Source organism: Photobacterium phosphoreum, from assembly GCF_002954725.1.
GTDB lineage: Bacteria > Pseudomonadota > Gammaproteobacteria > Enterobacterales > Vibrionaceae > Photobacterium > Photobacterium phosphoreum.
Genome location: NZ_MSCQ01000002.1, coordinates 378,506 through 436,176 on the forward strand (window position 1 = coordinate 378,506; position 57,671 = coordinate 436,176).

55 protein-coding genes (1 of these 55 cut by a window edge) are annotated in these 57,671 nt (G+C 37.9%); 17 read left to right on the forward strand and 38 right to left on the reverse strand.

The window, feature by feature from the left end; all coding sequences use genetic code 11:
* Positions 1-244 precede the first annotated feature (244 nt).
* From BTO21_RS13815 to BTO21_RS13825, 3 genes are read left to right on the forward strand one after another with little or no spacing between them, the layout of a single operon-like run.
* A complete protein-coding gene (locus BTO21_RS13815; RefSeq protein WP_045027194.1) occupies positions 245-1,234 on the forward strand; it encodes a sugar ABC transporter substrate-binding protein in 990 nt (329 codons plus the stop codon).
* Entirely contained in the window at positions 1,234-1,992 is a 759-nt protein-coding gene (locus BTO21_RS13820) for an ATP-binding cassette domain-containing protein (RefSeq protein WP_045027196.1), read from the forward strand. The genes BTO21_RS13815 and BTO21_RS13820 overlap by 1 nt, the downstream gene beginning before the upstream one ends.
* Positions 1,989-2,969, forward strand: a complete 981-nt coding sequence (locus BTO21_RS13825; RefSeq protein WP_045027198.1) for an ABC transporter permease — start codon at positions 1,989-1,991, stop codon at positions 2,967-2,969. Before BTO21_RS13820 ends, BTO21_RS13825 begins: the two co-directional genes overlap by 4 nt.
* 57 nt (positions 2,970-3,026) lie before the next feature.
* Here the strand turns inward: BTO21_RS13825 and BTO21_RS13830 are convergent, their stop codons facing one another.
* Positions 3,027-3,374, reverse strand: a complete 348-nt coding sequence (locus BTO21_RS13830; protein ID WP_045027199.1) for a hypothetical protein — start codon at positions 3,372-3,374, stop codon at positions 3,027-3,029.
* Between the two features lie 310 nt (positions 3,375-3,684).
* Here BTO21_RS13830 and BTO21_RS13835 point away from each other — a divergent pair, with 310 nt between their 5' ends.
* Positions 3,685-5,133, forward strand: coding sequence for a tyrosine-type recombinase/integrase (locus BTO21_RS13835; protein ID WP_105026868.1), 1,449 nt, complete (start codon positions 3,685-3,687; stop codon positions 5,131-5,133).
* A gap of 444 nt (positions 5,134-5,577) precedes the next feature.
* Here BTO21_RS13835 and BTO21_RS13845 read toward each other — a convergent pair whose 3' ends face one another.
* Positions 5,578-6,822: an Nramp family divalent metal transporter gene (locus BTO21_RS13845; RefSeq protein WP_373455478.1), complete on the reverse strand. Its 1,245-nt coding sequence runs from the start codon at positions 6,820-6,822 to the stop codon at positions 5,578-5,580.
* A 465-nt stretch (positions 6,823-7,287) separates the two neighbouring features.
* On the opposite strand from BTO21_RS13845, the gene rpoS reads away from it, so the two are divergent.
* Both rpoS and BTO21_RS13855 read left to right on the forward strand, forming a co-directional pair.
* Entirely contained in the window at positions 7,288-8,166 is an 879-nt protein-coding gene (gene rpoS / locus BTO21_RS13850; protein WP_065192074.1) for an RNA polymerase sigma factor RpoS, read from the forward strand.
* A gap of 67 nt (positions 8,167-8,233) precedes the next feature.
* On the forward strand, positions 8,234-8,779 hold the full coding sequence (locus tag BTO21_RS13855; RefSeq protein WP_045027202.1) for a YceB family lipoprotein: 546 nt from the start codon (positions 8,234-8,236) through the stop codon (positions 8,777-8,779).
* 40 nt (positions 8,780-8,819) lie between these two features.
* Here BTO21_RS13855 and BTO21_RS13860 read toward each other — a convergent pair whose 3' ends face one another.
* Positions 8,820-9,113: a hypothetical protein gene (locus BTO21_RS13860; protein WP_045027204.1), complete on the reverse strand. Its 294-nt coding sequence runs from the start codon at positions 9,111-9,113 to the stop codon at positions 8,820-8,822.
* Positions 9,114-9,282: 169 nt separating this feature from the next.
* Positions 9,283-10,428, reverse strand: coding sequence for a chromate efflux transporter (gene chrA, locus BTO21_RS13865; protein ID WP_045027205.1), 1,146 nt, complete (start codon positions 10,426-10,428; stop codon positions 9,283-9,285).
* 224 nt (positions 10,429-10,652) lie between these two features.
* Here chrA and BTO21_RS13870 point away from each other — a divergent pair, with 224 nt between their 5' ends.
* The gene (locus tag BTO21_RS13870; protein ID WP_045027207.1) at positions 10,653-11,573 is read left to right on the forward strand and encodes a LysR family transcriptional regulator; all 921 of its coding nucleotides are present in this window, start codon (positions 10,653-10,655) and stop codon (positions 11,571-11,573) included.
* 108 nt (positions 11,574-11,681) lie between these two features.
* On the opposite strand, the gene BTO21_RS13875 is transcribed toward BTO21_RS13870, so the two are convergent.
* Positions 11,682-12,797 (reverse strand): 1-acyl-sn-glycerol-3-phosphate acyltransferase, encoded by a 1,116-nt coding sequence (locus tag BTO21_RS13875; RefSeq protein WP_045027208.1) that lies wholly within the window; start codon positions 12,795-12,797, stop codon positions 11,682-11,684.
* A gap of 261 nt (positions 12,798-13,058) precedes the next feature.
* Between BTO21_RS13875 and BTO21_RS13880 the strand changes: the two genes are divergently transcribed.
* Positions 13,059-13,736, forward strand: coding sequence for a hypothetical protein (locus BTO21_RS13880; RefSeq protein WP_045027210.1), 678 nt, complete (start codon positions 13,059-13,061; stop codon positions 13,734-13,736).
* A gap of 62 nt (positions 13,737-13,798) precedes the next feature.
* Here the strand turns inward: BTO21_RS13880 and BTO21_RS13885 are convergent, their stop codons facing one another.
* Positions 13,799-14,350: a hypothetical protein gene (locus BTO21_RS13885; RefSeq protein WP_065192071.1), complete on the reverse strand. Its 552-nt coding sequence runs from the start codon at positions 14,348-14,350 to the stop codon at positions 13,799-13,801.
* 17 nt (positions 14,351-14,367) lie between these two features.
* Positions 14,368-14,895, reverse strand: a complete 528-nt coding sequence (locus BTO21_RS13890) for a nicotinate-nicotinamide nucleotide adenylyltransferase (protein WP_045027212.1) — start codon at positions 14,893-14,895, stop codon at positions 14,368-14,370.
* 247 nt (positions 14,896-15,142) lie between these two features.
* Here BTO21_RS13890 and nadE point away from each other — a divergent pair, with 247 nt between their 5' ends.
* Positions 15,143-15,979 (forward strand): ammonia-dependent NAD(+) synthetase, encoded by an 837-nt coding sequence (nadE, locus tag BTO21_RS13895; RefSeq protein ID WP_045027213.1) that lies wholly within the window; start codon positions 15,143-15,145, stop codon positions 15,977-15,979.
* Between the two features lie 88 nt (positions 15,980-16,067).
* Here nadE and BTO21_RS13900 read toward each other — a convergent pair whose 3' ends face one another.
* The 7 genes from BTO21_RS13900 to BTO21_RS13930 form a co-directional block, all read right to left on the reverse strand.
* Positions 16,068-16,595, reverse strand: coding sequence for an HD domain-containing protein (locus BTO21_RS13900; protein WP_045027215.1), 528 nt, complete (start codon positions 16,593-16,595; stop codon positions 16,068-16,070).
* A 167-nt stretch (positions 16,596-16,762) separates the two neighbouring features.
* Positions 16,763-16,957 (reverse strand): YoaH family protein, encoded by a 195-nt coding sequence (locus tag BTO21_RS13905; RefSeq protein WP_045027216.1) that lies wholly within the window; start codon positions 16,955-16,957, stop codon positions 16,763-16,765.
* 84 nt (positions 16,958-17,041) lie between these two features.
* Complete coding sequence (locus BTO21_RS13910) at positions 17,042-18,241, reverse strand: NnrS family protein (RefSeq protein WP_338091009.1); 1,200 nt, start codon at positions 18,239-18,241, stop codon at positions 17,042-17,044.
* Positions 18,242-18,388: 147 nt separating this feature from the next.
* Positions 18,389-19,297 (reverse strand): DUF2861 family protein, encoded by a 909-nt coding sequence (locus BTO21_RS13915; protein WP_082056778.1) that lies wholly within the window; start codon positions 19,295-19,297, stop codon positions 18,389-18,391.
* A 19-nt stretch (positions 19,298-19,316) separates the two neighbouring features.
* Positions 19,317-19,976 (reverse strand): response regulator transcription factor, encoded by a 660-nt coding sequence (locus BTO21_RS13920; protein WP_045027220.1) that lies wholly within the window; start codon positions 19,974-19,976, stop codon positions 19,317-19,319.
* Entirely contained in the window at positions 19,951-21,390 is a 1,440-nt protein-coding gene (gene vxrA / locus BTO21_RS13925) for a sensor histidine kinase VxrA (protein WP_105026871.1), read from the reverse strand. The genes BTO21_RS13920 and vxrA overlap by 26 nt, the downstream gene beginning before the upstream one ends.
* Before the next feature lie 261 nt (positions 21,391-21,651).
* Positions 21,652-22,590 carry a LysR family transcriptional regulator gene (locus BTO21_RS13930; protein ID WP_045027221.1) on the reverse strand — a complete coding sequence of 313 codons (939 nt, stop codon included), beginning with the start codon at positions 22,588-22,590 and terminating at the stop codon, positions 21,652-21,654.
* Between the two features lie 190 nt (positions 22,591-22,780).
* Between BTO21_RS13930 and BTO21_RS20425 the strand changes: the two genes are divergently transcribed.
* Genes BTO21_RS20425 through BTO21_RS13945 form a run of 3 tightly spaced genes read left to right on the forward strand, consistent with a single transcriptional unit; the run spans position 22,781 to position 26,080 of the window.
* Positions 22,781-22,999, forward strand: a complete 219-nt coding sequence (locus BTO21_RS20425) for a DUF1656 domain-containing protein (protein WP_082056779.1) — start codon at positions 22,781-22,783, stop codon at positions 22,997-22,999.
* Positions 23,000-23,018: 19 nt separating this feature from the next.
* Positions 23,019-23,900, forward strand: a complete 882-nt coding sequence (locus BTO21_RS13940; protein WP_045027223.1) for an efflux RND transporter periplasmic adaptor subunit — start codon at positions 23,019-23,021, stop codon at positions 23,898-23,900.
* Positions 23,897-26,080: an FUSC family protein gene (locus BTO21_RS13945; protein ID WP_052672601.1), complete on the forward strand. Its 2,184-nt coding sequence runs from the start codon at positions 23,897-23,899 to the stop codon at positions 26,078-26,080. The genes BTO21_RS13940 and BTO21_RS13945 overlap by 4 nt, the downstream gene beginning before the upstream one ends.
* A gap of 48 nt (positions 26,081-26,128) precedes the next feature.
* On the opposite strand, the gene pntB is transcribed toward BTO21_RS13945, so the two are convergent.
* The 6 genes from pntB to BTO21_RS13975 all read right to left on the reverse strand — a co-directional run bounded on the left by pntB (position 26,129) and on the right by BTO21_RS13975 (position 32,931).
* Positions 26,129-27,505 (reverse strand): Re/Si-specific NAD(P)(+) transhydrogenase subunit beta, encoded by a 1,377-nt coding sequence (pntB, locus tag BTO21_RS13950; RefSeq protein WP_045027224.1) that lies wholly within the window; start codon positions 27,503-27,505, stop codon positions 26,129-26,131.
* Positions 27,506-27,515: 10 nt separating this feature from the next.
* Positions 27,516-29,069: a Re/Si-specific NAD(P)(+) transhydrogenase subunit alpha gene (locus tag BTO21_RS13955; RefSeq protein ID WP_045027226.1), complete on the reverse strand. Its 1,554-nt coding sequence runs from the start codon at positions 29,067-29,069 to the stop codon at positions 27,516-27,518.
* Between the two features lie 374 nt (positions 29,070-29,443).
* Entirely contained in the window at positions 29,444-29,722 is a 279-nt protein-coding gene (locus BTO21_RS13960) for an HlyU family transcriptional regulator (RefSeq protein ID WP_045027228.1), read from the reverse strand.
* Positions 29,723-30,124: 402 nt separating this feature from the next.
* Positions 30,125-30,319 carry a hypothetical protein gene (locus BTO21_RS13965; protein ID WP_045027229.1) on the reverse strand — a complete coding sequence of 65 codons (195 nt, stop codon included), beginning with the start codon at positions 30,317-30,319 and terminating at the stop codon, positions 30,125-30,127.
* 239 nt (positions 30,320-30,558) lie between these two features.
* Positions 30,559-32,301, reverse strand: coding sequence for a bifunctional metallophosphatase/5'-nucleotidase (locus tag BTO21_RS13970; RefSeq protein ID WP_045027231.1), 1,743 nt, complete (start codon positions 32,299-32,301; stop codon positions 30,559-30,561).
* A 234-nt stretch (positions 32,302-32,535) separates the two neighbouring features.
* On the reverse strand, positions 32,536-32,931 hold the full coding sequence (locus BTO21_RS13975; RefSeq protein ID WP_045027232.1) for a VOC family protein: 396 nt from the start codon (positions 32,929-32,931) through the stop codon (positions 32,536-32,538).
* Positions 32,932-33,079: 148 nt separating this feature from the next.
* Here BTO21_RS13975 and BTO21_RS13980 point away from each other — a divergent pair, with 148 nt between their 5' ends.
* Together BTO21_RS13980 and BTO21_RS13985 are read left to right on the forward strand one after the other, a co-directional pair.
* The gene (locus BTO21_RS13980; RefSeq protein WP_105026872.1) at positions 33,080-34,753 is read left to right on the forward strand and encodes a DUF2813 domain-containing protein; all 1,674 of its coding nucleotides are present in this window, start codon (positions 33,080-33,082) and stop codon (positions 34,751-34,753) included.
* A gap of 171 nt (positions 34,754-34,924) precedes the next feature.
* Positions 34,925-35,929, forward strand: a complete 1,005-nt coding sequence (locus tag BTO21_RS13985; RefSeq protein ID WP_045027234.1) for a sensor domain-containing diguanylate cyclase — start codon at positions 34,925-34,927, stop codon at positions 35,927-35,929.
* A 33-nt stretch (positions 35,930-35,962) separates the two neighbouring features.
* Here BTO21_RS13985 and BTO21_RS13990 read toward each other — a convergent pair whose 3' ends face one another.
* From BTO21_RS13990 to rlmF, 13 genes are all read right to left on the reverse strand, one after another.
* Positions 35,963-36,529, reverse strand: coding sequence for a DUF3833 domain-containing protein (locus BTO21_RS13990; protein WP_105026873.1), 567 nt, complete (start codon positions 36,527-36,529; stop codon positions 35,963-35,965).
* Positions 36,530-36,614: 85 nt separating this feature from the next.
* Positions 36,615-37,112, reverse strand: coding sequence for a hypothetical protein (locus BTO21_RS13995; RefSeq protein WP_045027236.1), 498 nt, complete (start codon positions 37,110-37,112; stop codon positions 36,615-36,617).
* Positions 37,109-37,624: a DUF2878 family protein gene (locus tag BTO21_RS14000; protein WP_045027237.1), complete on the reverse strand. Its 516-nt coding sequence runs from the start codon at positions 37,622-37,624 to the stop codon at positions 37,109-37,111. Before BTO21_RS14000 ends, BTO21_RS13995 begins: the two co-directional genes overlap by 4 nt.
* A 2-nt stretch (positions 37,625-37,626) precedes the next feature.
* On the reverse strand, positions 37,627-38,862 hold the full coding sequence (locus tag BTO21_RS14005; protein ID WP_045027238.1) for an SAM-dependent methyltransferase: 1,236 nt from the start codon (positions 38,860-38,862) through the stop codon (positions 37,627-37,629).
* A gap of 19 nt (positions 38,863-38,881) precedes the next feature.
* Positions 38,882-39,742 carry a DUF1365 domain-containing protein gene (locus tag BTO21_RS14010; RefSeq protein WP_045027240.1) on the reverse strand — a complete coding sequence of 287 codons (861 nt, stop codon included), beginning with the start codon at positions 39,740-39,742 and terminating at the stop codon, positions 38,882-38,884.
* Positions 39,729-41,072, reverse strand: a complete 1,344-nt coding sequence (locus BTO21_RS14015) for an NAD(P)/FAD-dependent oxidoreductase (protein WP_045027241.1) — start codon at positions 41,070-41,072, stop codon at positions 39,729-39,731. The genes BTO21_RS14010 and BTO21_RS14015 overlap by 14 nt, the downstream gene beginning before the upstream one ends.
* Positions 41,069-41,815: an SDR family NAD(P)-dependent oxidoreductase gene (locus BTO21_RS14020; protein ID WP_045027243.1), complete on the reverse strand. Its 747-nt coding sequence runs from the start codon at positions 41,813-41,815 to the stop codon at positions 41,069-41,071. The genes BTO21_RS14015 and BTO21_RS14020 overlap by 4 nt, the downstream gene beginning before the upstream one ends.
* The gene (locus tag BTO21_RS14025; RefSeq protein WP_045027244.1) at positions 41,812-42,255 is read right to left on the reverse strand and encodes a nuclear transport factor 2 family protein; all 444 of its coding nucleotides are present in this window, start codon (positions 42,253-42,255) and stop codon (positions 41,812-41,814) included. The genes BTO21_RS14020 and BTO21_RS14025 overlap by 4 nt, the downstream gene beginning before the upstream one ends.
* 30 nt (positions 42,256-42,285) lie before the next feature.
* Positions 42,286-43,785 carry a deoxyribodipyrimidine photo-lyase gene (phrB, locus tag BTO21_RS14030; protein ID WP_045027246.1) on the reverse strand — a complete coding sequence of 500 codons (1,500 nt, stop codon included), beginning with the start codon at positions 43,783-43,785 and terminating at the stop codon, positions 42,286-42,288.
* A gap of 103 nt (positions 43,786-43,888) precedes the next feature.
* Positions 43,889-44,686, reverse strand: a complete 798-nt coding sequence (locus BTO21_RS14035) for a MerR family transcriptional regulator (RefSeq protein ID WP_045027248.1) — start codon at positions 44,684-44,686, stop codon at positions 43,889-43,891.
* Positions 44,687-44,731: 45 nt separating this feature from the next.
* Positions 44,732-45,679, reverse strand: a complete 948-nt coding sequence (locus BTO21_RS14040) for a YbgA family protein (protein ID WP_045027249.1) — start codon at positions 45,677-45,679, stop codon at positions 44,732-44,734.
* 200 nt (positions 45,680-45,879) lie between these two features.
* Positions 45,880-46,974, reverse strand: coding sequence for a YdcF family protein (locus BTO21_RS14045; RefSeq protein WP_045027251.1), 1,095 nt, complete (start codon positions 46,972-46,974; stop codon positions 45,880-45,882).
* Positions 46,975-47,233: 259 nt separating this feature from the next.
* Positions 47,234-48,256: a 23S rRNA (adenine(1618)-N(6))-methyltransferase RlmF gene (rlmF, locus tag BTO21_RS14050; RefSeq protein WP_045027252.1), complete on the reverse strand. Its 1,023-nt coding sequence runs from the start codon at positions 48,254-48,256 to the stop codon at positions 47,234-47,236.
* 290 nt (positions 48,257-48,546) lie between these two features.
* Between rlmF and BTO21_RS14055 the strand changes: the two genes are divergently transcribed.
* Positions 48,547-49,680, forward strand: coding sequence for a transporter substrate-binding domain-containing protein (locus BTO21_RS14055; protein WP_082056780.1), 1,134 nt, complete (start codon positions 48,547-48,549; stop codon positions 49,678-49,680).
* A 96-nt stretch (positions 49,681-49,776) separates the two neighbouring features.
* Here BTO21_RS14055 and viaA read toward each other — a convergent pair whose 3' ends face one another.
* Both viaA and BTO21_RS14065 read right to left on the reverse strand, forming a co-directional pair.
* Entirely contained in the window at positions 49,777-51,234 is a 1,458-nt protein-coding gene (gene viaA / locus BTO21_RS14060) for an ATPase RavA stimulator ViaA (protein ID WP_105026874.1), read from the reverse strand.
* A 60-nt stretch (positions 51,235-51,294) separates the two neighbouring features.
* Positions 51,295-52,950, reverse strand: coding sequence for an ATPase RavA domain-containing protein (locus BTO21_RS14065; protein ID WP_045027254.1), 1,656 nt, complete (start codon positions 52,948-52,950; stop codon positions 51,295-51,297).
* A gap of 399 nt (positions 52,951-53,349) precedes the next feature.
* Here BTO21_RS14065 and BTO21_RS14070 point away from each other — a divergent pair, with 399 nt between their 5' ends.
* On the forward strand, positions 53,350-54,171 hold the full coding sequence (locus BTO21_RS14070) for a phosphate ABC transporter substrate-binding protein (RefSeq protein WP_052672602.1): 822 nt from the start codon (positions 53,350-53,352) through the stop codon (positions 54,169-54,171).
* 133 nt (positions 54,172-54,304) lie between these two features.
* Here BTO21_RS14070 and BTO21_RS14075 read toward each other — a convergent pair whose 3' ends face one another.
* From BTO21_RS14075 to BTO21_RS14085, 3 genes are all read right to left on the reverse strand, one after another.
* Positions 54,305-55,162, reverse strand: coding sequence for a sulfurtransferase (locus BTO21_RS14075; RefSeq protein ID WP_045027255.1), 858 nt, complete (start codon positions 55,160-55,162; stop codon positions 54,305-54,307).
* A 10-nt stretch (positions 55,163-55,172) separates the two neighbouring features.
* Positions 55,173-55,733: a nucleotidyltransferase family protein gene (locus BTO21_RS14080; protein WP_052672603.1), complete on the reverse strand. Its 561-nt coding sequence runs from the start codon at positions 55,731-55,733 to the stop codon at positions 55,173-55,175.
* 86 nt (positions 55,734-55,819) lie between these two features.
* Positions 55,820-56,665, reverse strand: coding sequence for a DUF5718 family protein (locus BTO21_RS14085; protein ID WP_045027259.1), 846 nt, complete (start codon positions 56,663-56,665; stop codon positions 55,820-55,822).
* Between the two features lie 186 nt (positions 56,666-56,851).
* Here BTO21_RS14085 and BTO21_RS14090 point away from each other — a divergent pair, with 186 nt between their 5' ends.
* Positions 56,852-57,671, forward strand: the 5' portion of a protein-coding gene (locus BTO21_RS14090) for a S1 family serine peptidase (protein WP_045027260.1). 305 nt of this gene lie beyond the right edge of the window; the window shows 820 of its 1,125 coding nt (coding positions 1-820); the start codon lies at positions 56,852-56,854; its stop codon lies off the right edge, out of view.

Here is a 57,671-nt window from a genome sequence, read left to right on the forward strand (position 1 = left end):
GATCTCCCTTCTCTCGATATTATTCTTAGTTCAGCTATTTATAGCATATACCATTACAATTGAACACTGTTTTTATGTAAAGGTATTACTGGCCTCTTTCTGTATTACAATGCGTTTTTGATAACTAGCCTGATAAATACAACCATCTGTGAATAGATTATAGGTATTAATAGTTAGCGTTTTTAACAAATAACGATAAAATGCTTCACTAAATATCTATAAAATTCAAATTGCTGGTGAATACATGAAACATTTCTCTAAAAAATTCTCGACAGTAGTTCTGGCGAGTCTTGCATTCGTCTCTACCAGTGTCTGCGCAACACCTTCTGGTGAAAACATGTCAATATGGATTGATGTTGGCGGCCCTGTAGGTGGTCCTTATGCAACGGTTGTTCAAAATGGCGCTAAACAGGCCGCAGAAGATCTTGGGGCTAACTTACGGGTTGTTTATTCAGATTGGCAGCCACAAAAAATGATTGAGAATTTCAAGCAAGCGGTTGCAGCCAACCCATCAGGGATTATTATTATGGGCCATCCCGGTGATAGTGCTTATCAACCTTTAGTGATGGAAGCTGAAAATAAAGGTATCAATGTTACTGCTATTGATACTGCTTTACCTGCCAGTATGAATGCGATGCAAACTAAAGGCTTTGGCTATGTTGGTGTTAGCAATGCAAAACGCGGTATAAAATTAGCGGCAGAAGCCTTACGCCGCGGACAATTTAAAGCAGGAGATCGTGCTTTAGTTTGGGGAATAAAAGATATCGCAGAGCGAAGCAAATCAACGAGAGGTATGATCAAAACGTTAGAGCAAGCGGGACTGACGGTTGATTTTCTTCAAATTTCACCAGAAACAGATAAAGATCCATCATTAGGTACTGCAGCCATTACCTCATATCTTGCAAGTCATGTGACGACGAAGTTGATCTTAGTTGATCATGGATCGCTTACTTCACAAATGGCGAATTTCTTACGTAATGCAGGTGTTAAACCTAAAGAGATTTTTGTGGCTGGATTTAGTTTATCTCCTGCAACCGCTGATGCCATTCGCAGTGACTATGTTCAATTAGTTGCGGATAGCCAACCTTATCTGATGGGATATTTATCTGTTGTACAAACAGTATTAAGTAAGCGTTATGGTTTTTCTGGTCTAAATATTGATACCGGTGCAGGGTTTGTTGATCTCAATAATATTGATTTTATTGCACCGTTAGCAGCAAAAGGTATTCGTTAATGTGCTCTAAAGCATTAGTGCTTACGGATATTAATAAGTGGTTTGGACCGATTCATGCGTTGCGTAACATTAATTTAAGTATTAATGAAGGCGAAGTTATTGCCCTACTTGGTGACAATGGCGCAGGTAAGTCAACGCTGATCAAACTTATTGCAGGGATTGAATCTTTTGATTCTGGGCATATTACTATTCAGAACAAAAGTATTGATAAACAAGGGTATAACGTAAAAAATGCCCGTAACCTGGGCATTGAAACGGTCTATCAATCAGGCTCATTAGGTGAACAACAATCCGTATGGCGTAACTTATTTTTAGGCCGTCATATTCGAACGCGTCTTGGATTTATCGATCAAAAACAGGAACGTCAACAAGCACAACAGTTACTGCAAAAACTCGATTTTCGTGGCGTGGGCGCAAATATTGATAGCTGTGTTTCACAACTTTCAGGTGGAGAACGACAAGGATTAGCCATTGGTCGTGCAATGTTGTTTAATGCAAAATTGGTCATCCTTGATGAGCCGACAACAGCATTATCGTTAGGTGAAGTTGAAAAAGTATTATGCTTTATTGAAACGTTAAAAGCTCAACAGCGAGCTTGTTTACTCATTACTCACAATATGAATGATGCCTACCGTGTTGCTGATCGTTTTGTAGTAATGGACCGTGGCACAATTGTTGCTGAATATCATAAGGCCGATATGGATCAACAATCATTACAACAAGCACTGCTCTCTGCTGTTGGTCGAGGTGCTGCATGAATACATTTTTTATCCGTCATCGCGCGCCAATTATTACCAGTTTAATGTTAGTCGGATTATGGTTATTGTTTACGGTATATAGCCCACAAACATTTACCCATATGCGTATTTATACGTCGTTCATGTCAACGATCCCATTTACCGCCATGCTGGCTTTTTGCTTAACATTACTGGTTATCGCGCGCGAAATTGATATGAGTTTTCCATCAGTTATTGCACTTGGTGGCTATGTTTTTGCAGCAATCTTTCAAGCTACACAATCTCCCCTGCTTGCTTTTGCAGCGGCAGCTATTGTTGGTATGTTATGTGGCGTATTAAATGGCTTATTGGTGGTTTGGTTTAATATTCCCTCAATTATTGCAACGATTGGTAGTCAATTTTTTATCGGTGGTTTAACAACGGTTATCGCTGATGGATTAGCATTAAGTTTACCGGAAGTGCGCGATACTTGGTTCCATGCAATGATGGTCGGTCGGATCGCAGATGTGATCCCTGCTCAAGCGGTATGGTGTATTGTTATTTTAGCGTTTTTGTGGCTGATTTTATCAAGACATGTTTTAGGCGATAATATCAATTTTATTGGTGATAATCCGAAAGCAGCAGAAATGATGGGTGTACCTGTTGCGCGTACTCGATTGTTATTGTTTGTTTTAATGGGCTTAATGTCAGCTATTGTTGGTGTTTTTGTTAGTCTTGAAATGAGTAGTTGGTGGCCGAACCAAGGCCAAGGCTATATGTTGTTAGTCTTTGCTTCAGTATTTATTGGTGGCACATCTGTACTAGGTGGACGCGGTACTTTACTGGGAACATTTTTTGGTGCTTGTATTATTGGTATTTTAGAAGCTGGGATCATCAGTGCAGGACTGGCTGGATTTTGGACTCGCTTAGTTTATGGCATCATTATTATTGCATCTTTAATTATTCACAGTATTTTACTCAAGCAACATAAAGGTGCATGGCGACGCTTAATGCACTAATTATCCACTTATACATCAAAGAAAAAGAGAGCTTGTTGCTCTCTTTTTTTGTTTCCGTTATAGAATTATCCAAGGTTGATGTATTTTTAATGTAAAAGTTACTTGGTTATTATTAATAATAAAGGGCAGTTTTTCTTGGAAAGTATCAATTTCATCTTGGTTATTACACGGCCAAAAGAAATGAATACCATAACTTACATGGGCTAAACCTGATTGATGGTCATCATCAAACTCCACCATATCAACGCGTAATGATGCTGCTACAAATTGAAATCTTGCATCTTTAACGTCATGTTTTGAAAATAACATCGCTGAAAACTGTTGTTCATGCCCTTGCATATAATCAATAATAGACTCAGCAATAGAAACTGATGGCTGAGTAACAAACGTTACTTTTTCAATCATAAGCAATAATCTCCCACTAATGATCCTCTATTAATCATAGTCTTTATTATTAATAAGATGGTTAAATATGCCACATAAGTGACACTGTAACAGTTTAATATTGTTAGTTTTAACCAGACATTACATACAAGAGTAAAAATACGAGCATCTATTTTTAAGCACTGTTTAGCCTTATTTCCCTGTTAGTCACAGTTTAATGCGATCTCTTTCTCGATCTTTTATTTTTTATAAATACATGAATTATATAGCTTTAATTTATCAGTCTTATATAATATCTCTTATAGCAGATCAAGAATAAAGACCCAAAATAATGACGATCGACCCTTCAAACGCTTTAGTACATAACGACTTCACACTTAAACCTGGAACATTACGCCAACAAACAGCACTAAGCCAACAGATCCGTCAACGTGATCATTTTGTTTCAAATCCAGCATTGGCTTATATTTATTCACTTGCCGCTACAGATACAACAGGCGGCCAAGCAAATGCACGTTATACTTTAGAGCGCTTTAGTCGATTTTTATTAGGATCTACATTTGATCGAATTGATTGGTTAATGTTATTAACAACCCCTGCTCTGATTGAAAAAGCAATGGCTGCTTTTTTAATTCATCGTGCTCAAACTAAAGCCAAGATGAAAGGTTTATTTTATGACCCACAACGATCATTAAAAAATTTACACATTAATCCATTAAAAAAAGCCCTTTTAGTTGTCGGTGATTATTATTATCAGCAACAGAAGATCTCTTTATCTCAGTTAACGGATTGGCAATCTTCTATTCAACAATTCTCAGTTCATGCTCAAATTGGTACAGAATTGGATGCCGGTTGGCTCTTACCTACAATAAATGAACAGACATTAGCGATTGAATTAACGGCTCAAGCTCAAGTTATGTTGGAAGCATTTAGTTGTTTTTGCTTAAGACCCTGTATTGAAAGAATGGATTGGTATAGTGTTCTTTATGCACCTGTATTACAAACAGCAATGCAGTCATTTTTATCTTCTCGATTAACCATGAAAAGTAGCGATAGAAAACAGGATTATGCTCCTGCAACCGCCGATAATTTGCTAAGAATGTTACGTGGTGTGGCCTATCATGCGTGGTTATCTGAGTCGATTTCAGTTGAGACCTTACAACGAATTAAGGCGATAAAACTGCCACGAGGCTCTCGACAATCAAGTGGTCGCTACCTCAGTTATACCGATGTTGACCAAATATCGGCACTAACTTTAGCACAATCGAATAATATCAAAGCATTAAGGGATAATGCCATCTTTTGGTTGATGTATGAATCAGGCTTGCGTCGAGCAGAGGTGATTGGGTTAGATATCGGTGATATTGACTTATATTTATGTAAAATTCGTGTTATGGGTAAAGGTAACAAGGAACGCCATGTCCCCTTTTCAAAAAGTAGCGATCTTTATTCAGCGATTGAAAAATGGTTAACTATACGCTTACAGCACCCACAAAAAATATCGAGTTTTTTTTGTGGCGTTAATCGTTATCAACAACTTACTTCACAACGATTAACGACCCAAACATTAAATGATCTTTGCAAACAAATTCATCAGCTTGGTTTTTCACGTCGAATATCACCCCATGATTTTCGCCATTCTGTAGCGACAAATTTATTACGTTCAGGATATGATTTACTACTGGTCAGTAAGTTTATGGGCCACAGTAGTATTACCACAACTCAACGCTATGATCGCCGTACTGATGATGAATTACAAGGTGTTACTCCAGGTCGATAATAGATCACACTATATTAATCGAAATTCATTATTTACAGCCTAATGTGCGTCATATATTCCATTACTATATTGTTATTTTTTATATTTTTATAAAAGTGTTATCGTCTAAAAAATAACAAATTGGATGACTTATGTTGATATTTATACGTAGATTATTATTGTTGATATTCATTACATTCCATATTTCAAGTAATGCTTTAACGATTGAACAATATAAAAAACAATACGCATTAGTGCCCTGTACTGGCTTAGAAACTAGAATCTACAGTTTCGAAAAAAGATCAGAAATGATGTTTTCAAATGCTTCAAAAAAAGAAAAAGATAATCTAACTCGTGAATATAAAGCATTAAATACACTTTATAAAAAAAAGAAATGCCATAAAAGAACACCTCGATAATATAGTTATTATCGAGGTGTAATAAATAAGGAGTCATACGGAGATATTAAGCTAATAGTGTATAACTTAGGTAGAGGTTAAGAGCAAGAACAATAGCAACGATAATCAACCCAAGTACAGAGACGACTTTATTATTCTTATATTTTCCCATAATGTTTTTACTGTTAGTGAAGTAAAGTAATGGGACAATTGCAAGTGCAATACCAAAGCTTAAAACAACTTGGCTCATGACTAATATTTCAGTGGTATTAATAGCAAGTGCAATTACAATGAATGATGGGATCATCGTTATTAAACGACGTAACCACATAGGAATGGTAAACTTTACAAAGCCTTGCATCACTACATCACCAGCCATTGTACCTACGACTGTCGATGATAAACCTGATGCTACTAATGAAATACCAAATAAAATAGATGCTGCTTTACCTACTAATGGCGTTAATGTTTTATAGGCTGTTTCTATTGCTGCTATATCTTGATGACCTGAGTAATGGAATACTGCTGCTGCCATTGCCACAATTGCAATATTAACAAATCCAGCAATAACCATAGCAATTAAAACATCATATTTTGTTGAACGTAAACGGGTTGATACTTTTTCACCATAAGTATTTTTAAATAATGCTGAATGTAAATAAATAACATGAGGCATTACTGTCGCACCAAGAATACCTGCAGCTAAATATATTTGGTGTGGACTATTTAATGTTGGAACAATTAACCCTTTTAGCAACTCATGTGATGCAGGTGGCGCTATGAATAATTCAAAAATATAAACAGCTGCAACTAACAATAGTAAGGTACCAATAATAACTTCTAATGGTTTTTGACTTTTATTATTAAGCATTAAGATCATAACGGTAACGATAGCTGTTATTACAGCACCTTCCATCAAACTTATGCCAAATAATAATTGAAAACCAACAGCTGCACCGATAAATTCAGCAAGATCTGTTGCCATTGCTATAATTTCAGCTTGTATCCAATACGGTATTATTGCCCATTTAGGTAAATGATCACGTAAGTGTTCAGCTAAGTTTTTACCCGTCACAATGCCTAACTTAGCAGATAGATATTGAATAAGCATCGCCATTAAATTCGCCCATAAAACTACCCATAATAATTGGTAGCCAAAAGACGAACCAGCCTCAATATTCGTTGCGAAATTACCTGGATCAATGTAACCAATAGCAGCAATGAATGCAGGGCCTAATAAAAGTAATTTCTTTTTTAGCTTAAAACTAAATGGGGTTGGCTGCATATCAAGGCTAATAGATGCTTTATTCATAAGTGACTCCTTTGTCATGAATCTACTTTACCTAACACGCAAATGATAATCAATATCATTTAGAGCTCAAACATGATTGTTTAAATTCCACTTATGGGTTTTGATATATCGATAGGATGTAGCTATTAAACTTATTGGTGTTTATTATTAAAAATAAGAAAATTGTTATTATTAGTATCTAAGATGTTATTTTTAGCAAAAAAAATGTGATCTCTTTTCAAAAATATGCACTAGAGTGTTTAATCTTCTTTAATATATCTATATTGTCGTCCCTGATAATTTATATATCCTTAAGGAATTACAAACCAATAGCATAATACCCGTTAAAAATATATGTTATGATTTTTATCAAAATATCATAAAGTTGAAATATTAATGATTAATAATCCAGCATAATTAATTGTTAATAAAGCATTATTGCAGTAGTTATGATAGCAAAATGGATATTTAAAAAAGGGATGTAATATGGATATTGAAGCAAGTTGTAAAACACCAGCTTTTGAGACCGACGTGATTCAATTATATCTTCGCGATATTTCGATGAAACCCCTATTAACAAAAACGGAGGAAATTCTTTATAGCCGTAAAGTATTAACAGGAGATGTAAGCTCAAAAAATACCATGATTGAAAGTAATTTGCGGCTGGTTGTTAATATTGCTAAACGTTACCGTAATAGCTCTATTCAATTAAGTGATCTTATTGATGAAGGCAATATAGGACTCATTACTGCCGTTGATAAATTTGACCCAGAGAAAGGTTTTCGATTTTCAACTTACGCGACATGGTGGATTAAACAAACCATCGAGCGTGCTATTCATAATCAGAGTCGCACTATTCGCTTACCCGTTCATGTTTCAAAAGAAATTAATACTATCGTACGAACACATAAGCACCTGTTTAATACCCAGAATAAAGAACCTAAAAGTGAAGATGTTGCAAAGAAATTAGATCGTAGTGTTGATGATATTTCTACTCTCCTATCTTACGATGTCCCTATTATATCTTATGATCAAACGATCAATGATGATGCTAACTCACAATCACTTGCTGTTTTTTTAACTGATGATAAAGCCGTTAAACCAGAAACCCATTTAGATGTGCTCGATATAAAACAGATTACGTTTTCCATTTTAGATTCTTTACCTTCTCGTGATAAAGAAATTATTTGTCGTCGATTTGGCTTACTCGGCCATGAGGCACAAACACTTCAAGAAGTTGCTGATGAAGTTGGATTAACACGAGAGCGAATCCGCCAGCTACAAGTTATTTCATTGAAAAAACTCCGAAATTATCTTCAGCGTGATAATTACGACATCTCAATACTATTTGCTGACACTGCATGATAAATTGTTTGCTATCCTTTAAAGGAGCACTTAATGTGCTCTTTTTTCGTTATAGTTAAGGTTTATTATGCATTTAAAATCATTGTTAATTGCGGGTTCTGTATTATTCTTCACTGGCTGTTCTAGTTACGGTGTAACAGAAGGTGAAATGCAATCTTACTTAAATAAAGAAACTCAATTTAACCATTCTGTTGGGGTGCAAGGTTTGGCTTACGCAACGGGAAAATTTGATAATATTAAAGTGGGTATCGGGCGAGTCGCTAAAAATAAAGTTAATGTCGCGGCGACTGCCACCGCTGATTTAGAGTTACTGGGTCAAGCTACTCAAAATATTTCAATTAAAGCTAACTTTAGTGCTATCCCCTATTATAACCAAGAGCAAGGCGCTATCTACTTAAAAGATCTTAGTATTGAATCATTAGCTATTACACCAGAACGATTAAATAATGTATTAACTAAACCTGTTATTACACCTATTGTTTCTTTTTTAAGTCAGGTGTTATCAACAAAACCAGTTTATAAACTCAATGATAATGAACTAGAACAAGCTCTTTTGAAAAAAACTAAACCAGAATTAATTATTGAAAATCACAAATTAGTTTTAGATTGGTAAGAAATCATTATTAATAAAAAGCTCTTTTTATAAGAGCTTTTTATTGGTTAGATTTTGCTTGTTCTAAAAAATGCGTACCAGAAGCTTCATCTATCATCTTCACTGCCCTTTCTGTTTCAAAAGAGCGTTTCATCGCATCAGCAGCATAATCTCTTGTTGTCGGAGTTTGACTGGTAATAATCATCATCAATACAAAAATAATGATTGCGACAGATAATATTGCGACTGTATATATCTGTCGACTAATACGCGCTTCACTGTCTTTAATCTCTGCTTTTACCGCTCGCAATACATCATAGTTAGTGATGTTTGAACGTACTCTTTGGTTTTCCATTTAAAATATTCATATAATTAAGAAATGGCTTTTTATTTTAACAAGCAAGGCTGAATTTAAGCTGACATAAGTATATATTTGCGCGTAATGAAGAATTAGTTTATAACTATAAAGTTATAGTGCATTAGATGTAAATAAACCAGAGCCGAAAGGCTCTGATTCATTTATTCTATATAACTAACACAAATATAAATAGTAATATTGCTAATAACCATACAGGGCATCTATAATATTTAATCAAAATATAACCGAAAGCTACGGCAATTATGTCAAAAATTGACGAGATTGAACTCGTAATAACCGGATCAATAAAAGCACTCCCTAATAAACCAACAACACACGCATTGATTAATATTATGGCTTGCGTTAAACGTGGATGACTAAATAATGCTTTCCAAGCAGGTAAAAATGAAAATAACAGTAAACTACCCGGTAAAAAAACAGCGATGGTCGCAATAAGACTCCCAATAATAGGCATTTGGGGTATTGCTGAAGCACCTAAATAACTCGCCATGGTAAACATAGGGCCAGGGACTAATTGTGCCGAAGCATAAGCACTTAAAAAGGTATTATCCGAAACCATGCCATCAAGCATCGGTTGTAATAAGGGTAATACGACATGTCCCCCACCAAAGACAAAACTTCCCGCCTGATAAAATATGCCAAATAATTTAATGCTATCGTTTGTTGCGGCAATTAACGGTAATACAAGAAGTAAACCAAAAAAGACGGCTAATAATCCAATATGTGGTCGAATAGGTTTGATTAAAGACTGATCAATAGTGGGCTGAGTTTTGAATGACCATAAAAAGCCAGCAATACTTGCAATAATAATCGGTAATATTTGACTAAGTAAACCATGACTCATCATTAACCAGATCATCGTTAGTAGCGCTGTTGTTATAGTAGGTATCGATATTAAATTCTTTTTGATCATTCCCAATAAGGCATCAGCAACAACGACAACGGCTAATAACTTAGCGGCCGTAATAATATGTTCAACAACAATAGAATCACTAAATTGATTATTTGCGACAGCAAGAAACGTTAATAACATAAAAGAAGGTAAGGTAAAACCAATAAAGGCCGCAATTGAACCTTGATAGCCTGCTTTTTTATAACCGATATACATACCAAGCTGGCTACTCGCAGGTCCGGGTAAAAACTGACATAACGCAATAGCCTGTGTAAAATCCTCATCATTGAGCCATTTGTTTTTGACGACAAACGCTTGCTGAAAATAACCTATATGTGCTGCTGGCCCGCCAAAACTACACAATCCTAATACTAAAAACTGCCAAAAAACCGTTAACATTCATCACATCTCCTATAGTGAAGTGATTATTTTAACGGTTGTTTATCTATTACTAAAATCGTTTGTACAGATACATATCATTATTATAATTAATGATAATTAGCTTTGTTGTACCCTATCATTTTAATGACGATTATAATCATTTATGATAGCAAGCATGCTGTTTCTTTGTAATTACAAGCAAACTTCCCTACTTTGCTTTTCTCTTTAAAGAGTCGATGCTTATGTTAGAAAATCTTCAACAAATGGTTATCTTGGCAGCTATTGGCCATGAGCAAAATTTCACCCGTGCGGCGGATAGATTAGGCATCTCTAAATCTCAAGTAAGTAAACAGATTCGTTATTTAGAAGAACGCTTAGGTTGCCAATTAGTTCAACGCAGTACACGCACCGTAGCCTTAACTGAAATCGGTTTACAATATGCTGATTATGGTCAACAACTGGTTGATACCGTCAATGAAGCGGAAGCGATGGTGGCGGGTTATCGTAATGAAATAAAAGGCGTACTCCGCATTGGCATCGCACAATCTTTTGGCAATATTCACATTACATCTGCTTTAGCCGAATTTCAAAAAAGTAATCCTGAATTGGAATTAGAAATAAGCCTATTTGATCATCGTCCTAACTTATTAGAAGAAGGCTTTGATTGTTGGATAGCGATTCATGAACATCCACCGGAAGGTATGGTCGCAAGAAAATTAGCGAACTGTGAATTTGTCGTGGTGGCATCACCTGAATATATTGATCTGCATGGTAAACCAGAAATCCCCGGAGATTTACGCCGTCATAATTGTATTACTTATCAAAGTCGTGAACGTAAGTACGTTAATTGGGCTTTTTCTCGGGATGGTGTACAACAGTCTATTCGAGTTCGAGGTAATTACCGTATCGATAATGCACCGGCGGTATTAGATGCAGCGGTCAGTGGCTTAGGCATTGCCTACCTATCAACCTATTTAATGACGGATGAAATTGAAACAAATAAACTTATTCAGTTACTTCCAGAATGGAAAACAACGGTTGATTTACCTATTTATGCCGTTTATCCACGCAGAAAATACTTAGCGCCAAAAGTACGTTGCTTTATTGATTTTATGGCAGAGCGCATGGCACAAGCACCTTATAAAACGCCACTACAACCATAACGCTATCTTTACACTGCAAAATCATAAAAAATAATATAAAAAAACAACGCGGCTATAATAGATAGCCGCGTTGTTATTTTTCAATGTTTTATTTTACAAGATGTACATTTATTCTATATGCTGTTGCTTCTGTGCAGGTAAAGCATACATTCGGCGTAATATTGTTTGTACGCCTTGTGGTTGGTCTGCTAACTTCTGAGCAAACAACTGCTGTTCTTCTGCGGTAACTTGATCAGATTCAATCTCAGCAGCAATATAATTTGATGGGAATAAATGATAATTTGCCGTTATTTGTTTATCAATTATTGCCGCTAGTTCATCAGGTGTCTCTGGCGCATCCGTGATCACATCGCCAAAACTAATATTAATACGGCGCTTTTGACCGACGATACCTTGGACGATACTTTCAATGTCTTCAAATTCAGACTTTTCATATGTACCCGTGGTCTCTTTTTGGTAAAGCTCTTGTGCTTTAGCCAAATCACAAGGGTCATTTTCATATGAAATAGCGACAGGAACAATATTAAGCCCACTCATAAACTCAGCAAACGGTAATTTTTGCTTACGTCCTTCCATGAAGAACATCTTTAAGATAGCAGGATCCGTTTTATCGTTACCGTCTTTCGCTCGCCCTTCTTTTTGCGCAATCCAAATGTTATTACCGGTCATTAAAGAATGAGAAATATAACTAGAAAGTAGACCTAATGATTTCATTAATTCACGAGGTCCTTTTGATGAACGTTTAACAATAAAACTCTTGTTTAAACGCATCAATTCAGTTGCACATGGCTTCTTAAGTAAATTATCACCAATCGCAATACGAACGGTATTGAAGTTATTATTAAATAAACACCAATTCACCATTGCAGGATCCATCGCAATATCACGATGATTAGAAATGAATAAATACGCTTTATTTGGATCGAGCTTATCCAATCCAGCTATTGTTACACCGTCACATGAATGCGCAATAGTCGCTCGCATGTACTTAGCAACATAGTCCTGTACATCTTTAATGCTGGTAACATTAGACCATTTTTTAACAAGGAAACGTTTTATTAACGGAATAAGCAACCAACCAAACATACCGGAAGCATGAGGAAAGCGGTATTTTAAAATCGCGTTGATAAAATCTTTATCATCAATAAGGCGTTGGATAGCCCCTTTAACTTCGTTATCGTTGTAAGGGCGGATTTCTTTATAAATATCGTTATCTATACACACAATAAGGCTTCATCTTGAAAAAACTTGGTTATTATTACTGATAAATAAAATTTTACCAAATAACCTACATCAATAAGGAGTATGGTTGGAGACCGAACCACGTCTAGTCGTTGATTTTTCAACCACTATTAATCATAAAAAGTGCGTTCTAATGCAAAAACGACCAATCATACACTGATTTTGATTATTGTCGCCTATGCAATGTTGACGATGTAACAAAAACAGTCGAATATGTGCGAGATATCGAGTTAGAGAGACATTATGAAACAAGCTATTGAGTTTTCCAAAAACGAGCATCCTTTTCTTTCCGTTGGTTCTCGTCGTAAAAGTAACAACGCCTACTTCATTGTTGTTACTAACGGCTGTCTATTAATACGCCTAGGTAAACATGAGCATCTCGTATCCAAAGGACATGGTTTTTGGGTACCTTTTGATTGTTTACATGCGTTAACGGTTTTACCGGGTAGTCATTTTTTAAAAGTCGATTTTTCAATTCGCCTACGACAACCGCTGTGTCGTGATGCTGGGTTCTTTGTCGTTAACCCACTCCTTGATGCGTTATTAGTTGAACTTGCAAAACAACCAACAGAAAACCATGACTGGGAGGGTGTCGAAGGACGCTTGCTCAAAGTTATCGCAGATCAAGTATCAAACCTATCAGCGTCAACACAATCGTTGTCACCTGCGATTAATAAACAATATCATAGTGCATTAGCGCTGTTACTTAACGGTAATAAGATCACTGAACAATCGGCGATTCAACATATTGAACCTATCTTAGGTATGACATTAAAAGAATTCGAGTCTTGTATCACCATTCGTGAAGCCGTTAAATTGATCCGCTCAGGCAGAAAGTTAGCGCAGATTGCAACGCAGCTAAATACGTCTGAAGTGTTACTTGAAGCGCTGGCAATACCTATTTTAGGTAAACCCTTTTAAGCAGATAAATTCATCGATTAAAGCAATGCTCATCAATATACAGAGCATTGCTCTCATCGAGATTAATTAAACGGTACATGCACCTGTAATGATATACCGTCATCAATACTACTCTTAGTATGCCAGCGATAATCTAATCGAATATGAGTACTATTACTATTTGGATCACCAAAGCCTACACTCATTTGAATACCATGATTTAATACCCATTGCTCGGCATCAACCATATCTTCAATTTCTTCATGATCATATTTTCTAGGTAACCAAAACCCTAATCCATAATACATTGAATCATTATATTCAGTGAAAATAGGATGATCAGCAAAATCATCACTCCATTTATTCCAAAACTCATTGGTGTTATACCCATGATCCTGTTTCCAATCACGAAATCGTTGCACTTGCTCACTCGACATATTTTTTTGATACAACAGGGGAACATGAATGTATTCACCAACAGGATCACATAGCGACCGATCATAGTGAAAAAAATTATTCTCTGTCGGCGATATTTTAGCGGGAATAAACGCACAAGAAAAAGCAGACGCCGATGACGAATAGAAAAAGCTACCAAGTAAGACAAGCAGACATACTTTAACTTTATTTACACGCAAATATACTGCCCTCTTCGTTAATGGCTAAATTGAAATCTGGTGTCATTAAGCAGCATGGCATTCACTGTTGGCGTTGTATAGTGACTGATATCCTTATTGTTTAGCAACGCCTCTCGTATCAACGTGCTTCGTACTGGTACGGTTTCAGGGCATGCCATTACCTGCCATTGTTTAAGAATCTCACCAGCTTTGTAAAAACGATCAAAGCTCAAAAAATTATCAGGCCCTATCACAAAGGTAATATCACTATCAGGGTGCTCTAATTGTAAGGCGTTAAGTACAGCAAACGTTGTAACAGCATTATCACCAATGACTATTTGTTGCTCTAGTGTTGATAATTCTAGATTAGATTGTCCAATATCACTGATAAATGCACGTACAAGATCGCATCGAGCACTATAATCAAGCATGACTTTGCCCCACGCATGCTGATAGCTCGGGAGTAATAACACCTTATCAAACTGACCTAATCGTTCTAATACTGAACGGTGACCTAAACTAGGGGGATTAAATGCGCTACCAAAAACTGCCAGTGTGTGTTTCATATTTCAATCAGCTAACCTCTTATTGCAAAACCTGCTAAATACAATCGAAAGCAAAAAAAACTGCCTATCATATTGTTCTAACACTAATACAATATTATTTAAAATAATTTACGCTTGAGCATTAATCCTTACTTAGTTAGAGTTATCGCATGATTTTGATAAAGGTGTAATGGGTGAGTTCTCATTTTTCCATTATATCGTTTTAAGTGATTAATATTTGGGCAAAAGCCTTAAGGATTCATGACCCATGGAACAACTTATCCGTGAAGAAATGCGCGTACTGCCAGCTATCGATGTTGAGTATGAAATTCAGCGTCGTATTGCTTTCATCCAGAAAAAACTCAAGCAATCTGGTTGTAAATCCCTAGTACTCGGTATTAGCGGAGGTGTTGATTCAACAACTTGTGGCCGTTTAGCACAACTTGCTGTCAATGACTTAAATACTACAACGACTAGTAACGATTATCAGTTTATTGCCGTTCGTCTACCGTATGGTGAGCAGCAAGATGAAGATGAAGCACAACATGCTTTACAGTTTATTCAACCTAGCCAATCTGTCAGCGTTAATATCAAATCTGGCGTTGATGGACTGCATGCAAGTACGTTATTAGGATTAGAAGGTACGTCGTTAATTCCGGCGGATGCGGCTAAAGTAGATTTTGTAAAAGGCAATGTTAAAGCTCGCGCTCGTATGATTGCACAATATGAAATTGCGGGCTTAGTCGGTGGGCTTGTTATTGGTACAGATCACTCAGCAGAGAACATTACTGGCTTTTACACCAAATTTGGTGATGGTGCTTGTGACTTAGCCCCTCTTTTTGGTTTAAACAAACGTCAGATTCGTAGTATTGCGGCAAAATTAGACGCACCAGAACACCTTGTTGCTAAAGTCCCTACTGCCGATTTAGAAGAGTTAGCACCACAGAAAGCAGATGAAGAGGCATTATTAGTCACTTATGACCAAATTGATGACTTCCTTGAAGGTAAGCCTGTTGATGACTTTGTTCGTGATCGTCTCATTAGTATCTACCGCGCGACTCAACACAAGCGTAAGCCAATACCAACAATTTACGACATCGACTAACTTCGAGCATTGATGCGGTTTCTCGTTGACACAAAAACAAAAGGCCTAACATAACGTTAGGCCTCTATTATTATTACAAGACAATATATTACTTACATAACATAGCTTCAGGTTGACCAATAATAAGTGCATTGAGTTCAATCCATAAATCATCACAAAGACCAGGACGGTATACTGCTTCTTTAAATGCAGAATGCTCGTGTTGATACATTTTATAATGTCGCGGTGAGCTTGTGCTACTTGAACGTACATTAGATAAACGATCACAAACCTTTACGATCAATGCTAAACGTGCAGCATCTTCTTCAACATTTAATGCAGCTAATCGTTGATTAATTTCTAATTTACGCTTGGCACGATCTTCTAACTTAACATCTGTCACATAGTTAACAGCATCGGCAATAGTAAAACCAAAACAATCAGCTAACTCATTAAAGCTAGTATCTGTATCTTCAATAACATCGTGCAATTGTGCAACGATCATTGCATCAACACCAAAAGGTTGAGCGAGTTTTGCAACCGTATTAAGATGAACTGCATATGGAAGTTCACCATATTTCTGATCACCATGGCGATCTTTTGCAAATGCTTGTGCGGCTAAATAACGACTATCCATCAATGCTTCCCCAATACTTCTTTATAGAATCACTTATAATATTGCTTTATTGTAGGAGTAAAACACGCCTTGTTGCTAGTCGTTTATTTGGAATGAAATAATTCAAAAATAAAAAGAGCCACTCGACTCTTTTTATTTATTAGATAGTTACGAATGATAACTCAAGGTTATTCATCGTCTTCTTCTTCATTTTCTGGAAATTCACCCGCTGCTTGACGACGCTTCATATCCGCTTCACGAATTTCATGAGCAACAATCATGATAGCTTCACCGCTACTGATACCGTTAGCCATAAGATCATGAATACGCTCTGCAGCTTCTTGTTGCTCTGAGTGCGTTAATGTCGGCGTGTGATTATACATATCAATCTTCTTAACTTCGTAAACGGGTGTGTATTCTAGGAGCAAAGTGAAACAATGTCACTGTTTATCCACGCTGAACACAGATTAACCTGGATGGCCATCAACGCGGGCTTGAGTGAGTACAGGAAAATAAACCACGCTAAATATAGTAAATGCCATCACCCATAGGATCGCTGAAATAATATAGGCGTCGTACACCTCAACGGGCATTAATACGACTAATAATGTTCGTGCTAACAGTGAACAAAATAAGCTGATAAACGCAATCATCATCCAGCGCCTTACCTGTAATTTTCGGCCTGTATGTCCTAATGAAACCCGAGCCATCATCGCAAGTATCATTGCACCAATACCGCCGATAGCAATGAAATGAATACCAATAGTTTGACTGATCGTATTAGTAAGATAACTACCACCAATCCATGCTAAGCCGATAATCATTGATAAATAAGCCCCGTGTAGTGACCATAATAAAGGTATTTCCATTATTTTATGATTATACCAACGACAAAAACGCACCAAATTAGTCACAGCTGCAATAATATAGGTACTGGCTAATATATTTGATGAAACAGCAACGGGAGAAACAGTCAGTATCAACAAGATCCAGATAGGGATTAATGCTGCATAATCAATGATTGAAATACGTGTAATCGGTGCCGTCTTTGTTCCTCGAGAGGTAAAAAATGGGATCACTCGCCCACCGACAACTAATACCACTGCGGCAATAATGGTTAACGTTGCTAAGGCTATTGTTTGTAAATCAAAAGGGATCACCTTCAATACCATCAAATGATATTTTACGTTTAGTACAGTAAAAACAAAGAGAACGGGAATGAAAAAAATATTACGCCATTGCTTAACTTGAATAATAGGTATAGCTAAAAAAATCATTGCACCGACAATCCAAGCACAATCAACTACCATCCATAAATAACTGGGGGTCGCAAATATTAACCCTAACCGCGCAAGTAACCACAGACCAAATAAAAAAGCTAGCTTTGTCCCTTTTACACCCGTTTGACCTGTCCATGTCTGTACTGCCGTTAATGAAAATCCAACAATAACCGCGCCAGCAAAACCAAATAACATTTCATGGCTATGCCACCACAGCGGATTACCGTACATAAATTGACTAATGTTGCTGTTACCGGCCCAAAACAAACCCCATAAAGCGATTGAAACAACCGCATACATTGCCGCCCCAATAAAAAATGGACGAAATGCAAGCCTAAATAACGGTGGGATTTTTTCTTCTTGTTTTCGATCAATAATTTGCATCATACAGCCCCTTATAAACATGCATTAATTATACATGTTTACGGTGCTATTTCTATCCTTTTCCTATTTACTCTTTATGTATCTAAATTTTAGGCAAAAAAATGGCTACTACAGTAATTTCTTTTTAATTGAAACTGTAATAGCCATTTACTATTTACTATTGTTGTTGTTGTCATCATCATCATCGTTGACATAGTCAACAGGACGAGTGATACGTTGAATATCTAAGATCGAAATTTCACCTTGCCAGCGTGTTTTTACTACACCAACACTAAGCCAATAGCGCCCTTCTGGAAGACTTAATTTAGGTAATGATGTGGGCCAATCTGAGTCAGATTCTTGGCTCCATATTGGATGCCATGTTGTATCATTAAGATCGTACAACTTAATACTTAATGTTGGAGACGGGCAACTTCCACTATTTTTATCAATATTATCTATTCGCCACGTTTTACTGTCTTTCCAACTAATTTGTTGTTTATCTTCTGGCGCAGTTAAAACAATCCATCCAACCCAAGGTGGCTTATTCTCAGCCGTAATTGATAACTTGTATAAGCCTGCCGATACAGGTTCATTCAACCGCTGTGTCTCAACAGAAAAATAACCACCATCATCGATAAAAGGTGCGCCGTTCAACAATGGTTTATTCGGCCATTTCGTCAAGCTAATATTAGTAATATCACTACGTGTAAGGCCAACAACAGAAATTTTTAATAACTGTTGATTAAGATTCTGCTCAACTTGACGTTCAATGGATAATTTCGATAACCAAGTAGGTAAGACTTTCCGCTCAAGGCTATGACCGCAATCTTCACTGATGGCTAAATTAAGTAATTGATCGAGATTATTCGCTTTAACACTATCGGGGGATTGTTGCCATGCTTGAATGATGGTCTGAAAAACAGCCGCGGTATCATCTTCAAGTAGTTCTTTATGCGCCATCGTATAAAGATCTTTTGAGATAAACCAATCAGACGATGCAAACGCGCTCGATGAAAATAACATCGAGTGCATTAGCAACAATCCCATAAGCCAGCGTGTTGGTTTTTTTACTCTCATGGAATGCAACATCTAGACCTTATGGCTTCATTCGGTATCCAACGCCACGCAATGTTTCAATCTCAATATCTGGCAATTTTTGACGCAATTGCAAAATATGAGTATCAACAGTACGAGTTGTTGGGTAATGATTATAACCCCACACTTGATCTAATAATTCATCACGGGTAAATACACGACCGGCATTTTTAGCTAAAAATACTAATAACTCAAATTCAGTACGTGTCAAAGTGACACTTTCACTACCATGAAAAACTTCACGACTCTCTTGGTTAATACGGATATTACCTACAGATATAATATTAATGGCGGCCATATCACCATCATCACCACGTAGGTGTACTCGAACACGCGCTAACAGCTCTTCTTCAGCAAAGGGCTTGGTTAAGTAGTCTTTTGCGCCTGAATCTAACCCAATCACTTTATCGTTAATTGAAACCATGGCTGTTAATAAAATAACAGGAACATGTTTCTTTTTTAACCAACTAGACAAATAATCAAGTGAATCACCTTCTGGTAATTGACGATCAAGTAAAACAAGATCTGCATCTTTCCATAATGCATCGACTTTAGTGGCACAATCAGCATATAAGCAATTGTATCCAGCTTGCCTTAGGCAATTGAGTAAACCATCAGCAAGGTTACGGTCATCTTCAACCAGTAGCAGAGTTTGATTCACACGGAATCTCCAAAATAAACGTTGTCGGTGGACCTATGAGTTTCATTCGGCCTCCCATTCTATTAATCATCGATTCAACAATTGTTAAACCAAGACCTAGACCTTGGGAACTAACAAAAGGTTTTCTTAAACGAGACCAATCTTTTGCACTGAGTTGTCCATCATCTTGCACAACTAGCTTCAAAATCCCATTTTTATACGATGACGATAAACTAACTGGTGTTACACCATATTTATGAGCATTAGATAGTAAGTTATCAAGACAAGTCCCTAACCAATAAATATTAACAAGAATATTTCTATCTTCTCCTAGATTTAGCGTAACATCATATTTTTCAGTAATATAACCTAACCATTCGTTCAATGATTCAATATTTTGAACACTTAACTGTTGTTGGTTAGCTTGAAGGTAATCTTTACTAGCTTCAGCTAATTGACGTAGTCGACGCGAGTCTTCTGTCAAACGGCGGAATTCATCGTACAAGCCTTCTGGCAACTCATCAAAATGACGTCGAAAACCTTCAACGGTCATGGCTAGACTCGCGATGGGAGTACGTAATTCATGCGTTAATATCTGTAATACTAACATACGCTCTTCCATCGTACGACGACGGATTCTGAATCGATAAATACACCAACTCAATAATAATCCAGCATTCATCACAAGTAATCCAATCAATAAATAATAGGTTACATGTGACTTATTATCTTCACGCCAACAAATATTGCCGTTTTTTGCTAGACAAAAATCATTTTTATCTAGGCGCTTAAAGTGTAATTGATAACGATTAAGCATTTTTGACCATGTCAGTTGGTCAAAAACACGGTATTCATTGTCATTACGAACCCAAAGCTCACCGTTTGATATAAAGAATTGCGCGCCAGAAATAAAAGCATGAATTTCATCATTATTCATTCGCTGCAATCGCCCTAAAATCGTTGTGGCGGCCGCAATTGGACGTTCTTTTATATGCAAATATTTACTGTACTTTATCGCCATATCAGGATGTTTCTGGATATAGCGATAAGCATAACTACCACCGCCGGGATGAATATATCCTGAACGTACAAACCAGCTCGACGGTAATTGTGTTTTAAAACAAATAGCGCGAGTAAAAACAACCGGTTGAGTTACTAATGGTGATAATGGCCATGGTCCTTTACAAGTCAATGAATTACGATACAACTGACGCAATGCATTCAATGGATACTCATTTGTTTGCGGTAACAATGTTTCAGGCACTAACAAGGGCCCTGGATATAAGCTCTGAAGTTTACGAAAATCGTATGTTGCTAAAGGCTTACGTTTCAATATCTCAGAACGAACCGCATTTAACCGTTCTGGAAATGTTAGGGTTTCTGCAAATGATACTGCAGAAAAGAATAAAGAAAAGACTAATACATACGTTTTCATGCTTTTACTTTAACATTATAGAACAGTGTTTTGTCATAAAAATGTCAGACAATAACCGTCTGAATATAGAGAATTTAACGACCAACTTTTATTTAAAAACATATCACTTTGTTCAGTGATAAAAAAGCCACTCAACCTTGACTGATACTGTTCATACTACGGATGTTTTTATAAATATTCAAGAATAGATAAGCATCACGAAGGGATATCCGCTCACACTATATACCCCTTTCTTAATATAGAATAACAGCGTTATCAGCATCAATTTGATTCATTTAATATCTGATTAGGATGAGGAGAAACAACAGGATTCATTTTAGTTAAAGGCAATGTGGTTAACAAATACTCTAAAAAGGCGGTAAACTTAGGCGTTAACCGCTGGCTGACTGGATAGACGATATGAATATCAATATCCGAAGCTTGGTATTGATCCAATACTCGAATAAGTTTTCCTGTATCTAATGCATGAGCGACCATCGGATAAGGTTGTAATGTGATACCCAGTCCTTGAATTGCCGCAAGCAATTGTGCCTGGCCATTATCAATGATCAATCGTGAGTGTAGGTTCACCATGAAATCGCCATCACTACCATGAAAGCGCCACATTTTTTTACTTTCTGACTGATGACTATGAAGACATTGATGATTATTGAGATCTGTAGGGTGATTAGGAATGCCGTGTTGCTGTAAATAAAGAGGAGAAGCACAAGGAATATTTTTATAGCTAATCAGTTTTCGAGCAATTAATCGACTGTTTTCAATCACACCAAGACGAATAACCGCATCAAACCCTTCATTAATCAGATCAACACTACGATTTGTCAGTACTAATTCAATATCTATCTCATGATAATCATGCATAAACTTAGCAATAACTGGCGTAAGTATGTATCCCACAGTTATTGACGAGGCAAGCTTAATTAGGCCTCTTGGTGCATTTAAATAACGAGAAGCTTCATCTTCCGCTGCTTTAACTTCAGCTAATACCGTTTTACAGCGTTGATAATATTGTTGGCCTAATTGAGTTAGGCTTTGTTGTCTTGTTGATTTATTAAGTAATTTTGCTCCTAGCCGTTGTTCTAAATGGCGAACGTGTTTTCCAACCATTTGTGGACTCATTTGTTGTTCTTCTGCAACAGCTGAATATGATCCTAAGTCTACAGCCTGAACAAAAACTAACATGCTGGTAAATCTATCCATAACTATTCACTTTGTGATTGTCGTTCAAAAAATTAGAAACTGTCAGTTTCGAGATTAAGTGTTATTTGATCGTTTATGTTCTTTATAGTAGCGAATAGAATGAGAAAATAATATCCTCACAAGGAATATTATTGTTCATATGAATAAACGATCTATTTTTTAATACACAATAATAATCACAGAGAAAGATATGGTTACTTTGTTTTCCCCTCATCAAATTGTTCTTGGAGGATTCAGCTTTCCGCCATTATTAATGTCGGGATTGTTAGCATTAGCATGCACATCCATCACTGTACGCATTTTGAATAAAATACGATGGCACCGCTTTTTTGTATCGCCACCTTTAGTCGAGCTGTCGTTAACAATTATTTACACCGTGTTGATTGGCACGTTTGTTATTCCCTCTTAATATTAAAGTTATTTGACTCATGAACTTAATTAGACGAATTAGTTTTACTGCTGTATTGGTATTGTTAGCTATTGCCGCTATTGTTTGGAAATATCAACAGTATTTAATGAATCCTTGGACGCGAGATGCACAAGTTCAGGCACAAGTGATAACGATAGCACCGCGAGTAACAGGTCCTATTGTGGCTTTAAATATCAGTGATAATGAAGAAGTGGCTGCTGGGCAGTCTTTATTTGATATAGATTCAAGTACTTATAAAGTCGCCCTCGCACAAGATCAGGCATCGTTAGCACAAGCTAAAGTGGCAGTATCTGAAGCCAGTGAACAATTTCAGCGCTCCTTTTCGATGAATCGAGCAGATCCTGGGGCTGTATCAAAATTAAGAATTATTAGCTTACAAAACAGTCTTAGCTCAGCAAAAGCGGCGGAACAGCAAGCACAAGCCAAAGTTGATCAAGCTCAACTCAATATAAATTTCACACACGTGAAAGCACCTGTTAGCGGCTACATTACCAATTTAAAAGCACAACTAGGCGCACAAGTCGTTGCTAATAAGCCTGTTGTTGCTTTAATTGATAAAAAAACATTTTGGATTCAAGCGTTCTTTAAAGAAACTGACATTCAACACATGCATGCTGGATCACATGCGGTAGTAACATTAATGGGTTACCCAAATAGCCCTATCACTGGCACCGTAACCAGTATTGGTTTTGGTATTAATCCTGAAAACCCAACCAATAATAGTAATTTATTACAAAATGTTAACCCAACGTTTGAATGGATTCGTTTGGCACAACGCCTTCCTGTTCGTATCCATTTAGATGCCCTTCCTAAAAATATCGTACTACGAGTAGGCACTTCTGCCTCTGTTATTATTGAGCAGCATGAGTCTCAACAGTGAATATATCAGCCTTATATGAACGCGCTAAGCTGCCGATTAAAGTTGCTTTAGCATTAAGCATCTCGATGATTACGGCTATCTGGTTAGGTTGGGATCGCCCTTATTGGGCAGGTTTGGCTGTAACCGTGATGTCGATGGTAGAAACCAGTGGTCATTCTTTACGCAAAGGTAAGTGGCGTTTAGTCGGTACCTTTTATGGTACGGCGAGTGCGTTCTTCTTGTTGGCGTTTTTTGCACAAGATGTCGGGATAATGATGGTCTTATTCACCTTATTGGTGGGTATCTGCGGCTACATGATTTTTAATCCTCGTTATGGTTATATCTGGTCGATTACTATAACGGTTTGTTCTCTTATTCTCGTCATGGGAGACATGAACCCGATCAGTGACTTTAATCTCGCCACCTTACGTTTAGAAGAGACTCTACTGGGTTTTATTTGTCATATTGTGGTGTTTAGTATTCTATGGCCACAGTCGAGTCGACCCGTATTTGAAAATGCCGTACTCGATTTGTTAAAACAACAACAAACGAACTTAGTAAACCGTCGTCACCAATTGATTAAAAGAGATCAACATACCGTCACACGAACAGTATTAGGTGAAGGTTTGAAGTTGGTTATGCGTTTACAAGATCTTCTATATGGTGCAGAGGCTGATAGCTATCATATTTTACGTGAAAGAAAATCATGGCAATACATTATTGAAGTGGGGGATCAATGGGCGGTTGCTATTGGTCATTTAACTGAAGCAATAGATTTATTGAAAGATGCTAATTTGGATATGGAAAAACCCCAAATTGATGCGATCTTTAGATATTTACTGCACAATTTCCAGCAATGTGAAGCGATGGTAAAAACGGGTAAATCCCCAAGTAAGCGACAAATTTCCTGTTTCCAGTACATGAAGTTGGGGTTTCATCCTGAAACAGATATGCATACACAAGGGGCATTGTTGTTATTGGAACGTCAATTAAACAGCATGGCTAAATTAAGTGATGAGTTAGTCTTAGCCTTTTATTCGGCTTATTCTGGAGAATGTTGGTCGCGTGATGAACAGTCGTTACCAAAACCTATCAAGCGTTGGTCATTAGATACTGAGCGTTTAATTGCATCATTCAAAGGCATGTTGGTCGTTGCTTGCTTAGTACTCATTTGGTATTACTATAATCCACCGGGTGGATCATTGATGATCGCGCTGGGTGCTATTTTTGGTTTAACGTTTATTAGCCTCCCTTTCGCTAATATGAAAAAAATGTTGTCTTATATTGTAGGATGGAGTGTATTTGTTCTTCTTGAATACATTTTTATTATTCCACTCTTAAACCAACCGTACCAAATTGCATTGTTTTATTTTTTTAGTACCTTCTTTATTTGGTTTAGTTTTTCTGCAGCGAAAGACTTGGTTTCACGCGTTATAGGGACAATGATTTTAGTCATCAGTACGAAGTCCGTTATGTGTTTAACGCCCGTTTATGATCCAGCGTTAGCGATATCTATTTTGATGGCATTTACCATTTGTTTATTATTGATTATTTTCTTTAATGAGTTTCCATTTTCAGCGCAGCCTGAACGGGTTATGTTACGCCGTTTGAAAATGTTGAAAAATGTATTGGCGTGGCAGTTGCGATATACAGTAGCAACGACACAAGAACGTCGCCGTTGGTGGGTCCCAATTGTTGGATTGTTGTATAACATTCGCCCTATTACGTTAGTTATGGGTGCCGATAATGCAGCTAAAGCGATCCCATGGAAAAAATTTCCAGAAGTTAGTGAAGAACAAGCACAAGTCATTATTCACCGTTTGTATCTGTTAGTTTTGCGAATTAACTCACTCAAAGATGGCTATGCGAAATGGCGTTTAAACACCAAAGACGACTTAGCGCAATCGATGGTAAAAGACAGTGTCTTACGCATTGCGACTGCTTTAGAGCACACCGATGGTTATCAAAACTTACTCGTATTAGAACAAGAAATGCTCTCTGTATATAACGATGTTCACCGCAGAATTCATTTGATTGATCGTCAAGTTGAGATAGAAGGTGATATTTCTCTAGAAGAAGCATTAAACTTACATCGAGCACTGGCTTCACTAGGCTTACTGGTAAATGAGTTGAAAGTACTCAGTGAGGCGATGGCCGAGTTCGATTTTAAAGCTTTAGAAATTCAGTATTTTACAATATAAAATAAAAAGGGCTACCGAAGTAGCCCTTTTGTTAACTGTCTTAACCCACTAAAGATGTTTTAAAATTTCTGTACAACTATCTTTCGCGTCACCAAACAACATTTGGCTATTCTCTTTAAAGAACAATGGGTTTTGTACTCCAGCATAGCCAGTATTCATTGAGCGCTTAAACACAATAACATTACTTGCGTTCCACACTTCAAGTACAGGCATACCCGCAATCGGACTGTTTGGATCTTCCATTGCCGCTGGGTTTACTGTGTCATTAGCACCGATAACTAATACCACATCAGTTTTAGGGAAATCATCATTGATTTCATCCATTTCTAATACGATATCATACGGTACTTTAGCTTCAGCAAGTAATACGTTCATGTGACCAGGTAAACGTCCCGCTACAGGGTGGATACCAAAACGAACTTCAATACCTTGCGCACGTAACTTATCGGTGATCTCATGGACAGGATATTGTGCTTGTGCCACTGCCATTCCATATCCTGGAGTGATGATCACTGATCTCGCTTCTTTTAATAGCTCTGCAACTTCTTCTGCGGTTGTTTCACGGTATTCGCCATACTCTTCATCAGACGTAGGCGCAGCACCATCAGAACCAAATCCTCCAGCAATAACACTTACGAATGAACGGTTCATCGCTTTACACATGATATAAGACAGAATAGCACCTGAAGAACCCACTAATGCACCCGTAACAATCAATAGATCATTCGCTAGCATAAAGCCGGCTGCTGCTGCTGCCCAACCTGAGTATGAGTTCAGCATTGATACAACCACTGGCATATCTGCACCACCAATAGATGCAACCAAGTGGTAACCAAATGCAAACGCAATCAGAGTAACCAGAATCAATGCAACCAGTGAACCTTCTGCTTTCACAAACCAAACTAACAATCCTACTGACACAATCAATGCAACAAGATTAAGTTTATGGCGATGTGGAAGCTTTAATGCTGAAGATGACACTAAACCACGAAGTTTAGCAAAAGCCACCAACGAACCAGTAAAGGTTACTGCACCGATGAACACACCAAGAAAAACTTCCACTAAATGAATGTTTAACAATGCACCTTCTAAAGGCTGATGATGTAAAAATGTATTAAAACCAACCAGTACTGCTGCCATACCCACAAAACTGTGTAGCATTGCAACTAATTCAGGCATTTCAGTCATTTCTACTTTTTTAGCGTAGAAAATACCAATCGCACCACCAATAATCATTGCCAAGATAATCCAAACGGTTGCTTGAGATTCTGGCCCAAAAATAGTGGCGATAAGTGCGATTGCCATACCCGCCATACCGAAATAATTGCCCTTTCGTGCGGTTTCTTGCTTGGATAATCCAGCAAGTGACATGATAAACAATACGGCAGCAACAATGTATGCCGCTTGTACGATTCCTGCAGACATGTATTACTCCTTATTTATCTTTACGAAACATTTCTAGCATCCGTTTAGTGACAGTAAAGCCACCAAAAATATTAATACTAGCAATGAGAACAGCAACAAAAGCTAACGCGGAAACAATTCCGGAGCCTTGTCCTATTTGGAGTAATGCACCCACAATAATGATGCCTGAAATCGCATTCGTTACTGACATTAATGGGGTATGTAAAGAATGACTAACATTCCATACTACGTAGTAACCAACAACACATGCCAAGACAAATACAGTAAAATGCGCAAGGAATTCAGGTGGAGAGTAATGACCAACCCATGCAAATAATGCAATACCAGCAGCCATCATGCCGTATTTCTTAACCGGCGACATTGGCTCAGCTTTTTTAGGCTGAACTTTTTCTACTGTTTTGGATTGCTGAGGGACCGCTGATACTTTAATCGGTGGTGCAGGCCATGTAACTTCACCCGCTTTAATCACCGTTAAGCCACGCAATACTTCATCATCAAAGTTAATATCAATATTGCCGTCTTTTTCTTTACACAGCAGTTTTAATAAATTAACTAAGTTAGTGCCGTACAGTTGCGAAGCTTGAGTCGGTAAACGACCCACCATATCGGTATAACCAATAATTTTAACGCCATTCGCCGTTGTGATAACTTTATTCGCTTCTGTATAAGCACAGTTACCACCGTTAGCAGCCGCTAAGTCTACAATCACACTGCCCGACTTCATTGAATCGACCATTTCTTTGGTGATCAATTTAGGCGCAGGACGACCAGGAATTAATGCCGTAGTAATAATGATATCAACATCTTTTGCTTGCTCAGCATATAAACGCTCAGCCGCTTTGTTGAACTCATCTGACATTTCTTTCGCGTAGCCATCACCCGTTGAAGTATCTTCTTTAAAATCGACTTCAAGGAATTCAGCACCCATTGATTCAACTTGTTCTTTCACCTCAGGGCGAACATCAAACGAGCGAACAATAGCACCTAAGCTACCCGCAGCACCGATGGCAGCAAGACCTGCTACACCCGCGCCTGCAACTAACACTTTAGCGGGTGGTACTTTACCTGCGGCAGTAATTTGACCCGTAAAGAAACGACCAAATTGGTGTGCTGCTTCAACAACAGCACGATAACCGGCAATGTTCGCCATTGAGCTTAGTGCATCTAAAGCTTGTGCACGTGAAATACGAGGTACTGAATCCATCGCCATCACGTTAATATTTTTAGTCGCTAATTTTTCTAGCAGCTCAGGATGTTGGGCTGGCCAAATAAAACTAACTAAACTCGCACCATCTTTTATTAATTCAAATTCATCAATGCCAGTTGCTGGATTTACCTGCGGGGCATTCACTTTTAAAATAAGATCGGCTTGCCATACTTCTTCAGTAGAGGCTAATTCTGCGCCAGCGGCTTCAAAAGCAGCATCATCAAAACTTGCTAATGCACCCGCTCCATGTTCAACAACAACGCTGAACCCCATTTTTAATAACTGCTCAACCGTTTTAGGTGTGGCAGCAACTCGCGTTTCATTCGCGAGGACCTCTTTTGGTACACCAATCTGCATTATTATTCCCTGAACATTGGCTATAGATAAATATTTTGTATCTAACCTTAAAAGCAATAGCAAGCTTTTTACAGTTGAAATCAAAAAATCATACAAATTTCATTATTAAACAACATTAACGTCATTTAACATCGAAATATAAGCACCTTTTCATCCGTGACAAAGAGGTTAAAAAAACATGTATTACAAAATGTTAGCCATATTAGCTAAGTCAAAAACCTACTCAGTTAATATTTCTATTAGTATTGATCTAAACATATTTAAAACAATCTAAATTTAACAATTTAATAACACTTAACTGTTCGTTTTTATTGCTAAAAACAAGATACCCAGCAAACGACACGATTGCAATGAAATATGTTGTATATGAGCATTTATTTAAACATTCGCTCTCCCGTTTGATCAATAAACATCTGGGATTTTTTGAGCATAAATGTTTCTGCGTCAGCTTGAGACGGTAAAATATCAGAGCGTATAAAATGATGAGTCTGTATCGTGCCGTCAATTTCTTTGCAAATACGTCCAGCAATGCGAAATTGTCCCCCTTCCTTTTGAGGCTCGGGATAAATCAAATAGCCGTTATATTCAATAGGCTCAATTGTTACGGTTTCAGTTGTTGTTTTATTGCCAAAAAGCCAAGAAAATAAACCCATTACTACCTCATTTTTTGTTTATCAATGGCACGACTACTGCAATGCCTTTTATTTAGAGTTATAACAATACATCAATAAACTATTTTTATACTAGAAAATCAATACCCTATAATATTTTACTCTGTTTTTTTGCCGACAAGATAATGTGACATCTCATCATAACGGGTTATACCCATTGCCTCAGATTGTCATATTCGACGATTACGATTTTCATACATAAACGCACTATCGCTCTCGTGGGCATGGGAATAACAAACGAGGATCTATAAATTAGTTCATAACATCTGCTGGATGGGTACTAACGTCGTTATTACAGGCATAAAAAAACCAGCACAAAGGCTGGTTTATTGATATTTTTAACAAGAAAGTGCCGTTATTGATGCTCTTTCTTTGTTGATAATATTACCGATAAAGACCGATATCTTTTTGAATATGTAACGGTAAATCCGAGATATTGCACGTTTTTGGCGTCGCCACTGAACGGCTAAAAAGAATATCACGGGCATGAACAAACAGATCTTTTAACGTCAATGAATATGTTTTTTGATCATTCATTATTGGTGCTGGAATAGAATCAAAATCGAATACCTGTGCCATGATGCCTCTCGAATTAAGCCGTTACTAGTGGGGTTGGTTGCATAATAACGTAATCTTAAAGTACTTGAATAATGACATTATTTAGCAATTAGGATTAGATTAACTAATCCAAAATGCTAAATTCAAATAGTCGCCACCAGCATAGAATATCTCACTACTAAATATACAACTACCCATATTAACAGCGATTAATACGACTTTTTCACTCATAAAATAACAGCTACAAATAGTCAGTTATTCTAATTATTACAGGGAATAAATACCGTTAGATTTTCACTCGGCTTATCAAATTCACCGTGTTGTTTTGCAAACGCTTCAAAAGCATCCGCCATGGTGACATTTAGTGCCTGAGGTTCTTTCACATAATCAAGTAACGGGGCATAGCCTTCTTTGCCTGTCGCGGTGTAGCCTGATGATACCGAGGTATAGACATCATCATCTTTAACAGCTACCCACTGCCCTTTAGTGTAATACTCTAAGGTTTCAATCCGTTGACCACTTGGTGCTCCACAACGATACACATAGCGCAAATCAGCAACATAAGGAAAACTACCATCACCAGTGCCTTCAATATCATTATTAATCGCATTATCAATCGCACCTTCCAGCGCTTGACGAATACGTAGCCCTTTAACGCTATACATCATAATACCAATGGCGAATGGCAATAAACGTCCGGCGATATCTGCTGGCGTGATCTCTCCTGGGTTAAGCGAACACCTTACGCCACCAGCATTATGAATTCCAAAATCAATATGGTGACCTAATTCTCTCGCTTGCCAAACAAAGCTTTTTACCACCCATGGCGCAATATCACTCGGTCCTTTGGCATCAGGAACACGTATATGCCGTAAAGGCTCATTGATACGGGCTATTTTCTCTGTTTGTAGTGCCCGCACTGCTGGTCGATAGTGTTCATTGAGAATATTTTCTATACATGGATCTTTAACTACAAAGCGAATATTGGACTGACTTTGTAAATAATCACGTACTTTATTATGATTTTCATGATCAAGGTGCTGGGTTCGTCCTGCATCGATCGTAAATTTACGTCCAAGTAACAGTTGATTACATCCAGAAGCGGTTTCAACACTACCGTCAGCATTAAACGCCAATGTTAGTTGACCCAGTGCCAATGCATTACAACCCGCTTGTACGACACAGGTATTGTTAACCATCAATGCATATGTATCTGTTTTTCCATAGCCAACATTGGTAAAGTCACCTTGCATTGTATGTGTATGACCACCAATGATTGCACCAATACCATCGACTTCTTGCGCCAGTAATAAATCGCGGTCATAACCTAAGTGACTTAAGATCACAACTTTGTTAATCCCTTCAGCTTTAAGCTGTGTGATCGTATTTTGAGCTACTGTTGAAACATGGTGAAAAAACGTATCAGGATCTGGACTTGATATACCTGCCATATTTTCAATCGCTAAACCAAAAATAGCCACTGGCTCGCCATGAACATCTTTAATCAAATATTGTGCTGATTGAGTCGCATTATCGTACGCATAAACATTACGCTTATAACGTAAAGGATTTCGTTTGGTTTGATCTTCTTGTGATAAATCCCAATTACCCGCTAATAATGGAAAAGTGGTATGGTCAAGAAAGTCGGCAACAACATCATTACCAATATCAAGCTCATGATTACCTAGTGCCATTGCCTCAACACCAATAGCATTGAGTAATACTGCATTTGCCATGCCTTTATACAGCGAAAAATATAACGTTCCTTGGAAACAATCACCCGCATGTAAGAACATAAATTCACGTTGATGGAGAAAGGCATCACGTTTCACTTCTGTCACAGCAGAATAAATTCGCGAAAAACCACCACAACTGGCATAAACCGATGTTTCAGTATTTAAGATATCAGACGCCAGTGATAACGAAATCGCGGAAGGCTCAAAGTTAGAATGAGTATCATTGATATGAGCAAAAGTGATTGTTGCTGCGTGATTAACAGTCATAATAATTTCAGTTCCTCCAGAACCATAGGTATCAACCAACGACTGATTTATAACGCTCACAGCATTACAAAAATAAAGATCGTCACTAAACAAGAAAACAGATTATATTAAACGACATAAAAATGAGATCTGTTCCAAAATATACCATCTTTTCAATAAATTCGCTGAGTGAATATTCCTTTATCGCAATAATAATGGTTTTTACTCACTCAGTGAAAAAAGTACGGTTAACAATTATTGATAACGGCCATGACGCTGTAAAAATTCAATTTTGTAACCGTCAGGATCTTGAACAAAGAAAAACTTCGCTAATAGTGTCCCTTCACGAAAAAACTCTTTAATCTCCGCTGGGTTATAATTAAGTTTAACCAACTTTTGATATTCAGCGTCAAGATCATCAACAGCTACGGCAATATGTCCATAACCTGTACCATGACTATAAGGTTCAGTGGTTCCCTTATTCCATGTTAATTCAAGTTCCATATCATTTTCTTGATTACGCAAATACACCAAACTAAAACCATCAAAATCAAGTCGCTCTGCAATATCTAAATCTAACGCTTGTTTATAAAACGTTAATGACGCATCAAGATCAATAACGCGAATCATAGCGTGAATCATTTTAGCCATCTGATCATCCTTTATAATTGTTTTTGTTAAATATTCATGCTCTATATAGTAACTTTTTTAATTTGAAGATTGTATCAATAATGTGAGTAAAACGATCCCTTTCCTATGATCTCTGCGCTATGTTGTAAAGAAAGAAGAAGGAAAAACTATGCATTTAGAACGAATTGAAATCGCTGGGTTTCGAGGTATCAAACGACTATCACTGTCATTTAATGAATTAACCGTTCTTATTGGAGAAAATGCATGGGGGAAATCATCACTACTTGATGCATTAAGTTTAGTCTTATGCCCAAGTGCTGAATTTTACGAAATGAAATTCTCTGACTTTCACGTTGATCATGTTATCGGCAATGAACGTGCATCTTCGCTACAAATAGTGTTACGTTGGCATGAAGATTATCAAGGAGAGTATCAGGCGCGACGTTATCGTGCTTTTGATTCATTTTGGGTTGAAGATAATAACCTCAAGCATCTTTATGTTCAAATAGACAGCCAAATCGCCAATGATAAAATAATAACGCATCGACACTTTTTACATGCCGATGGTCGAATTATAGAACACCCTGACACAGATAAATTTTTACGTCAGCTAATGGTGTTACATCCAATCGTTAGAATTAGAGATGCGCGCCATGTAGAAGCAGATAATCCGCTTACAACCACCGCGCATAATATATCCGTCGTGCCACCAGCAAAAAATCGCGAATCAGATCGTATTCAACGCCGACTTGATAATACCTGTCGTCGTTTAATGACACAGCCTGGCCATGTAAGTGCGGCTGAAATTAAAAGTAGTATTAGTACATTGCGTTCATTAGTCGATCATTACTTTGCTTTTGCGCCACACTCGCGCAGTAAGGCCCAGCCTCATTGTTATTACCCACTACAAAATCAGCATCACGATCACAGTCTGACCCCTTTTGATCAACTGATACAGCCATCAATGACCAAGCAAGCCAAACTGATTTTAATGGGCTTACTTAACGCTTATATTCGTGCGCGAGGCCCTGTCGATCTTAAACGTATTTCACGTCCTATCATGATATTAGAAGATCCAGAAGGACGTTTACATCCCATCATGCTTCATCAGGCATGGGCGTTTATACAAAACATGCCAATGCAAAAAATCTTAACCACCAATAGCCCGGAATTATTAAGTGTTGTGCCACTGACCACGATTAAGCGTTTACAAAGAACCCCACAAAAAACCGTGGTACATAGCATTAATAACGGTGAATTAAACAAAGATGATATTCGTAAAGTCACTTTTCATGTTCGAATGCATCGCCCTAGTGCTTTTTATGCGCGTGTATGGCTGTTAGTTGAAGGAGAAACCGAAGTATGGCTATTCAATGAAATGGCACACCTGACAGGCTATAACCTTGCAGCAGAAGGCATTCATGTGATTGAGTTTGCGCAAAGTGGACTGAAGCCACTGATTAAACTTGCCCGTTTATTAGGTATTGAATGGCATCTTGTTGCTGATGGCGATCCTGCTGGTCGAAAATATGCCGACAAAGTCAGATTGTTATTAAAGACTGATAGCGAACGTGAACGCTTAACCGTACTCCCGGCTAAAGATATCGAACACTTCTTATTTAAAAAAGGTTACGAGCCCTTATTTCGTCAACTCGCTAACATTTCAGATAACGATCAAATGCCGATTCGTAAGATTATTTATCGCGCCTTAAAAAAACATGCAAAACCTGATATTGCGCTAGCTATTGTAAAATATACTCAAGAAGCTGAATCAGATAAAATGCCGCTATTAATTCGCTGGGTGTTAAAACGAGTAATAATAATGGCAAGAGGTATAATTTAAATGAATACGTTAATTTATAAAAATAAAAACAATGTATAAAATAATATTGATAAAAATATTAACTCACAATAACAACGAAAGAAAATTCTATTATTTTAAACAATTAGTATAGTATATTTAACAAAAGGTAATCTAGTTTCACCGTTCCATCAATAAGATTAGGGATTTCGTATGTCAGGTGCATTAATTACAGCATACCGCGCATTCAATAAAATATTAAAACATTTACCTGTAGAGGAATCTCTACCTGATATGCTATTACATATTATTGAACTAACAGAAAAAACATTTAATCACCGACAAACATCGATCTTGCTTTTTGATAAAAATACTCAGAAATTCACACCGTTCACAAATAAGAAACGCCATCAACTATCTCGTGAAAGATTTATGATTAACCCGACAAAAATTCATTTTGAAAGTATTTGTTCAAAAAATAAAATAATCATCTCTCAACATATAACTACCAACAATGAATACCGAGAATATTACAGCCTTAAAAGTATCAACCATTTAAATTCTTGCTATGGACTTCCTATCTTATCTTCAAGGAATAAGGTGTTAGGTATTATCTATTCTCATTGCCCTCAACACTCACTGATGAGCGATGAGGAATATGAGCTATTTGAAATGGCTGCAACCGTTTGTTCTATCTCTATAGAAAAGAACATCAAAGAACAAGAACTTGAATACATGGCCTCTTATGATCCTTTAACCAACATTTGGAATCGTCGTGCTTTTTATCGACAAATAAAAATGGCAATTAATAATATCCAACATAAAAATGAGTATATTATTGTTTTTTATATTGATATAAATAAATTTAAAATGATTAATGACCAATATGGACACCGTTTTGGTGATCGGGTTTTGAAAAAATACGCATCAAAATTACAATGCTTTAATAATAAAAATACAGGTGTCGCGCGTTTAGGAGGCGATGAGTTTGTTATTTATAGCGAAGTTAAGACTCTTATTGAAGCGAATATCAAAAAAAAATCAATCTTATCTGAACTAAATAAAATAGAAATAGATGAAATTATTATTACTGCATCTATTGGTTCACATTGTATTCATGCCAGTAATATTAAAGAGACTAACATTGATAGCATGATTAACCATGCTGACATGTCTATGTATAAAGAAAAACATCTCTCTCGTTCTTGTGCACTTTAAAACAGCGACTTTAAGCCAGTGACTTTAAAATCGTCATTTTTGAAAAAACAATGTCACAGTGCCCACTGTAATTCCCCATTTTTTCATTTTAGCGACATTGAATAATTGATTATTATTTTGATAAAACATCCAGTCTTCGAAATCAATATGATGTGTCGTGCCGTCAATATCGATAGCTAATACATATTGCCACTGTAATGCATTACCTTTTTCATGACCGACTGCTTCTCCGACAACATCATCGGCAGTACCAATATAACGACCATTTTCTTGTTTAGTGATAGTCCATACACGCTGTTGGGTTTCATTGTTATCAAACACAAAATCTTCAGTAAGCACCAGTTGATTTCCCGTGATCACCCCATGAAGCTCAACATCAAACCGGCGTACTTGTCGCCCTCTATAATCTTGTACCATTCCCCATGCTTGGCTTTTACCATCAAAGAACTGAAACAAATCAAACTTAGGTTCCGTATGCTCATAATCTTCAATTGATGTTATACAACCATTTAATAACAACAATGCGAATCCCAATAACCAACGCAATGATTGATGCTTTATTAAATAAAGATGATGAGTATGTTTGCGATGAGAAGACATAATCTGTTCCTCTATTAACGGGCGATATCAAGAATTAGCGTCTGTATTTCTGTATTTTAGCTTCTGTATTATTGTATATAGCTATCTATTGGCCTATTAACTGTAGCCGCAGTTTAGGGTATTCAGTGGCTGTCGATAACCAAATACCGATAAAGGCATTACTTAATGGCACAGAAAGCGGTTTCCCTAACGGTTTTCCATGTTGGTAGAACCTCCCTTCTGTCGCTGTCTTCACAAACACCAATCTATCCCCTTGTTTAACACTCGGCCATTGTTGAGCTAACACCCTTAACCACTGTTGCCGTTGTTGTGAGGGAATACCTAAATGCTGCCATTGCTTATCGGTTGCAGAGAGAAGATCGTTCTTATCGATATCCCGCAAATAACGAATAATCAGCGCAAGATTCGAATCGCTTGCAAGGTACTTACCCGTGGGGGTTTTAAGTTCAGCGGTATATATCTTCCACCAGCCCCATTTTAAGGTAGATTCCCCCACAGTAGGCCATGTAAACCACGCTGAGGCTTGTACTTGTGAACTCGCCACAGTAACAACAAGCAGTAATAGTGCTAAATACGCTTTCATACTGATCCTCTTTTAGTCATCTGCTGTAATAACCATAGTAAATAACCGCTATACAGGCTCCAAATAGCAGCAATCCCGATAAAGGTAATCTGTTCACCATAAGGCCATGTCACCGCCCCTAAGGTTAATCCCGTCCAATAACTTAATGCACCACCAAGGCTTCCGCCGACTATCACGCTCCATACAGGTAACCGTTGTAATTGAGCCCGCATGATCCATACCATTGAAGTAAACCCTAACCACAATAAGATTAGCCACAACGGGATAAAAGCACTAAAAGGGGCAAACAATGGATTAGTGGGTAATGGCGATTGCATCACCCCTAATTGAAACAACACATAATCACCACCGATACCAATTGCGCTGGCTATTAAAGCAAACGGTAAACAGCGGTGATAGAACAGCCAGCAACCAATTAACAGTGATATCAAGATAGTGACATACTGATATTGTCCCCATACGGCTAACAACCAAAACAGATTGAAACCTAATCCTACCACTAAGTATTTCATGGTTAACGCCACAGAGGACGACTAGCAAGTAGCTGAATGGTGCTGATGCTACGCTCTAGAAATCCACCTTCGCAGTAACAAAAATAATAACGCCACATCCGCATAAACCGTTCGTCATAACCGTATTGATTCAAGGCTTCACTATTTTGATTAAACGCGATATGCCAATCAGCTAATGTTTTGGCGTAATCTAAACCAATATCTTTAATATCCCGCGTCACAAAATCACTATGGGACGTTAATTGTGATTGTAATACGCTAATTGAAGGTAAGAACCCACCAGGGAAGATATGTTTTTGAATAAAATCAACATCCTTGCTATAACTTTCATAACGTTGATCGGCAATGGTGATTGCTTGAATGGCTAATAGCCCATTGGGTTTAAGTAATGATTGGCATTTTTTAATATAGGTAGATAGGTACTGCTTACCGACTGCTTCAATCATTTCAATAGAAACCAGTTTGTCATATTGCCCGGTTAAATCGCGGTAATCTTCAAGTAACAAGGTGATCTTATCTTCTAACCCTGCTTGCTTAACTTTCTCTTGCGCCCATAGGTATTGCTGCTGAGAAATCGTGGTAGTGGTGACATGGCAACCATAATGTTGAGCCGCATAAATTGCCATACTTCCCCAGCCGGTGCCAATTTCTAACAGATGATCGTGCTCTGTCAGTTGTAATTGATCACACAAGCGCGCCATTTTGTTTATTTGCGCTTGAGCAAGAGTATCTGAATCGGATAAATACACCCCTGCGGAATACAACATTTTGTCATCAAGGAAATGACGATATAAATCATTACCTAAATCATAGTGCGCTGAAATATTATCTTTGGCATTTGTGAGATTATTTCTACGTGAAAAGTGCCTCAGTTGTTTTGCTAATCGTGTTATCCAGCCTACTTTGGCTTCTATCTTATCTAAGGTGACAAGATTACGCGCAAGAATACGCACTACATTGGTTAGATTTGGACTATCCCACCAGCCATCAATGTACGCTTCACCAGCACCAATACTGCCATCGGTTAATAAGCGTTTATAAAAATGCGGATTACTAACCGTTAAGCTCGCCTGTAAACTGGCTTGCTTATCACCAAAGAAATGGGTATCGCCACCTTGCTCTGAGAGTGTTAAGCCCACATCTGACAATTGATGCAATATGGTAAAAATCAATCGCCGCGATCGTCCATTGTTCAATAAATTGCTCGTTGTTGCAGCTTCTAACTCACTTCTAAGCATAGTTTATTCCCTTTACTATTCATTTGTTATGGTGATTAGGGTGGTCGTAAATGGGTGCACCTTTACGCCACAATTTAAGAGCTTGCCAATATATTCCAACCACGACTTTAATGGTCATAATAGGGGTTATTAACAAATGCCGTAATAAAGTTGTGGTTGTAAATGGCTGCTTTTGCATCGCTAATGTGGCATCAAATACTTTCGTTGCGTTTACCTTATGATGATCGCCATTAAGATGACCACTGTTATGACACTCAGCATTATGATTGCTATTTTTATTACTTATTATTTCACCTTCCCGATGAAAGCTATCTTTTTTTGAGTGAACCTCTAAGTGGATATTAACAATGCTATCAGGTTGAGAAAGTTGCCATACATAGTCCTGATCCATTGGATTAAAGGGCGACACATGAAACGCTTTATCATCAATAAAATGCTTTTGCTGCCAATACTGCTTGGCTGGGATCGCATAATAATGTCGTTGATTCCAAGGGGTATTACTTACCTCGGCTAACACATATTGCCAAACACCTTGCTGATCAAAGACGTAATACACATTCAATGGGCTAAAATACAAACCACCATAGCGTAGATGACATAACATACTTACTTTGCCATCAATACGCTTGCCAGTGAGGGCATGAATTTTATCCTTTACTGCTTGGTTGATGTCTTTTGCACCGTCAATATAATCTTGGCGACGAAAGCGGGCGAAATGAAACCATGCCCGTCCAAATCCCGTTACCTTGTCACACAGTGCATCAATTTCATCGACATCGAGATACACCATAAACATTGAATAACGAAACCGATGCAATACAGGTGTAAAGCGCCGATGTCGTACATGACCGCTATAAATACCGCTATTAGTGATGCGCATAATCTTGACCACTATTCATTGTCGAACTAACTGGCACTGAATGCGTTGTATCGCTCGAAGGTGAACGTGTAATAGAATCGGTATGTACTATCGCTTCAATAACATCCAGTGCACTTCTTACACCATCTTCATGAAAGCCGTTATACCAATAAGCCCCACAGAACCATGTGTTTTCCATCCCATTAATTAAATGTCGTTGCTGCTGAGCATGAATACTGCTGCGATTAAAAACAGGATGTGCATAGGTAAATTGGCGTAAAATCTTACTGGGATCGATATCTTGGGTTTGATTTAAGGTGACACAGAACGTTTCGGGTGCATCAATGCCTTGCAGAATATTCATGTTATACGTCAAGGCAGGTAACTGTTGCTGAGAATCATTACTTATTAACGGTAAATGGTAATTCCATGATGCCCACGCCGCTTTTTCATTGGGTAAAATACTTTCATCAGTATGTAAAACCACCTCGTTATCTTGGTAAGCCATTGCTGATAAAATTTGTTGTTCATTAGTAGTGCTATCAGCTAATAACGCCAACGCTTGATCGCTATGACAGGCAAAAATCACATGGTCAAACACCTCGACGCTATCGTTAACCGTGATATAAACCTGATCATTTAAACGGCTCACTTGTTGTACGGGTGAATTGAGTTTGATAAGCGGTTCTATTTCAACCAGCATTCGGTTGACATATTCACGCGAACCACCGGGGATCACATACCATTGCGGTCGATTAACAATATCAAGCAAGCCGTGATTCAAGAAAAATCGCAGAAAGAAATCTAACGGTATATTACGCATATCCGCTAATGATGATGACCAAATCGCCGCCCCCATTGGTAAAATATAATTTTCGGTAAAGTAATCACTCAGATCATGTTGTTGCAGAAAATCACCTAACGTTTGTTGTTGTTCAATATTCTCATAAGCGGTTTGCTTTGCTAGACGATTAAATTTGGTGATTTCATATAAAAAATGAAAAAACTGTGGCTTAAATAAGTTCTTTTTTTGAGCAAATAACGAACTTAACCCATGACCATTGTATTCCAAGCCATTGTTATCATTATGAACACTAAAACTCATTTCACTGGCTTGACCTTGAATATCAAGTTCCATTAATAACTGTTCAAAATTCGGGTAAGTGCGATCGTTAAACACAATAAATCCCGTATCAATCGCGTATTGCCCACTATCAACTTCCACATCAACAGTTGCCGTATGCCCACCAGCATAGTCATTGGCTTCAAACAGCGTAATATTGTGTTTATGACGTAAATACCACGCAGTGGTCAACCCCGAGATCCCTGATCCTATAATGGCTATCTTCATGATGCTTTCCTTGTCATCCGTTGAATCATTACCCGTTGTACAGCAAGCGGTAATAAGGCAATGGCTTTCAGTAATAAGGTAAATTTTATGGGAAAATGTATTTCTGCTTGTTGATTGCTAATGCCTTGACGTATTTTTCGTGAGGCGTATTCACAACTCACTATCATCGGCATTGGGAAATCATTTTTATTGGTCAGTGGCGTTGCAACAAACCCCGGATTAACTAAAGTAACGGTATTAATCTTATCTTTTAAATCAATCGCTAGCCCATTAGCCAAATAAGATAATGCCGCTTTGGAAGCGCCATAGGCTTCAGCGCGAGGCAAGGCGGTATAAGCGGCTGATGAACTAATAAAGACCAGATGCGTTGCCGCAGTAAAGTGCGACTGCATGGCTTCTAAACAATGAATAATGCCAAAAAAATTAACCTCAAATACCCGCTTAAACAAATCACTGTCAATCACGCCATCATCGATATATTCACACGTACCCGCATTTAAAATAATCAACTCAGGTAAGGCTTCAAGTTGCGATAATACCTGTTGAGTTTGCTCAAGGTTGGTAACATCAAACACTAACGGGATGATTTTTCCTGTCGCGGTAAGTTCAAGGTTATCCACTAACTGTTGAAGTCGCTGCTGATTTTGGCCGCAAGCATAAACCTGCCAACCTCCGTGAGCGTAATCAGTGGCTAATTGCAGACCAATACCCGAACTTGCACCAGTAATCAGTACCTGTTTCATTGCCCTAACCTCACTTTAATGAGTTTGATAACACGCCCAAGAACAGGTAACCCTTCATATAACATCGCCCCTAAATCAAAAAAGTCACGATGATAAATGATCCGTTGCTGTTCTATATCAATAGTTAACTGTGTGCACCCATCTAATGTTCGTTGCTTTCCCTGTTGCAACTTTGGATGAGAAAACGTCATTGTCCATTGCAAAAATGCATGATGATCTTCAACAACAGCCTGATGAATAGTGAAATGACAGTCGTTTATATTGCAATAAAGCGCCTTAAAATAATCTTGTAATGCTTCAATACCGACAACCTTGTGCGCGGGATCTTCAAACACAATATCAGAGTGATAGACATTGTTGATCAGTGATAAATTATCTTTATTAAGCTGACAATAAACCTCAATAAACGTGCTAATTACCGTATTATTGGTCGTGATCATCATAATATCCTTATTTATTGTTGTGTTTGATTATGCTTCTCGTTGACTTTCATGCCATGTTTTAGCTTGCTTATAACTGTCGATAGCCAATACACGCATTTGTTTATGATCAACAATAGGTAACGGATAATCGACACTACCAAAACCAGACCACAATGAAGGCGCATGAATATATTGATCAGGGACTGATTTAAGTTCAGGTATCCATTGACGAATAAACTCACCGTTGGGATCAAAGCGTTCACTTTGTGTGGTTGGATTAAACACCCGAAAATACGGTTGAGCATCAGTCCCCGTTGAGGCCGCCCATTGCCAGCCGCCATTATTAGACGCTAACTCTCCATCAATAAGCTGTTGCATAAACCACCGCTCACCGATACGCCAATCACACAACATATCTTTAGTTAAAAAACTGGCGGTGATCATTCGTAATCGATTATGCATCCAACCGGTTGCGGCCAATTGTCGCATCGCAGCATCCACCAGTGGAAATCCGGTTATTCCTTGTTGCCAAGCATGTACATGGTCGCTATTTTCTAACCACTGTATATGATGAGTATATGGCTGAAATGGCTGGTTTTTACTTAAACGATCATCGCTATCAAGTAGATGATTATAGAACTCACGCCATACCACTTCACTGAGCCAGACAAAGCCGCCATTTTCTTTGTTTATCTCGACACATTGAGGCAAGGTTTCCGTTAACGCGGCTAAACATTGACGAGCAGATAATGCCCCAATCGCTAAATACGGTGATAGACAACTAGTGCCATCAATCGCAGGAAAATCACGTTGCTGTTGATAATATTCAGCTTTGGTTTCACAAAACATCTGTAACCGTTGTTGAATAACACCTTCATCAACCGACCATAATAAGCTGTCTTGTTTGATATAATGAAAAGTTTGAATATTACAATTAGCGGCAATATCGCCTTCAAGCAAATTAAAACATTGTTGACTAAGCGTTACCTTGTCATTATTTGTAACAGGCTGATAATTATGCTTTAAAAACTGTGTTAACCATGCATTTCTATATGGCGTAAACACCTTATACATTTGTTGCTGTTTGGTTAGCACACTACCAGGTGGCAACACACAATAATCATCACTGCAATGCCAGTGTTTATCCTGTGCAATTAATGCTTGCTCGACGGCAATATCACGTTGCTTTTCGTTCCAAGGATGCTGGCGATTACAATAAACTGCCTTAATTTGATACTGCTGACACAGGTTTATAATAGTGTCTGGTACTGCTTGAAAATCGTCACATTCAAGGGTTAACAAAGGAATATTGATATCTTTAAGCTGTTGTTTGACAACCCTTAACCGTCGCTCAATTAAATCAATCTGTCGCCCTGAAATATGATGTTGATACCACTGCATTGGCGTTGCAATATAAGCCGCAATCACGGGTAAACCTGATGCTATCGCACGATTTAAAGCGGTATTGTCAGTAACACGCAAATCAGCGCGTAGCCATAACAGAGCATGCTCGACGGCGGGCGTCGTTGATTGAGGCGCGAGATTCATTACTGTCTCCTTCGGTACAATTCTTCCGTTCGATTAATGGTTCTATTAATGACGACTCTGATTGTATTGATTGTATTCATAGCTTATTTATAGCTATCACTCATTACTGCCCATGGATCGTTTTTATACTCCCCACAAAATGTAACGTCACGCCTGTTTCTTGTTCTACCATTTCAATATCAGCTAATTGACGACGACTTAATTTTGTCTCGCCCACCACCACTAAATCTTTAATATTACGTTCACGGATACAAGCTGAAATGCCCGTTAATCGGCCTGATAAATTGGTCATAATAGTGACGCCGTCACCTTTATAGCACCATGCTAATCCTTGCTGCCAAATATTATGATCAATCTGTTGGTCAAAACTTATCAACAGACAAGTCAGTTTTTTTTCATCGTTAATCTTGGTAATAATGTTAATAAAACAAACAGTTAAAACTGATGACCACAAGCTTTTTTGTACTGTAATTAACGGATTATCTTGATGTTCAATCACAGCACTTACTTCTGGTAATAAACGCTGTTGAATGACCTTATACGGATATATTTTTAATGCTTCATTGATCAGGCGTTCTAATTTAAAGCCATTTAATACTTGTACCGCACAAATAATATCAGCCGTTATATCTAATGGTTGTGATTGTTGTAATACAGGATCGCAACCACCCACCAATAACGGTTTCACTTTGCCAATAGAAACCCCTTTTGCTAACCAATCAAGAATCAACTGAATCTTCGCAATATCTGCTTCTGTGTATAACCGATGACCTTTTGGTGTTCGTAGAGGTACTAATAATCCATAACGACGCTGCCATGCTCTTAATGTTACCGAGTTGACCCCTGTAATTTCAGAAACCTCACTGATGGCAAATAATTTCATGTCAGTAAGAGCACTCATAAAACCTCTTTAAAATAACCAATGGATGCAATAACAACTTATTCCTTACAATGAATACCGTAGCTTTAAACTTTCAGGATAAAGTTCTAAATAAGCTTGATCAGATAAATAACTATCAGGATGAACTTTTAAATGATGATTAATGAGCGTTAAAGCAGCAATTAAAGGTAAATTACCGTCGCGATAACGCATGATCACATCACGGAATTCTGCTTTTTGTGGCTTATCTAAATCACGTTTGAAATAACCCTGAATATGCATTAAGACATTGGTGTTATTTTTACGGCTGGCTCTTTGCTTTAATGCATCCATAAATAACTGGCGATATTCAACAAAGAATGCATTTAAGTCATCCCATTTATGAATATCAGAAACAAAGGGGCCTAATACACGATAGGCTTGTGGATCATGCGCCATCAGACACAATTTATAACGAGAATGAAATTTAATAATACTGTCACGGGTTACCCCATCAGCAATCGAGCGATATAAATCATCTAGAGCATAAATTCGAAAAATGAAGTTCTCACGTAATACCGGATCTTGTAACCGTCCGTCTTCTTCTATCGGTAGCCATGGCATTCTATCCATCAATCGTTGCGTATAAATACCGACCGAGCCACCAGCAACTGAATTACCATTATCTAAATATAATTTAACCCGTTCCATGCCACAGGTGGGTGATTTTGCACACACAATATAACCGCGTAAATGTTCAAAACTAGGTAATTGACTATCTGCAAATGCGATCATTTGATCGGTATAATCAATCTCGTGATCTCTAGAGTCAACCAATGCAATACGATCACTGTTATCTTGTAAACGAATCGTTGGACGCGGTACTGTCATCCCAATCCCTACTTCAGGGCATACCGGTTTAAAATCAAAGTATTCACTCAATTCTTCATCCGCAAAACGATTACGTTTATGCCCACCATCGAAACGTACTTTCTGCCCTAAAACACAAGCGCTAATACCAACAGGAATTCCCATGCCGCCTCCAAACCCTACATCAAGGTTGTACAATTGTTAAAAGTTGTACAATAAATGTAGCCAAAAAAATTATAGTTGTACAACTTTTTTTTTTGTACAACTTATTAACGCCTCTATCAATACATTACACCACTCAATCGCAGCCATAAAAAAAGCGACCATCAAGGTCGCTTTAATGTACTAAATAGCAGTAAATAATATTATCTTTGCTCTAAAGGGTATGAGCGATAACTCCACATGCCATAAACACGTAGAGCATCACGATAAATCCCTAATAACTCACCATCAGTTGGGACTTTTAGTTCATCTAATGGGCGATCATTAGCAGCATAAGTGTCAAATAAGATCCCTTTAGGACCCGTTTGCCAACTCGCCACTTCAAATAAAGCTTGTCCTCGACGAACATGGCTTGCAGAACTGATAATTGTTGCATGATCAATATCATGACGAGCTAAGGCATAGCTACTGTATAGTGCATTTTCTACCGTGCTTCTCGCGTAGTTATCTTCAATAATACGGGCTTTATTTATCCCGTTTTTCACTAGCCAGTCAGCCATTAGCTTACCTTCAGTTTGGTGATTTTTAGGCACGCCACCAGTAACTATGATGTAAGTGTTAGGATCACTTTTCGCCATCGCGAGCGTGGCATTTAATCGATCAATTAAAATTTCATTCATACTGCCATCTGGATTTAAAGCATAACCCAATGTAATGATAGCATTATTACCTTTAGCGGGTTTTTTAATTGTATTACTTAATGGTGTCGCAACGATTCTATCAATGGTAGACATGATTTTTTTTAAATCAGTAACACGGCCTTTATTTAACAACTCTAACGCATATAAATGTTTGGTTACTTCGCTTTTATTGCCTTTGAAATTTTGCCAAATGACAAGATATGAATGTGCGTCTACATCATCAGGAGCAACGGATAATATTTGGGTAAACAGCTCAATGGCTCGATCAACATTACTATTATAAATCTGAGCATTAGCCGCAGAAAATAATAAATCAACACGATAAGGTTCAAGTTTATAAGCATCGAGTAAGTTATTAGTGATCATCTCTACATTGCTTGGCATTTTTGCCGTAAAGCCTGCATGAGAGATACGAGCTGGATTTTTAAATATTTGGTAAGCATCATTCAGTAATTGATCAACAACCTGACGTTGAGAGGTCATTTCGGTGTAATTAATCTGGGGTTGAACCGCATCTAATGCAGCAATGCTTGGTGCTGAATAAAAAGAGCTAGAAAGGATAGCCACCAAGGAAAGAGTTAAGAATGTGCGTTTCATAATAAATCCAACTGTAAAACAAAAAACGTATTCTATGTTCTATAACGTTGCTTTTTTGTGAATAGCATCGTATTTCTTTTGTCTCTTTTATAATATTTACAAAGTATGAACTAACATCAAAATTACGCTATATACTTAAAATATAGACATTAAAAATGTTGATTAATGGCATTAAATGTTAATCAACAGATTAAATAGCCATAAAAAAAGCGACCATCAAGGTCGCTTGTTATCAATGTGGATATGTATTACTGAAACATTAAGCCCAGCGTTCTGCTTGCCACTCTGCTTGTTGTTCTTCGTTTAAGAACGTCCATGCAACAACACGCGAGATTTTCTGCCCTTGTGACATCTCAATAGTTTTCACTTGGAATGCGCTGACTTTTTCAAGCTGCTTATAAATAACGCCAAGGTTTTCTTTCTTAGAAACAAGTGTTGTGAACCAGAAACACTGTGTCGCTTTGGTCGCACTTTGATTGATCATCTTTTTAATGAAACCAACTTCGCCACCGGTACACCACAATTCAGCCTTTTGACCACCAAAGTTAAGCACTGGCGTTGTTGACTCAGATTTCGCATTAACTGCCGAAAGCTTATTACTACGACCATGAGCTTGACGCTTTTTGTTTGAGTTAGTCGTTAGATTACGCACTTTACGCTCAGATACAGCCATTGCTTCTTCTTCTGAGCCGTGGAATGGTGGATTACACATTGTAAAATCAAACACTTCTTCATCTTGAATCACATCGGTAAAGATATTATCAGCATGATTTTGAAGACGAATTTGAATAGCACCTTTTAATTTAGCGTTGTTAGCGGCAATGAATTTAGCAGACTTAACGGCTAAAGCATCAATTTCAGAGCCTACAAACTGCCAGCCATACACACGATGACCAATGATTGGATAAACACAGTTTGCGCCAATGCCAATATCTAGGCCACGAACACCTTTACCTTCAGGAATAGCGCCGCCATTAGATTGCGCCAATAAATCTGCAATGTAATGAATATAATCAGCACGACCAGGAATAGGTGGACATAGGAAACCCGCAGGGATATCCCAGTAATCAACATTATAAAAATGCTTTAATAACGCTTTATTCAACGTTTTAACTGCAAGTGGATCCGAGAAGTTTACGGAAAGATCACCATAAGCATTTTCACTAACATATTGCGCTAGCTCAGGTGTTGCTTGAGTTAATGTCGCAAAGTCATAACGCGCACGGTGTGGGTTACGTGGATGTAGGCCTTGTTTAGGCTGTGCGGCTTTCTTTTGGGTCATCTTTGCTACTCGCAGGAATCAAATACAATTAAGCGCAGCATTGTACATGCTAAACCCTGATAACCTTAGCACCTTAACGATCAAATGCACAAAAAACATGCAAATGATGATAACAATTGCTTATTATCTGCTTAAATCTACGATTAAAAACAAAATCTCCCACCAAACTATCGCGACATCAGCATTCAAATCCCATTCAATCATCGTGATAACCCACTCGTTGTAATCTCTATTATTCTTAAAGAAGCACTTATACTTAAACATGACTCTATCTTGCCAGGAGTGATATTATGACGATTATCTCCCCATCATCTCAGCCTTCTTTCTCGTCTTTGTACGCATTATTATTGATGGTGGCTCTCAGCCTTTTAGTGCTTTTTTATTCTCCAAACTCTCAAGCTCAAGCAGGCATTAATACTAAAACACTGCAAGTCGGCACATATTCTTGCCCACCTTTTGTCATAATTGATGAGCCTAATAATTATCAGGGATTAACATTTTTACTGTGGAATAATATTGCCACTAAACTCAACCTTGAATATACGGTTCAAGTACTGCCGCTTAAAGATCTGCTTGCCGCTGTCGCCAGTGGGAAAATTGATATTGGTTTATCTTGTATTTCTATTACCCCTGAACGTGAAGAAATATTAGATTTTTCCCATTCCTTTTATGAAACAAATTTGGCGATAGCGATTAAACAACAAAGTCATTGGGAAACCTTTATTAATCTCATCTTTAATAAAAAACTCTTACAAATCCTATTGGCGGTATCCATTACTGCCACTATTGTAGGTGGGATTTATTACCTACTTGAACACCGTGTCAACCGTAAGCTTTATTCAATGAAATCACCGTTAGCTCGCTTAATCGAAGGGTTTATTTTAGGGTTATTATTTATCACCAAAGGCCCCTTTAATTATTATGAATTTAAAACCTTAACCGGACGAGTGATTACGGTGTTATTAGCGGTTATCACTACCTTATTTATTGCCAGTATTACTGCTGTTCTTGCCAGTTCATTTACGTTAGGCCTGCTTAATAACGATATTAAAAGCCCCAATGATTTAGATAATGTCATCACGGGGGCCAAACAATCATCGACCTCATCAAATTTTTTGACGAACCACAGTATTAGTCATAAAGCTTATCCAACCGTTGCTGCAATGCTGGTAGCGTTAGATAAAGGTGAAATAAATGCGGTTGTCGCTGACGATGCAATTTTGAGGTATCAAATAAAAATGGCGAAAGGCCACGGTGATTTTGAACAATTACAGGTTCTTCCCTATCAATTTGAAAAACAAAATTATGGGATAGTGCTTGGTGAGAATAGTCCCTATGATGAAGAAATTAATCGTGAACTATTACAATTTCGAAAAAGTAACCAATGGAAAAAAGCACTAACTGAATATTTTAAAATCAAATAATGTGGGATCTTAGCCATTTCAGGCTTTATCTCATAAAAAAGGAGCACCAAAGCGCTCCTTTATCACTTAAAACACCAGCACTTAAAAAACCAACACTTAACGCAGTTTAAATAACCGCCCAAGCTGGGTTAACGTGGATGGATGATAAGACCAACAATGATCAAACAACTCCAATAATTGTGGATTACCGTATTTAGATAAGTTCACCGCATGAAAACGATTTTTCTGCTGTTTTAACTTTTGCACACGCGCTTGCATTGCTTCAGGTTGGCTAGGCGCTATAAAGTCGGACAATACCACCAAGTCAGCATTTTTGTATTTACCGTCAGCCATAAGATCAATCGACTGATCAAGCACTGGCCCCAGATCCGTACCACCATGAAATGAATACGACAAAAAGTTAACCACTTCATGCAAGCCATCTTGTTTCGTGAGTTCATAAGTGATTTTTTGGGTTGAAAACATAATCACAAAACAATCACGCTCTTCAACCAATGCTATTTGCATCAAACCGTATGCCAATGCTTTCGCACAGTTTTCAGGATAGCCTGACATTGAACCAGACGCATCGATGCAGACAATAAAGGGGCCTTTAGGTTGATCAACCTGCTTGGTTTGTCGCTGAAAAGATTTTACTTTGCGTAATTTACGCTGAGTACCCTGCATACGATAATTCATTAATCGCTTATCGGCTAAGTGCTTATAAAAGATCACTTCGAGTTCAGGGTAAGCTAAAAACATCGCTTCATTGGGCAACAGTTTCGTTAGATCATCACTTTCATGGATCCCGACGATATCATCGGTGACATTGTCACTGATTTCTTCCACCAGCTTCATTTGCTCGGCTTTTACCCGTTCTTTATTGGGATCATCCACTTCATTCGCCATTCGACCTAATTTTTCTGCAATGTCTTGAAGACCGTTATTCTTTTTTAAGAATGCCGCAATTTTCTTCATGACATCAACATCGGTTTTGGTCAATTTTGCTTGTGCCATATCCCACAAACGCCCGGCTTTACTGGCATCACCTGCATCAGTGACTGCCGCCATTTTTTTCATGGTTTCAATACGTTGATACAAGTCTTTTAGCAGTTGATCCTTTTGCTCTTCAACTTCAGATTCTTGAGCTTCACGCAATGCATGAGCAAGATACTCATACCATTTATCACAAAAAAAACGTTGAAACATCGGGTTATGTTTGTTTTGTTCTTTTGCTAATAAACTTTTAGCCTTGAAATAGAAGGCTGACTGTCCTTCTAGTTGCTTTACGATCTGCTCGGAATGGGTAAAGAAGTATTCTTGATTCCATGTGCAGACTTGTTGATACAAATTAATTTCATCACTAAATTGTTCGACAACCGTACCTTTAGTCGTCTTTTTGAGCATCTGACCACGCCATTTCATGATTTGATTTTTCATGGCTGTTTTAACTCCAGGGCTAGCCTCTGCAGCCATTAATAACTGCGGTCTGACCATGACTTCATGTACAGCTGAATCAATAATACCCGACTCTGCAAGCATCAAAGCAAAATTTAATCCTTCAGATACTGGCATAGGCATCTATCCTTTACTTTATTTTCCATTACATATAACCATGCTGCTTTTTATCTTAAATCACTGCTGCGAAAAATATTCATTCATGTGAGTAATTCTAAAAGCACTTTTTTCAGCCACCAATTTCAATGCTGCAACTTCATCAACACAATCATTGAGGCTTTGTTCTATCAATGCGGGGAAATCACCGCTAATAAAATTATGTGGCATTGCGCCATGGAACGAAGTCCGCGCTTTAATTATATGATGCTCAGAGTCGGTAATTTTAACCATCGCTTGATCAATAAGGTGTTGCCATTGTTGCTGCTGCGCAGTTGTTAAGCCTTTATTACCAGTAATACCAATTAAAACGGGACGATTAGCGATATCTTTAATCACCAATTGATTCTCAGCATCTATTTCAAACTGTAGTCGACATAAATGAGTATTTTTATTCACGAAGCCATAAATATCACATTTTCCGGTACGAATTTTTTTATCAAACTCGTCACCATCAACATAAACCCAACGGCTATCACCAAGTTCTTGCTCTGAAACAGAGGTGTTTTGTTGTAACATCACCAGCTTAATCATGCGCGGATTATTATTAATATTAAACCGTGTTGCCGTCGCAAAATTATATTTAAACCATTCTTTACGCATCGTACTTTCACGGGTAAACGTCAATGTTAACTGCGTGCAAATATCTTGATTAATATCATCAATAATGACCAGTGCCTCTTTAGCATCAGCAATGGCATCTTGTTGATTAAATGCATGTTTAGACGCAAAATCTTTCATAATATTAACAATGACATTACGCGATTCTGGACTATGCCATAAACAATCTTGTAGCAGTAATAAATCGAGGGGGTTGATTTCATCGCGACCATTAAAGAAAGCGCTCGCTTTGAGTAATCGTACTGACTTTTTCCAGCGACGATCCGAAATATATAATTCACTTTCGGTTGCTTGCTCAGTGATTTCACCCGATCGGGCTTCTATCATTGATTTTAACTGGTAAATTTTCTCAAAAAGAGTATCCGTTAATGTTACATCTTCAATATGAGCTTGCCAGCTTTGATATTCATCATCTTTAATGGTTAACGCAGGATCAATCGCTGTGAGTGTATTACCCTCCCCCATTAACATTGATTTGAAATTACGCTTCTCTTGAATACGATTCACAAACACGCGCACTAACATTCGGTCATATAATGCATCCAAACCACTGTCTGCATCGGGTAATTCATTGGAAGCGGTGATCAACAACCGCATAGGTATCGGCAGAATATCTTGACCATTTTTAAATGTACGTTCATTAACAACGGTAAGTAGCGTATTTAATATTGCGGGACCCGCTTTCCAAATTTCATCAAGAAAAACCACTTGTGCTGTTGGTAAATAGCCATCAATTAAGCGAACATATTTACCGTTATCTTTAAGCTCTTGGATGGATAGCGGACCAAAGACTTCTTCTGGTGTCGAAAAACGCGTCATTAAGTAATCAAAGAATTTACTGTCGTCAAAAGCTTGAATCAATCGTTTGGCGATTAAACTTTTGGCTATGCCTGGAGGGCCTAATAAGAATACACTTTCACCTGCCAAAGCGGCTAATAAACATAACTTAATGGTTTCTTCACGTTCATAAACGCCATTAGAAAGCCCATTAATCAGTTTTTGAATACGTTCTGATAAAATGGCTTTATTGGGTGCCGCTGTTGCTACTGTAAGCATATATCCAACCTTGAATTCTTTTCCTACCGAACATTGGTGCACCGCATACTGCTTGTAATACGTTAAACCACACTAACTCGTTGCTGCTTTGTTACAGTTATATCACGATTTTGTATGGTGATACACTTATACGCTCTTTTAACAATAAGGGATTAATCTGATCTAAATGATCAAACCGATTGTTGTTATATAAATCGACTAATAAAAACACATATTGAATACAATTATTTTATAAATCATAAGCCTGGCGCTTTTATTGTTCCTTTAATTATATTTTAAACATCTATTAAATATAACTTACGTCGCCGTTAAGTACATAAAATCAAGGTTTGAGTTTCACATTAACGTCATATAAGCGTAATAACATATTTGCTTATCATTCAATTAATGGAATAAAGCATGCTAACCAAAGCAACTACTTTATGGGCACTCTGTACAACAATGGCATTGAGTGCCCACGCTAATGAAACCGTTACTGTTGCAGGTTCAACGTCAGTCAGCCATGTTATGGATATTCTGGCTGAGCACTATTTAATAAAACACCCCGACAGTAAAATTAATGTACAAGGTATTAGTTCATCAGCGGGGATTGTCGCGCTTCAAACGGGTACGGCTGAAATAGGCATGAGTTCACGTATTGTTAATGCGAATGAACTTGATGATAACTATACCATTACCCCGATAGCGCATGATGGTATTGCGCTCGTCGTGAACCCGACTAACCCTGTTAATAATGTTACTCGCGCTCAAATTGATAATATTTATCATGGTGTCACCAAAAACTGGCAGCAAATGGGGGGTAATAATGAAAAAATAGCGGTTGTCAGTCGTGAAAATGCTTCAGGCTCGCGCTTTTCATTTGAACACTTTATGGAACTTACTAAGAATGTTGCAGGGTTTACCGTATCAGACATTAATCCTGAAGTGCTGGTGGTGAGTACCAATGGCATGGTCAAAAGTTTAATTGCTCGTAACCAACAAGCCATTGGCTATCTATCCTTTGGCTCAGTCGATAGTTCAATTAAACCATTATCTTATGATGGTGTTACTCCTAACATAAACAATATTCGTTCTGGCGAATATAAAATGGCACGTCCATTTCTAATTATGTATAAGAAACAAGGATTATCAACTAATGCTAAACAATTCATTCAATTTTTAACGTCAGATGATGCAAAAAAAATCATTAACGATAATGGCTATATTGCGGAACAATCTTAACCATCGTGCAATTAAAGATGAAAAACCAGAGATAAAAAAAGGCTTTTAGTGAACGAAATATCACTAAAAGCCTATGCTAAATACTATTATTGAATGCCGTGGATGATCCGCTCTAGTGAGAAGGACTCAGTTATTATTTAACCACTGGGTACTTTTCATTTGCCCCCCATTCTGTCCATGAGCCATCATAAACAGTGACGTTGTCACGCCCACTAACTTGTGCAGCTAATGCTAAAATACAAGCCGTTACACCTGAACCACAACTAAAGATAAGTCGTTGTTCGTTAGTGCTCAAGGCATCAAATTTTTGCTTTAATTGTGCAACAGGTAAAAAATGACCATTCATTAATAGCTCACCAAATGGCAAACTTTTAGCGTTTGGCATATGGCCGCTACGGAGTCCAACCCTAGGCTCTTTCACCGTTGCTAAAAAACGTGCCGTGGGACGCGCATCGATGATTTGAAGATTGGTATCATCCAACTTTTGACACAACGTATCTGCATCAATCACCCAATTAGAACGAAACTTTGCGCAAAAATCACCCACAAGGCTCACTTGTGGTGCACCTGTTTGTGTCGCATAACCTGCGGCTAACCAAGCGGGTAAACCACCATCAAGCACTGACACATTATCATGGCCCATGGCTTTAAACATCCACCATCCTCGTGGTGCTGAAAACATCCCTTGGCTATCATAAATAACCACATGACTGCTGTTATTCACCCCTAATTTGGCAACTTCAGTGGTAAACAAATCAGCGGATGGCAGCATATGCGGTAAATCAGTATTCGGTGCCGCTATTTGATGGTTAAAATCAAAAAAACGCGCGGTTGGGATGCGAATATCAATAAATTCTTGTTGGGGATCACGAGGAACATCAGGCATAAATGCACTGGCGTCCAATACGACAATTGATGCCGCTAACATGGCATCAGATAATTGTTGATTGAGCCATGCAGCAGAGACGATATTATTAACAGGCGATATCATGAAACAGTCCTTAGGAATAATCCGCAGTCATTATCATTAACTTTGGCCACAAGGCCTGCCACTTTTTGTCTCGAATACGCTGTTGATAAACGGCAGGTCTTGGGTAATGTGGATTGATGCTAACATGTAATGACCAGTTATGCTCTAACCCATAAGCCGCCGTAAAAACTAAGCAATTATCTGTCGTTAACTGAACCCCAACACAAGTAGGGACTTCTACCCAACGAGCAATAGCATCGGCACTATTTTGATAAGGCGGATGTTGATGCTTAACATGCATTCGAGCTTGGTTTCTCACTTCCCAATTAACATGCGGTAATCGCTGATGTAATAATGAGGCATAATGCGCTTCAGTCGCTAATGAGCAATCATCTGGATCAAAATACACCACATCGACATCATTAAGTGGCGTCATTGGTAAACTGTGCAGATGATCCCAAATAGCATTACGCACAAACCCTGCCGCAATAAACCAATCAGGGAGATTTAGTGCTCGTACTGCCTGTAAACATTCCATTCTAATCGAATCTGCTTCAATAACTACAGCAGTATCAGACACTAAATCAGTCATTATCTTCAGATCCTTGGAATTGCACATTTATAAGAAATAACAAGCTACAAGCTACAAGCTACAAGCTACAAGCTACAAGCTACAAGCTACAATATAGTAACTTGCTGAATTAATACTGACATACCATCATCAGAGAACTCATGCGTGGTTGCCATTTGCATAATTTCACTAGCGCTATAGCGGCTACCATCATAAACAACAACGATACTACTATCACCCGCTTGTAAGAAATGGGTTTCACCATAAGGCGTATAGCGTGTGGCACCAATACTGATCACCGCCTGGGTTGGATACTGACTTTGTTCAAGAAGTTGAGCAATATTTTCTGTCGGGCCGATATCTTGCTGGTGGTTCATTCGCTCAATGATCCAATCTAGCAATGTGTGATGAAAGTAACTATAACCCACCACTGCACTGTCTTCGCCATAGCGGTGAATTTCACCATCACGGCAATGAAAACTCGCAATACGGTAACGGTCTAATATGCCGCCAGTAGTAAAGTGATCGATATCAATAAGGTGATCACTAATACCTTTACTGTTGACACCCCAATTTTTCTTTTCGCTGATCTTTTTTGCATTAGGCTTACGAATAGAACAATCGTTATAAGCACCAAATTGACGTGGGATCAATGCCGTCACTGTTTGGGTTACACCATCAATATCGGTGGCATATACAACATCACAAACAAGGGCAACTTCAGGCTCTATTTGAAGGTTATCCGCATCATTAGGTGGCGTGATGATTGTTGCTGATAATGGGTAGGTTGCTAGTGATCCAGAATCAATATTAGGTAAATAAAAAGGGAAAATAGCCTTAGGCTGAATAGTTTCTTTGACTTCAACAGCAATAAAATCTGCGGCTTCACCCGCTTGCTCTAAATGTCCCGCAAAATTACCCGCCACACCAAATCCAATATATTGATTAAACACTGTTTATCCCTAAATACACGTAAAAATATAAGGCGCTATCATAACCAATAATCTGTTTGTTTTCCGTTATCGAGTTAACAATTATTGGCTATCATTAGGCAACATTCTTATTTTTGATTCAAGCTTGATCACAATTCAGTCATACGATAACTACCCTTAAAATAACAGTAGTAATAAGGGATTATCATGCCATTACGTCATTTAAAGCGCACAATACGTAATTTACTGTTATTACTTTGCATTACCGTTAGTTATATTTCCCATCCCGCATATGCTGCGCAAGCAATTCCAAAAACAATAAACAGTAATCCCGCCTCTCTTTACGCGCCATTATTACTCCCATGGCAAGCGGCATTAACATCATCAAATGGAACCGATGTATATTGCGGTGCTGTTGTTATTAGTGAATATTGGTTGATAACCGCAGCTCATTGTAACAAGGATCATATTGAGCAGGTTATTGCGGGTATTTCATCTATTCCGCAACAATATTCTCAGCAATTGAACCCTAAAAATAAGTTCAATATTACGCATAAAATAAACCATCCGAATTACAATGAGACTATCTTTGCTAACGATATTGCTTTGATTCGTGTTGACCGTTCTTTGCTCACTGTGGCAAAACCCATACTTATTACTTCAATAGCAGAGCAACAAACAGCCGATAATATATTTTCAAATCAATGGGTAACATATCAAAATTCAGACGCCAACCTGATTGCTTCTGGTTGGGGAAAAACCAATGTTGAATCTGGCATTAATTATCCAGCACAATTACAACTCATTACGCTAGCAGGCGTGCCTGATCACCTTTGTCGAGGCTTACGCGCTGAACATTCGCATATTGTTTGTGCTGATTCTAATATCGATGGTTTAATTAAAGATGTATGTAGCGGTGATTCCGGTGGGCCTTTAATTTGGCAGGAGCCACAAAAAACCGCCGATAATGATTTTGGACTACGGGTTATTGGGATCACAAGTAATGGTGCACAATGTCAAGATCGTC

What these genes read in the sequence shown, in the direction of transcription:
- BTO21_RS13845 (WP_373455478.1), bottom strand. Translation starts at nt 6,822, where the DNA reads ATGAATAAAGCATCTATTAGCCTTGATATGCAGCCAACCCCATTTAGT.
- BTO21_RS14000 (WP_045027237.1), bottom strand. Translation starts at nt 37,624, where the DNA reads ATGAAATACTTAGTGGTAGGATTAGGTTTCAATCTGTTTTGGTTGTTA.
- BTO21_RS13910 (WP_338091009.1), bottom strand. Translation starts at nt 18,241, where the DNA reads ATGATGCAAATTATTGATCGAAAACAAGAAGAAAAAATCCCACCGTTA.
- BTO21_RS14040 (WP_045027249.1), bottom strand. Translation starts at nt 45,679, where the DNA reads ATGGGAATTCCTGTTGGTATTAGCGCTTGTGTTTTAGGGCAGAAAGTA.
- BTO21_RS13890 (WP_045027212.1), bottom strand. Translation starts at nt 14,895, where the DNA reads ATGAAACACACACTGGCAGTTTTTGGTAGCGCATTTAATCCCCCTAGT.
- BTO21_RS13970 (WP_045027231.1), bottom strand. Translation starts at nt 32,301, where the DNA reads ATGACTGTTAATCACGCAGCAACAATCACTTTTGCTCATATCAATGAT.
- BTO21_RS14020 (WP_045027243.1), bottom strand. Translation starts at nt 41,815, where the DNA reads ATGAAACAGGTACTGATTACTGGTGCAAGTTCGGGTATTGGTCTGCAA.
- nadE (WP_045027213.1), top strand. Translation starts at nt 15,143, where the DNA reads ATGGAACAACTTATCCGTGAAGAAATGCGCGTACTGCCAGCTATCGAT.
- BTO21_RS13825 (WP_045027198.1), top strand. Translation starts at nt 1,989, where the DNA reads ATGAATACATTTTTTATCCGTCATCGCGCGCCAATTATTACCAGTTTA.
- BTO21_RS13990 (WP_105026873.1), bottom strand. Translation starts at nt 36,529, where the DNA reads ATGTCTTCTCATCGCAAACATACTCATCATCTTTATTTAATAAAGCAT.
- rlmF (WP_045027252.1), bottom strand. Translation starts at nt 48,256, where the DNA reads ATGACCCAAAAGAAAGCCGCACAGCCTAAACAAGGCCTACATCCACGT.
- BTO21_RS20425 (WP_082056779.1), top strand. Translation starts at nt 22,781, where the DNA reads ATGGTTACTTTGTTTTCCCCTCATCAAATTGTTCTTGGAGGATTCAGC.
- BTO21_RS14080 (WP_052672603.1), bottom strand. Translation starts at nt 55,733, where the DNA reads ATGACTGATTTAGTGTCTGATACTGCTGTAGTTATTGAAGCAGATTCG.
- BTO21_RS14010 (WP_045027240.1), bottom strand. Translation starts at nt 39,742, where the DNA reads ATGCGCATCACTAATAGCGGTATTTATAGCGGTCATGTACGACATCGG.
- pntB (WP_045027224.1), bottom strand. Translation starts at nt 27,505, where the DNA reads ATGTCTGCAGGAATCGTACAAGCGGCATACATTGTTGCTGCCGTATTG.
- BTO21_RS14045 (WP_045027251.1), bottom strand. Translation starts at nt 46,974, where the DNA reads ATGAAACGCACATTCTTAACTCTTTCCTTGGTGGCTATCCTTTCTAGC.
- BTO21_RS13880 (WP_045027210.1), top strand. Translation starts at nt 13,059, where the DNA reads ATGAAACAAGCTATTGAGTTTTCCAAAAACGAGCATCCTTTTCTTTCC.
- BTO21_RS14035 (WP_045027248.1), bottom strand. Translation starts at nt 44,686, where the DNA reads ATGAGTGCTCTTACTGACATGAAATTATTTGCCATCAGTGAGGTTTCT.
- rpoS (WP_065192074.1), top strand. Translation starts at nt 7,288, where the DNA reads ATGGATATTGAAGCAAGTTGTAAAACACCAGCTTTTGAGACCGACGTG.
- BTO21_RS13975 (WP_045027232.1), bottom strand. Translation starts at nt 32,931, where the DNA reads ATGGCTAAAATGATTCACGCTATGATTCGCGTTATTGATCTTGATGCG.
- BTO21_RS13915 (WP_082056778.1), bottom strand. Translation starts at nt 19,297, where the DNA reads ATGAGAGTAAAAAAACCAACACGCTGGCTTATGGGATTGTTGCTAATG.
- BTO21_RS13830 (WP_045027199.1), bottom strand. Translation starts at nt 3,374, where the DNA reads ATGATTGAAAAAGTAACGTTTGTTACTCAGCCATCAGTTTCTATTGCT.
- BTO21_RS13900 (WP_045027215.1), bottom strand. Translation starts at nt 16,595, where the DNA reads ATGGATAGTCGTTATTTAGCCGCACAAGCATTTGCAAAAGATCGCCAT.
- BTO21_RS13815 (WP_045027194.1), top strand. Translation starts at nt 245, where the DNA reads ATGAAACATTTCTCTAAAAAATTCTCGACAGTAGTTCTGGCGAGTCTT.
- BTO21_RS14015 (WP_045027241.1), bottom strand. Translation starts at nt 41,072, where the DNA reads ATGAAGATAGCCATTATAGGATCAGGGATCTCGGGGTTGACCACTGCG.
- chrA (WP_045027205.1), bottom strand. Translation starts at nt 10,428, where the DNA reads ATGTTAACGGTTTTTTGGCAGTTTTTAGTATTAGGATTGTGTAGTTTT.
- BTO21_RS14055 (WP_082056780.1), top strand. Translation starts at nt 48,547, where the DNA reads ATGACGATTATCTCCCCATCATCTCAGCCTTCTTTCTCGTCTTTGTAC.
- BTO21_RS14070 (WP_052672602.1), top strand. Translation starts at nt 53,350, where the DNA reads ATGCTAACCAAAGCAACTACTTTATGGGCACTCTGTACAACAATGGCA.
- BTO21_RS14075 (WP_045027255.1), bottom strand. Translation starts at nt 55,162, where the DNA reads ATGATATCGCCTGTTAATAATATCGTCTCTGCTGCATGGCTCAATCAA.
- BTO21_RS13960 (WP_045027228.1), bottom strand. Translation starts at nt 29,722, where the DNA reads ATGGGTTTATTTTCTTGGCTTTTTGGCAATAAAACAACAACTGAAACC.
- BTO21_RS13860 (WP_045027204.1), bottom strand. Translation starts at nt 9,113, where the DNA reads ATGGAAAACCAAAGAGTACGTTCAAACATCACTAACTATGATGTATTG.
- BTO21_RS13985 (WP_045027234.1), top strand. Translation starts at nt 34,925, where the DNA reads ATGTCAGGTGCATTAATTACAGCATACCGCGCATTCAATAAAATATTA.
- BTO21_RS13870 (WP_045027207.1), top strand. Translation starts at nt 10,653, where the DNA reads ATGTTAGAAAATCTTCAACAAATGGTTATCTTGGCAGCTATTGGCCAT.
- viaA (WP_105026874.1), bottom strand. Translation starts at nt 51,234, where the DNA reads ATGCCAGTATCTGAAGGATTAAATTTTGCTTTGATGCTTGCAGAGTCG.
- BTO21_RS13930 (WP_045027221.1), bottom strand. Translation starts at nt 22,590, where the DNA reads ATGGATAGATTTACCAGCATGTTAGTTTTTGTTCAGGCTGTAGACTTA.
- BTO21_RS13820 (WP_045027196.1), top strand. Translation starts at nt 1,234, where the DNA reads ATGTGCTCTAAAGCATTAGTGCTTACGGATATTAATAAGTGGTTTGGA.
- BTO21_RS14065 (WP_045027254.1), bottom strand. Translation starts at nt 52,950, where the DNA reads ATGCTTACAGTAGCAACAGCGGCACCCAATAAAGCCATTTTATCAGAA.
- BTO21_RS14025 (WP_045027244.1), bottom strand. Translation starts at nt 42,255, where the DNA reads ATGATCACGACCAATAATACGGTAATTAGCACGTTTATTGAGGTTTAT.
- BTO21_RS13980 (WP_105026872.1), top strand. Translation starts at nt 33,080, where the DNA reads ATGCATTTAGAACGAATTGAAATCGCTGGGTTTCGAGGTATCAAACGA.
- BTO21_RS13855 (WP_045027202.1), top strand. Translation starts at nt 8,234, where the DNA reads ATGCATTTAAAATCATTGTTAATTGCGGGTTCTGTATTATTCTTCACT.
- BTO21_RS13995 (WP_045027236.1), bottom strand. Translation starts at nt 37,112, where the DNA reads ATGAAAGCGTATTTAGCACTATTACTGCTTGTTGTTACTGTGGCGAGT.
- BTO21_RS14005 (WP_045027238.1), bottom strand. Translation starts at nt 38,862, where the DNA reads ATGCTTAGAAGTGAGTTAGAAGCTGCAACAACGAGCAATTTATTGAAC.
- BTO21_RS13940 (WP_045027223.1), top strand. Translation starts at nt 23,019, where the DNA reads ATGAACTTAATTAGACGAATTAGTTTTACTGCTGTATTGGTATTGTTA.
- BTO21_RS13905 (WP_045027216.1), bottom strand. Translation starts at nt 16,957, where the DNA reads ATGTATAATCACACGCCGACATTAACGCACTCAGAGCAACAAGAAGCT.
- BTO21_RS13835 (WP_105026868.1), top strand. Translation starts at nt 3,685, where the DNA reads ATGACGATCGACCCTTCAAACGCTTTAGTACATAACGACTTCACACTT.
- BTO21_RS13965 (WP_045027229.1), bottom strand. Translation starts at nt 30,319, where the DNA reads ATGGCACAGGTATTCGATTTTGATTCTATTCCAGCACCAATAATGAAT.
- vxrA (WP_105026871.1), bottom strand. Translation starts at nt 21,390, where the DNA reads ATGAAAACGTATGTATTAGTCTTTTCTTTATTCTTTTCTGCAGTATCA.
- BTO21_RS13955 (WP_045027226.1), bottom strand. Translation starts at nt 29,069, where the DNA reads ATGCAGATTGGTGTACCAAAAGAGGTCCTCGCGAATGAAACGCGAGTT.
- phrB (WP_045027246.1), bottom strand. Translation starts at nt 43,785, where the DNA reads ATGAATCTCGCGCCTCAATCAACGACGCCCGCCGTCGAGCATGCTCTG.